The 41,362-nt window shown below is 33.7% G+C and carries 32 protein-coding genes, 1 tRNA gene, 1 other RNA gene and 1 pseudogene (1 of these 35 running past the window's edge); 23 read left to right on the top strand and 12 right to left on the bottom strand.

Going from position 1 to position 41,362, the window contains the following annotated elements:
• Positions 1 to 25 precede the first annotated feature (25 nt).
• Together ACYIAL_RS05470 and ACYIAL_RS05465 are read right to left on the bottom strand one after the other, a co-directional pair.
• Positions 26 to 277: pseudogene (locus ACYIAL_RS05470) on the bottom strand (transposase); the annotation flags it as partial.
• 216 nt (positions 278 to 493) lie between these two features.
• A complete protein-coding gene (locus ACYIAL_RS05465) occupies positions 494 to 940 on the bottom strand; it encodes a YaiI/YqxD family protein (protein ID WP_483751162.1) in 447 nt (148 codons plus the stop codon).
• Between the two features lie 254 nt (positions 941 to 1,194).
• On the opposite strand from ACYIAL_RS05465, the gene thrS reads away from it, so the two are divergent.
• The 13 genes from thrS (at position 1,195) to ACYIAL_RS05400 (ending at position 14,806) form a co-directional block, all read left to right on the top strand.
• Positions 1,195 to 3,120: a threonine--tRNA ligase gene (gene thrS / locus ACYIAL_RS05460; protein ID WP_483751161.1), complete on the top strand. Its 1,926-nt coding sequence runs from the start codon at positions 1,195 to 1,197 to the stop codon at positions 3,118 to 3,120.
• A gap of 27 nt (positions 3,121 to 3,147) precedes the next feature.
• On the top strand, positions 3,148 to 3,687 hold the full coding sequence (gene infC, locus ACYIAL_RS05455) for a translation initiation factor IF-3 (protein WP_065587350.1): 540 nt from the start codon (positions 3,148 to 3,150) through the stop codon (positions 3,685 to 3,687).
• An 84-nt stretch (positions 3,688 to 3,771) separates the two neighbouring features.
• Complete coding sequence (rpmI, locus tag ACYIAL_RS05450) at positions 3,772 to 3,969, top strand: 50S ribosomal protein L35 (protein WP_034945602.1); 198 nt, start codon at positions 3,772 to 3,774, stop codon at positions 3,967 to 3,969.
• 30 nt (positions 3,970 to 3,999) lie between these two features.
• Positions 4,000 to 4,353 carry a 50S ribosomal protein L20 gene (rplT, locus tag ACYIAL_RS05445; RefSeq protein ID WP_483751160.1) on the top strand — a complete coding sequence of 118 codons (354 nt, stop codon included), beginning with the start codon at positions 4,000 to 4,002 and terminating at the stop codon, positions 4,351 to 4,353.
• 210 nt (positions 4,354 to 4,563) lie between these two features.
• Entirely contained in the window at positions 4,564 to 5,547 is a 984-nt protein-coding gene (gene pheS / locus ACYIAL_RS05440) for a phenylalanine--tRNA ligase subunit alpha (RefSeq protein WP_174797410.1), read from the top strand.
• A gap of 16 nt (positions 5,548 to 5,563) precedes the next feature.
• Entirely contained in the window at positions 5,564 to 7,951 is a 2,388-nt protein-coding gene (gene pheT / locus ACYIAL_RS05435; protein WP_483751159.1) for a phenylalanine--tRNA ligase subunit beta, read from the top strand.
• 5 nt (positions 7,952 to 7,956) lie between these two features.
• Entirely contained in the window at positions 7,957 to 8,250 is a 294-nt protein-coding gene (locus tag ACYIAL_RS05430; RefSeq protein ID WP_065637551.1) for an integration host factor subunit alpha, read from the top strand.
• A 137-nt stretch (positions 8,251 to 8,387) separates the two neighbouring features.
• Positions 8,388 to 8,483: signal recognition particle sRNA small type (ffs, locus tag ACYIAL_RS05425), an RNA gene on the top strand.
• A 243-nt stretch (positions 8,484 to 8,726) separates the two neighbouring features.
• Entirely contained in the window at positions 8,727 to 9,596 is an 870-nt protein-coding gene (gene htpX, locus ACYIAL_RS05420; RefSeq protein WP_174797408.1) for a protease HtpX, read from the top strand.
• 138 nt (positions 9,597 to 9,734) lie between these two features.
• Entirely contained in the window at positions 9,735 to 11,672 is a 1,938-nt protein-coding gene (locus ACYIAL_RS05415; protein WP_483751158.1) for a peptidase U32 family protein, read from the top strand.
• A gap of 297 nt (positions 11,673 to 11,969) precedes the next feature.
• On the top strand, positions 11,970 to 12,824 hold the full coding sequence (locus ACYIAL_RS05410) for a phage/plasmid replication domain-containing protein (protein WP_483751157.1): 855 nt from the start codon (positions 11,970 to 11,972) through the stop codon (positions 12,822 to 12,824).
• Positions 12,825 to 12,998: 174 nt separating this feature from the next.
• Complete coding sequence (locus ACYIAL_RS05405; protein ID WP_483751156.1) at positions 12,999 to 13,712, top strand: helix-turn-helix domain-containing protein; 714 nt, start codon at positions 12,999 to 13,001, stop codon at positions 13,710 to 13,712.
• 50 nt (positions 13,713 to 13,762) lie between these two features.
• Positions 13,763 to 14,806 carry a YdgH/BhsA/McbA-like domain containing protein gene (locus ACYIAL_RS05400; RefSeq protein WP_174797406.1) on the top strand — a complete coding sequence of 348 codons (1,044 nt, stop codon included), beginning with the start codon at positions 13,763 to 13,765 and terminating at the stop codon, positions 14,804 to 14,806.
• 70 nt (positions 14,807 to 14,876) lie between these two features.
• Here ACYIAL_RS05400 and hrpA read toward each other — a convergent pair whose 3' ends face one another.
• Positions 14,877 to 18,752, bottom strand: a complete 3,876-nt coding sequence (gene hrpA, locus ACYIAL_RS05395) for an ATP-dependent RNA helicase HrpA (protein ID WP_174797405.1) — start codon at positions 18,750 to 18,752, stop codon at positions 14,877 to 14,879.
• Between the two features lie 76 nt (positions 18,753 to 18,828).
• Between hrpA and ACYIAL_RS05390 the strand changes: the two genes are divergently transcribed.
• From ACYIAL_RS05390 to ACYIAL_RS05375, 4 genes are all read left to right on the top strand, one after another.
• Positions 18,829 to 19,248, top strand: coding sequence for an META domain-containing protein (locus ACYIAL_RS05390; RefSeq protein ID WP_483751155.1), 420 nt, complete (start codon positions 18,829 to 18,831; stop codon positions 19,246 to 19,248).
• A gap of 344 nt (positions 19,249 to 19,592) precedes the next feature.
• Complete coding sequence (gene pykF / locus ACYIAL_RS05385) at positions 19,593 to 21,005, top strand: pyruvate kinase PykF (RefSeq protein WP_160431148.1); 1,413 nt, start codon at positions 19,593 to 19,595, stop codon at positions 21,003 to 21,005.
• A 117-nt stretch (positions 21,006 to 21,122) separates the two neighbouring features.
• The gene (gene ppk1, locus ACYIAL_RS05380) at positions 21,123 to 23,189 is read left to right on the top strand and encodes a polyphosphate kinase 1 (protein WP_483751154.1); all 2,067 of its coding nucleotides are present in this window, start codon (positions 21,123 to 21,125) and stop codon (positions 23,187 to 23,189) included.
• Between the two features lies 1 nt (position 23,190).
• Entirely contained in the window at positions 23,191 to 24,714 is a 1,524-nt protein-coding gene (locus ACYIAL_RS05375) for a Ppx/GppA phosphatase family protein (RefSeq protein ID WP_174797401.1), read from the top strand.
• 78 nt (positions 24,715 to 24,792) lie between these two features.
• Here ACYIAL_RS05375 and ACYIAL_RS05370 read toward each other — a convergent pair whose 3' ends face one another.
• The 3 genes from ACYIAL_RS05370 to ACYIAL_RS05360 form a co-directional block, all read right to left on the bottom strand.
• A complete protein-coding gene (locus ACYIAL_RS05370) occupies positions 24,793 to 26,259 on the bottom strand; it encodes a DASS family sodium-coupled anion symporter (protein WP_174797400.1) in 1,467 nt (488 codons plus the stop codon).
• A 219-nt stretch (positions 26,260 to 26,478) separates the two neighbouring features.
• Positions 26,479 to 27,450, bottom strand: coding sequence for an FAD:protein FMN transferase (locus ACYIAL_RS05365; RefSeq protein WP_174797399.1), 972 nt, complete (start codon positions 27,448 to 27,450; stop codon positions 26,479 to 26,481).
• A gap of 29 nt (positions 27,451 to 27,479) precedes the next feature.
• Positions 27,480 to 30,251: a flavocytochrome c gene (locus ACYIAL_RS05360; RefSeq protein WP_174797398.1), complete on the bottom strand. Its 2,772-nt coding sequence runs from the start codon at positions 30,249 to 30,251 to the stop codon at positions 27,480 to 27,482.
• A gap of 512 nt (positions 30,252 to 30,763) precedes the next feature.
• Between ACYIAL_RS05360 and ACYIAL_RS05355 the strand changes: the two genes are divergently transcribed.
• Positions 30,764 to 31,828, top strand: a complete 1,065-nt coding sequence (locus ACYIAL_RS05355; RefSeq protein WP_174797397.1) for a beta/alpha barrel domain-containing protein — start codon at positions 30,764 to 30,766, stop codon at positions 31,826 to 31,828.
• Positions 31,829 to 31,954: 126 nt separating this feature from the next.
• Here the strand turns inward: ACYIAL_RS05355 and ACYIAL_RS05350 are convergent.
• Positions 31,955 to 32,031: transfer RNA gene (locus ACYIAL_RS05350), tRNA-Asp, on the bottom strand.
• Between the two features lie 114 nt (positions 32,032 to 32,145).
• Positions 32,146 to 32,883 (bottom strand): DNA polymerase III subunit epsilon, encoded by a 738-nt coding sequence (gene dnaQ / locus ACYIAL_RS05345; RefSeq protein ID WP_174797800.1) that lies wholly within the window; start codon positions 32,881 to 32,883, stop codon positions 32,146 to 32,148.
• Positions 32,884 to 33,108: 225 nt separating this feature from the next.
• Between dnaQ and rnhA the strand changes: the two genes are divergently transcribed.
• The 4 genes from rnhA (at position 33,109) to ACYIAL_RS05325 (ending at position 35,663) form a co-directional block, all read left to right on the top strand.
• Positions 33,109 to 33,582 carry a ribonuclease HI gene (gene rnhA, locus ACYIAL_RS05340; protein ID WP_174797801.1) on the top strand — a complete coding sequence of 158 codons (474 nt, stop codon included), beginning with the start codon at positions 33,109 to 33,111 and terminating at the stop codon, positions 33,580 to 33,582.
• 75 nt (positions 33,583 to 33,657) lie between these two features.
• Complete coding sequence (locus ACYIAL_RS05335; protein ID WP_238786569.1) at positions 33,658 to 33,831, top strand: MBL fold metallo-hydrolase; 174 nt, start codon at positions 33,658 to 33,660, stop codon at positions 33,829 to 33,831.
• A gap of 13 nt (positions 33,832 to 33,844) precedes the next feature.
• Complete coding sequence (locus ACYIAL_RS05330) at positions 33,845 to 34,342, top strand: hydroxyacylglutathione hydrolase C-terminal domain-containing protein (RefSeq protein WP_483751153.1); 498 nt, start codon at positions 33,845 to 33,847, stop codon at positions 34,340 to 34,342.
• 253 nt (positions 34,343 to 34,595) lie between these two features.
• The gene (locus ACYIAL_RS05325; protein ID WP_483751152.1) at positions 34,596 to 35,663 is read left to right on the top strand and encodes a transglycosylase SLT domain-containing protein; all 1,068 of its coding nucleotides are present in this window, start codon (positions 34,596 to 34,598) and stop codon (positions 35,661 to 35,663) included.
• On the opposite strand, the gene ACYIAL_RS05320 is transcribed toward ACYIAL_RS05325, so the two are convergent.
• From ACYIAL_RS05320 to rlmC, 3 genes are all read right to left on the bottom strand, one after another.
• Positions 35,635 to 36,423: an endonuclease/exonuclease/phosphatase family protein gene (locus tag ACYIAL_RS05320; RefSeq protein ID WP_483751151.1), complete on the bottom strand. Its 789-nt coding sequence runs from the start codon at positions 36,421 to 36,423 to the stop codon at positions 35,635 to 35,637. The two genes, ACYIAL_RS05325 and ACYIAL_RS05320, sit on opposite strands and share 29 nt — an antisense overlap.
• Entirely contained in the window at positions 36,416 to 37,987 is a 1,572-nt protein-coding gene (gshA, locus tag ACYIAL_RS05315) for a glutamate--cysteine ligase (RefSeq protein WP_483751150.1), read from the bottom strand. Before gshA ends, ACYIAL_RS05320 begins: the two co-directional genes overlap by 8 nt.
• A 230-nt stretch (positions 37,988 to 38,217) precedes the next feature.
• Entirely contained in the window at positions 38,218 to 39,366 is a 1,149-nt protein-coding gene (rlmC, locus tag ACYIAL_RS05310) for a 23S rRNA (uracil(747)-C(5))-methyltransferase RlmC (RefSeq protein WP_174797805.1), read from the bottom strand.
• Between the two features lie 218 nt (positions 39,367 to 39,584).
• Between rlmC and map the strand changes: the two genes are divergently transcribed.
• Complete coding sequence (gene map, locus ACYIAL_RS05305; RefSeq protein WP_483751149.1) at positions 39,585 to 40,373, top strand: type I methionyl aminopeptidase; 789 nt, start codon at positions 39,585 to 39,587, stop codon at positions 40,371 to 40,373.
• 251 nt (positions 40,374 to 40,624) lie between these two features.
• Here map and ACYIAL_RS05300 read toward each other — a convergent pair whose 3' ends face one another.
• A protein-coding gene (locus tag ACYIAL_RS05300) for a co-chaperone YbbN (RefSeq protein ID WP_483751148.1) crosses the window boundary here: on the bottom strand, positions 40,625 to 41,362 show its 3' portion. Its footprint extends 132 nt past the window's final position; 738 of the gene's 870 nt are visible here — the last part of the coding sequence; its start codon lies off the right edge, out of view; the stop codon is at positions 40,625 to 40,627.

The following is a 41,362-nucleotide window of genomic DNA, read 5'->3' as shown; positions in this document are numbered from 1 at the left end:
TTACGTGCCTTTGTGGGCACTAAAGCTTTTTTATAATTTCTTCCTGAAGCTGGGATTTTAAGCTCAGTTCGGCAAACATCTGCTTAAGCTTGCGGTTTTCGGCCTCCAGCTCCTTTAAGCGTTTGATATCCGAAGTTTCCATTCCGCCGTATTTTTCCCGCCATTTATAGAAAGTTGAATTACCCATGCCATATTTACGGCACAGTTCTTTAACGGGAATACCCGCTTCAGCTTCTTTTAAAATAGCGACGATTTGATGTTCAGTCATTTTTTTCATAATTAAATCCCCTTTATTTTTATCATAGAGAATTTTCTACTTTTTTGCTGTACTATTTTAGGGGATAGTTACATATTAACCCTCGCATTAATCAAAAATTCACGAACTCTATTTACCAACAAACCTATGGAAAAGACGAGAAAGTAATACAGACATTTATAAAGATGTAGCATGATGAGTAAATATTCGAAGATTCAAAAGATAGAAAACAAAAGTTTAAACGATCCTATATATTAGAATATCAAGCTGATTAGCAAACTTTTCTCTATCTCTGTTTGAAAAAGGAGAAGGACCTTTAGACTGTATTCCGCTAGCTCGCATCGTTTCCATAAAATCTCGCATAGTTAATCGTTCTTTAATTGTATCAAGTGTGTATTGTTCTCCTCGTGGTGTGAGGACTAAAGCACCTTTATTTAAAATCTCTGATGCAAGTGGAATGTCAGACGTAATGACTAAATCATTTTTTTTAACCAACCCAATAATTTTATTGTCTGCAACATCAAATCCTTTTTCAACTTGCAAGCTTTTAATATAAGGCGAGGAGGGGGGATATAGCCGCTGATTAGCAATTAATACAACATTAATTGCTTTCCGGTTAGCTACTCGATATAAAATCTCTTTAATTGGGTTTGGGCATGCATCGGCATCAATCCAAATGTTCATAACAAGTATGTCTATATTATAAAATATCAATTGCTAGCAATTATAGCTGTTATTAGGGGAAAAGTGCTATTCATTTTTTGTGAAAATATTTTAGGTAAACCAGCAGTTTATTCTATTTTATGAATTTATTTATGTTGATATAAACTGATTCTTTCTATTTAAAATTTTGATGATAAGTGGTAGTATATCCGACCAATTTATTTATGTACGCAAGTGCGCTTTCGTGTGGCGCACCACTGTTATAAGGATTTATTATGCCAATTATTACTCTTCCTGATGGAAGTCAACGCCAATTTGATAAACCCGTTACCGTTTTAGAAGTTGCACAAAGTATTGGTGCAGGGCTGGCAAAAGCTTGTATAGCTGGACGTGTAAATGGTGAGCGTAAAGATGCCTCTGATATCATTGAGCAAGATGCAACATTAGCCATCATTACTACTAAAGACGAAGATGGACTTGAAATTATACGCCATTCTTGTGCGCATTTATTAGGTCATGCGATTAAGCAATTATGGCCTGATACACAAATGGCAATCGGTCCAACAATTGATAATGGCTTTTATTATGACGTTGATTTAGATCACTCATTAACGCAGGAAGATCTTGATGCATTAGAAAAACGCATGCATGAATTGGCTAAAAAAGATTATGAAGTAAAAAAAGAAGTCGTTAGTTGGGAACGAGCTAGAGAAGTATTTTGGGAGCGACGTGAACCATATAAAATTGCTATCTTGGATGAGAATATCCCTAAAGATTCAAAACCAGCACTTTATCACCACGAAGAATATATTGATATGTGTCGTGGACCACATGTTCCTAATATGCGTTTTTGCCACCATTTTAAATTGCAAAAAGTTGCAGGTGCTTATTGGCGTGGTAATAGTGACAATAAAATGTTACAACGCATTTATGGAACAGCATGGGCAGATAAAAAACAACTTGATAGCTATTTACAATTTTTAGAAGAAGCGGCTAAACGTGATCACCGTAAAATAGGTAAACAGCTTGATCTTTATCATATGCAAGAAGAAGCACCCGGTATGGTATTTTGGCATAATGATGGATGGATTATCTTCCGTGAACTTGAGGTTTTTGTTCGCACTAAATTAAAAGAGTACGATTATCAAGAAGTCAAAGGTCCGTTTATGATGGATCGTGTTTTGTGGGAAAAAACAGGGCATTGGGGTAATTATAAAGAGTTAATGTTTGTCACTTCATCTGAAAATCGTGAATATTGTATTAAGCCAATGAACTGTCCAGGGCACGTACAGATTTTTAATCAAGGTTTAAAATCTTATCGTGATTTACCATTACGTATGGCGGAATTTGGTAGCTGTCATCGAAACGAGCCATCTGGATCTTTACACGGATTGATGCGTGTTCGAGGTTTCACCCAAGATGATGCACATATTTTTTGTACTGAAAGTCAAATTTGCAGTGAAGTTAATAGTTGTATCAAAATGGTTTATGATACTTATAGTACTTTCGGTTTTACAGATATTACTGTTAAGTTATCCACTCGTCCAGAAAAACGAATCGGTAAAGATGAAACATGGGATCTTGCAGAAAAAGATTTGGCCGAATGTTTAACTGAAAACGGCATTGATTTTGAATACCTACCAGGTGAGGGTGCCTTTTATGGACCAAAAATCGAGTTTACTCTACATGACTGTCTAGGGCGTGCATGGCAATGTGGTACTGTTCAATTAGACTTTATGCTACCAGAACGTTTAGATGCAACTTATGTTGGTGAAGACAACGAACGTCATGTTCCCGTTATGATTCATAGAGCTATTTTAGGTTCAATGGAGCGCTTTATGGGAATCTTAACAGAAAACTGCGCAGGATTTTTTCCTACATGGCTTGCTCCATTGCAAGTTGCAGTAATTAATATTACCGATAATCAAGCTGAATATGCAAAACAATTAACCGCGCAACTACAAAAAGTTGGCATTAGAGCAAAAGCGGACTTGAGAAATGAGAAAATAGGGTTTAAAATTCGCGAGCATACTCTTAAACGTGTTCCTTATATGTTTGTTTGTGGAGACAAAGAAATGGAATCAGGAACAATTTCAGTTCGAACTCGCCAAGGTAAAGATCTTGGTAGCTTTGAAGTGAAACATGTTATAGAATTGTTGCTTAACGAAATTCATAGTCGTTCATTAGAACAAATGAATTAATGACAAATTAATTTGGAGGAATGAGATATTAAAGTCAGTAAACGAATTCAGTCAACACGAGCACATAAGATTAACGATGAAATTACCGCTCGTGAGGTGAGATTAACCGGCGTCGATGGTGAGCAGCTCGGTATAGTAAGCTTAGATGAAGCTTTAAAACAAGCTGAAGAGGCAACTTTAGATTTAGTTGAAATAAGCCCTAATGCAGAGCCACCTGTTTGTCGAATTATGGATTATGGCAAGTTCCTCTATGAAAAGAGTAAAGCAACAAAAGAGCAGAAGAAAAAGCAAAAGGTTGTTCAGGTTAAGGAAATTAAGTTCCGACCTGGTACAGACGAAGGCGACTATCAGGTAAAACTCCGCAGCCTGATTCGCTTTCTTGAAGATGGCGATAAAGCTAAAGTCACATTACGTTTTCGTGGTCGTGAAATGGCTCACCAACAGTTAGGTTCTGAAATGCTTGATCGCATTAAAGAAGACTTAGCTGATTTGGCGATCATTGAGTCTTATCCAACTAAGATTGAAGGTCGGCAAATGATTATGGTACTTGCGCCGAAGAAGAAATAATGGTTTGACAAGCTAGTTTTCGATTTATTGAAAATTACACCATTATTTTATTTTTATTAACAATGCGAAGTGGAAATTAATAAAATGCCTAAAATTAAAACTGTAAAAGGCGCAGCAAAGCGCTTTAAAAAAACAGCTTCTGGTGGCTTTAAGCATAAGCAAGCTAACAAAAGCCATATCCTAACTAAAAAATCAACTAAACGTAAACGTCATTTACGTGGTTTGACGACTGTGTCAAAAGGCGATTTAGGTTTAGTTACTGCGTGTGTTCCATACGCTTAATTTTGGTTAATTATTTAGAGGATATAGTTTATGGCTCGTGTTAAACGTGGTGTTATTGCTCGTGCACGTCACAAGAAAATTTTAAAACAAGCAAAAGGTTATTATGGAGCTCGTTCACGTGTATATCGTGTTGCTTTCCAAGCTGTAATTAAAGCTGGACAATATGCTTACCGTGACCGTCGTCAACGTAAACGCCAATTCCGTCAATTATGGATTGTTCGTATTAATGCTGCAGCTCGTCAATGTGGTCTTTCTTATAGCCGTTTTATCAATGGTTTAAAGAAAGCATCAATAGAAATTGATCGTAAGATCCTTGCTGACATTGCTGTATTTGACAACAATGCATTTGCTGCATTAGTTGAAAAAGCAAAAGCAGCGCTATAATGACTTGATAAAAGCCGAGTTATCTCGGCTTTTATCATTCTAATTTTGATATTTTTGAAGAGTAAATTAATTATGAAGATAGTTATTTTTCGTTTCTTTTTTGGTTTCTGTTGCAATATAAATTCCTGAGGCAAAGAAAAAACGAAAAATGATTATAAAAGCCTCAAAAGAGGCTTTTTTTATGCAATGAACAATAAGCAGGAGAACTGTATGTCTCAATTAGTTGAACTGGTTAATAATGCCAAATCCGCTATTGAAAGTGCTAATGACATTAATACGATCGAACAAATTCGTGTGGAATATTTTGGTAAAAAAGGCTATTTTACAATGCAAATGGCTTCATTACGCGATGTTCCTGCCGATGAGCGTCCGGCTGTCGGTCAAAAAATCAATGAGGCAAAACAAGAAGTCATTGAAATATTAAATCAAAAGCGCAATCTTTTAGAGCGTCAGGCTCTTGATGCAAAGCTGGCAAACGAAACAATAGATATCACTTTGCCAGGTAAAACACTTGAATTAGGTGGATTACATCCAGTCACAAAAACAATTAATCGATTAGTTGATTTTTTTGGTGAGTTGGGTTTTGTTGTTGAAACAGGTCCAGAAATTGAAGATGACTACCATAATTTTGATGCACTGAATATTCCGGCTCATCATCCTGCGCGTGCTGATCACGATACATTTTGGTTTGATGCAAAACGATTATTAAGAACACAGACGTCAACTGTGCAAATTCGCACCATGGAAAACCAAAAACCCCCAATCCGAATCATTGCACCAGGTAGAACTTATCGCAATGATTATGATCAGACTCATACGCCTATGTTCCACCAAATGGAAGGCTTACTGGTTGATAAGGATATCAGTTTTACACATTTAAAAGGGTTATTACACGATTTTCTTCATTGTTTTTTTGAAGATAATATGGAAATTCGTTTTAGACCAGCCTATTTCCCATTTACAGAACCTTCAGCTGAAGTTGATATTAAAGCTAAAAACGGTAAATGGTTAGAAGTGTTAGGTTGTGGAATGGTACATCCTAATGTATTACGTAATGTAGGCATTGATCATGAAATCTATAGTGGTTTTGCTTTTGGTATGGGTATAGAGCGATTAACCATGCTACGTTACGGTGTCACTGATTTGCGTTCTTTTTTTGAAAATGACTTACGTTTCTTAAAGCAATTTAATTAATTCTGGAGATCAAAACATGAAATTTAGTGAAAATTGGCTACGTGAATGGATCAATCCAGAAATTAGTAGCGAAACGCTTGCCAATCAATTGACAATGGCTGGTTTAGAAGTCGAGGATGTCGAAAAAGTAGCGGGCGATTTTACTGGAGTAGTTGTCGGTAAAGTTGTTGAATGTATGCAACATCCGAATGCGGATAAACTTCGTGTAACAAAAGTTGATATAGGTAAAGCCGAATTACTTGATATTGTTTGTGGTGCGCCAAATTGCCGTCAAGGTTTAACTGTTGCTTGTGCAACAGTGGGGGCAGTATTACCTGGCGATTTTAAAATTAAAGCGGCTAAATTACGAGGTGAACCTTCGGAAGGAATGCTTTGTTCTTATTCTGAATTGGGAATTTCGGATGATCATAATGGGATCATTGAGTTGCCAGATGATGCACCTTTAGGCATGGATATTCGTGAATATTTAAACCTTAATGACGTTATAATAGATATTAGTGTTACACCAAATCGAGCGGATTGTTTTGGAACTGTTGGCATTGCCAGAGATATTTCCGCAGTTAACAATATTGCTATGAAAGAACTAAAAGTTGATAGTGTATCTGCAACAATTAATGATACATTACCAATCCAGATAGATGAACCGAAAGCAGCACCACGTTATTTAGGTCGTGTAATTAAAGGCATCAACGTTAATGCCCCAACGCCATTATGGATGAAAGAAAAACTACGCCGTGGTGGAATCCGCTCTATTGAGGCAATCGTTGATATTACCAACTATGTATTATTAGAACTTGGTCATCCAATGCATGCGTTCGATTTGGCTGAAATAGAGAAGGGGATTGTTGTTCGTTATGCCCAAAAAGAGGAGAAACTTGTTTTACTTAATGGTAATGAAGTTAAACTTAATGATAAAACCTTAGTTATTGCTGATCACCAAAAAATCTTAGCATTAGCAGGAATCATGGGGGGTGAAAAATCAGGCGTAACGCAATCGACTAAAGATGTGTTTCTTGAATCTGCGTTTTTTAATCCATTAGCAATAACAGGTAAAGCTCGTGAATATGGTTTACATACAGAAGCGTCACACCGTTATGAGCGTGGAGTCGACCCATCTCTACAATTTGTAGCAATGGAACGAGCTAGCAAATTATTAATTGATATCTGTGGTGGTGAAGCTGGTCCAATTATTGATGTAACACATAAAGAAGAACTTCCTGTACAAGCAATTATCCAGTTACGTCGCAATAAAATTGATCGTATTATTGGTTATACAATCGAAACACAAAAGATCACTGATATTTTAGTTAGACTCGGTTGTGAAGTTGAATACAAAGAGAATGTGTGGGTTGTAAAATCACCAAGTTGGCGTTTTGATTTACAAATTGAAGAAGATCTAGTTGAAGAAATAGCTCGAATCTACGGATATAACAATATCCCAAATGCTAACCTGAAGATTGAATCAGTAATGAGACCAAAACCAGAAAGTCAAATATCATTACGAAGAGTAAAAGACTTATTGGTTGATAAAGGGTATCAAGAAGCTGTTACATATAGCTTTGTTGATCCAAAAGTTCAGCAAATTCTTCATCCTGAACAGCCTGGAATCAAGCTACCTAACCCGATTTCAAGTGAAATGTCAGTCATGCGTTTATCACTATGGTCTGGGTTATTAGACGCGGTATTATACAACCAAAATCGTCAGCAAGCACGTATACGGTTATTTGAAACAGGTCTACGTTTTATACCAGATGAAAAATGTGAATTAGGTGTACACCAAGAACTGATGTTATCTGGTATCGTTACAGGTAGTTTGTACGAAGAACACTGGCAGCTTCCTAAAAAGCACGTGGATTTCTACGATCTTAAAGGTGATATTGAGTCAATTTTTTCACTTTTAGGCTGTGCGGATAAAGTGCAATTTAAGAAATCGCAGCTTACTACCTTACATCCAGGACAGAGTGCAGATATTTATTTAAATGATGATATAGTAGGCTATTTTGGTGTCTTACATCCAGAAATTGAAAAAAAATTATCTTTAAATAGTAAAACGCTTGTTTTTGAAATAAATTTAGCTAAAATTGGTAGCAAGAAAGTACCTGTTGCTCAAGATTTATCAAAGTATCCATCGAACAAACGGGATATAGCTATTGTTGTATCAAATACAATTCCAGTAGCAGATATTATTTCTGAGTGTAAGCAAGCTGGTGGTGAGCAACTTATAAAAGTTAATCTGTTTGATGTTTATCAAGGCGAAAATATCAAGGAAGATCAAAAAAGTCTTGCTATCAGTTTGATTTTGCAAGATAAATCGCGTACACTTGAAGAAGAAGATATAACAAACATTGTAAGTAAGTGCGTCACTGCTTTACAAAATCGTTTTGAAGCCCTATTAAGAGAATAATAACTATGACATTAACTAAAGCTGATATTGCAGATCGTCTTGCCGAAAAATTTAACATTGATCGTCAAGAAGCTAAAGTCCTTGTTGAACTCTTTTTTGAAGAGATCCGAGTGGCTTTAGAAAAAGGAGAGCCCGTAAAATTATCTGGATTTGGTAATTTTGCAGTACGTGATAAGAATTCACGTCCAGGACGTAATCCAAAGACAGGCGAAAGTGTGGATATCTCTGCTCGTCGAGTTGTTACATTTAGACCTGGAATTAAATTTAGAGAGCGTGTAGAAAAAAATTTAGTTATCTAGTTGCTAAGTTTTGATCCTACTTTTGCAATATAATGCCTTTCTTTTATTGAATATATTAGAAGGGCGTAGTAATTTTTGATAAAAATAGTTGTATTAGTTTCTTAAATAAAGCATAATAATACCTCCAATGGAGGCTCTATGGGTCCTCTTGCAACATTTTTTTGCTCATCAGGTCAGGTCCGGAAGGAAGCAGCCAAAGTAAAAAGTATGTGTGTGGGATGTGGCTGATAGAGTCTCCTCCAGTACTTTCTCATCGGTTATTTACTTCATTATGTTATAAAATATTTAATTTGCTTTATGTTTAACAAACAAGCAAATATCGCATATTCCTCAAAATATACTTATATTGATAGTTGTATCTAGGCTGTATTTTTGCGATCATAAGCAGTGTGTTATTAATTAAAATTCATGATATTGCAATTTAATTTAATCATTAAGAATTTGAAATACATGTAATATATAAAAAGAGAAAAATTATGATGCGAGTTGGATTATTTATTCTAACTAACTTAGCGGTTATGTTAGTATTTGGAATTATTCTAAGTATTTTAGGTGTTGATTCACATAGTACCTTAGGATTACTTATTTTTGCAGCAATCTTTGGTTTTGGAGGATCTTTTATATCCCTTCTATTGTCTAAGCGAATGGCTTTGCGGTCAGTAGGGGGACAAATCATAACTCAACCTAGTAATAGTCAAGAACAATGGTTAATTGATATTGTTCGTCGCTTATCAACAGAACTTAATATAAAAATGCCAGATGTTGCTATTTATGATGCTCAAGACGTTAATGCTTTTGCGACTGGTGCAACTAAAAATAGCTCTCTTGTTGCGGTAAGTTCAGGTTTATTAAATACGATGACCCAAGATGAAGCTGAAGCAGTGATTGGCCATGAAATGAGTCATGTCGCAAACGGTGATATGGTTACAATGACTTTATTACAAGGTGTACTGAATACTTTTGTTATTTTTATTTCACGAACTTTAGCATCTGTTGTAGCTCAAGCACTAGATGATCGCAATCGCGGCTTATCACAATTAACATATTTTATAATAGTTATGGTATTTGAAACGGTCTTTGGTATTTTAGCTAGTCTTATCGCAATGTGGTTTTCTCGTTATCGAGAGTTTCACGCTGATGCTGGTTCGGCTAAATTGGTTGGAAGCACAAAAATGATTGCCGCTTTAGAAAAACTCAAAACTAGCTATGAGCCAAACGAAGATACTTCAATTTTAGCATTTTGTATTAATGGTGCTAAAAAAGCGAAATTTTCAGAATTATTTATGTCTCATCCTCCCTTAGAAAAACGTATAGAAGCCTTACGGAACAATACTTACCAAAGTTAACGTTAGCTAAGCTATAACAATATTTATACGCAAACGTATACTTACCTGAAACTTTTTGACAAGCATTAGGGAATTAACAATAATGCTTGTCAAATAAAGATTAAACTATCAAAAATTTACATTTTTTAAGAGTTCATCATGCTATATCATAGTGCCAATAATAAATTAGAATTACTTAGCCCCGCTAAAAATATTGAAATTGCTCAGCAAGCCATTTTACATGGCGCAGATGCCGTGTATATTGGTGGACCGAGCTTTGGTGCTAGGCATAATGCAGGTAATTCCGTTAGCGATATTGCTCAGTTAGTTGAATTTGCTCATCGTTATTATGCAAAAGTGTTTGTAACCTTAAATACCATTCTTCACGATAACGAACTTGAACCAGCAAGACAACTTATATGGCAGTTTTATGATGCGGGTATTGATGCGTTAATTGTGCAAGATATGGGTATTTTAAATATGGATATTCCATCCATAGATTTACATGCTAGCACTCAAATGGATATTAGAACACCTGAAAAAGCCAAATTCTTGTCTGATGTTGGTTTTTCACAAATAGTATTGGCTCGTGAACTTAATTTAGCTGAGATAAGCAAAATTAATGAGCAGATTGATGCAAAAATAGAGTTTTTTATACATGGTGCACTTTGTGTGGCATTTTCGGGACAGTGTTATATCTCTCATGCACAAACAGGGCGTAGTGCGAATCGGGGAGATTGTTCCCAAGCTTGTCGGCTTCCTTTTACCTTAAAAGATGATCAAGGCCGTATTGTTGCTTACGAAAAACATTTATTATCAATGAAAGATAATAATCAATCGGATAATTTGAACGAATTAATTCAAGCCGGTGTGAGATCTTTCAAAATAGAAGGACGTTACAAAGATTTAAGTTATGTCAAAAATATTACCGCTTTTTATCGTCAAAAAATAGATAATATTTTAACTCAATCATCAGATTTACAACCTGCTTCAAGCGGTCGAACAGAACACTTTTTTACACCTGATCCTAACCGAACATTTCATCGAGGAAGTACAGATTATTTTCTGCACGGAAGAAAACCAAATATAGGCGCTTTCAATTCACCTAAATTTATTGGTTTGCAAGTTGGAGAGATAATCAGAATTACGCCTAAAACCATCGATATTAAATCCGAGAAAATGTTAGCTAACGGAGATGGTTTAAATGTACTGATAAAACGAGAGATTTTTGGATTCAGAGCCAATAAGGTAGAAAAACTTTCGGTCAATCAATACCGAATTTACCCAAATGAAATTCCTAAACTACTTTTTTCAGTTAAATTACCTTATGTGGTTAATCGAAATCTTGATCACGTGTGGCAACAAAATTTATTAAAAGAATCAAGTAACCGCAGAATTGGTGTGTCATTTGAACTATATGATATCGAAAATGGTATTGAGCTAAAAGCAAAAAGCGAAGAGGGGATTTGTGTTAAATTAAAACTAACTGGCTCATTCGATCTTGCAGAACAACCAAATAAATCATTATTAAATATTAGAGATAATTTATCTAAACTAGGTCAATCTATATATTATTTAACTGATTTTGATGTAAATCTATCGAAAATTTATTTCATTCCAAGTAGCCAATTAAACCAATTTAGACGGGATGCTATTGATAAATTGACTGCCACAAGATTAGCGAATTATCATCCCGAAAAACGTAAACCTGAGCAGAAGCCAGCTCCAATTTATCCTGAAAATCATTTAAGCTTTTTAGCCAACGTTTATAATTATAAAGCAAGAGAATTTTATACACAACATGGCGTTGAGTTAATCGAAAGTGCCTATGAAGCTCATGAAGTTAAAGATGATGCACCATTAATGATAACGAAACATTGCTTACGATTTGCTTTTAATTTGTGTCCAAAACAAGCAAAAGGGATTCAGGGAGTTAAAACCAAAGTTACACCAATGAAATTGATTCAAAATAATGAAGAATTACTATTAAAGTTTAATTGTAAAGCTTGTGAAATGCAAGTTTGGGGTAAAATCAAAAAACACATTCTAAAAATGCCTCTTCCTGGTAGCGATGTTATTTTTATGACAAAAAATTAAAGTATCTAAAAGTAGTAGCGGAAAGTTCGCAATAATGTATGTTATTTAACATAATATACATTATTTTTACTTTAACATTTTGATATTTAATATTTTTTATTGTGTGAAGGTGAGGGCGATAATTTTTCCACAAATTAGTTTTTGAAAGATATAAATCATTTATTAATTAAAACAAAAAATACCATTGAGTTAGCATTCGTAATTACCAGTTCAGCGTTGAAAATATTGGGTAATCCTAGTCAGTAGTGGCGAATAGAGAATTTAGTTAGTTTACGCACTGTTGATAATTGTGTTGATGTGTATAATAAAATTTTAACTGAACTTAATTTACCCGTATTTACAAAATGCACTAAATTGCAGTTTAGACAACCTAATGGTTCAAAAATAGAAACTTTTTCTGACGGAGCAATTATAAAAGAACTGCATATCACATCAAATAAAACGGTTGGCGCAGGCAACGTTAATGATTATTTAACAGGGTTATCGACTTTAAACTATCGTTACAGTGTCCCACGATTACACAGTAACGGTCAATCTGTGGATTGGCTATCAAAAAATGGTAATGCACATCTGATTTATCCAACTGTCTACAATAAAGCCCATGAACTTGAATTACACAGCATAACAAAAATTAAAAATAAATTTGGTGAAAACTCAATAGAATTTAAATACTTAATTGACGTAATAGAATATTGTAAAAATAACGGTGTAGTACGATTTGAACAAAAATTAAAATCCCGATTTTTAAAACGAGAGAATTTACATTACTGGGGATTATCAGACTATACACGATTAAATAAACTACATGATGAATTTTTAAACTTAGATAAGAAGCTATCGGTGAACGCTATGGATTTTGAAACTATCAGCGAACGATTGATAAGATGCGGTGTGGTTGATACTACACGAGCAGCTAATACGACCGCTATGTATGCCATTCAATGGATGCATGGACAAACGTTTAATTTTGAAAAATCTCAGGTGCAAATACACAGAGCAAGATTACGAAAAATCGGCATCGATATAGCACAACGTTGTAACTTAGCTAAGTTTAGTCCAGTGACGGTTAAAGAAATAAGGAAAGTGGAAGTTGCGGATTGTCGGATCCCTGATTGGTATAAGATGCCGCAAATTTTTAAATTAGCGTCATGATTTTGTTGGTTGCATCTACAGAATTCACGTACGTTTATCTTGGTGCGCGTAATGTATATTATGTTAAATAATATTTAATTAATATAATGAAAAATATTATTTATTAGTGAGCAATTGTTGTTTTATTATAAAATATGATAATCTAATAAATTATGATTATTTCTTTTGGTTAATATGCAAAATATTTTTAAGACACTACGTTCAAAAAGTTATTCTGTTCCATGTGAATTATGTAGTATAGGCTCTCTTTGTATTCCCGTGATGCTCAACAATAAGATAGATAGTATTTTAAATCGCAAAGTATCTTATAGCAAAGACGAAATTGTAGTTAAAGCTAATACACCATTTACCAAATTCTATATTATTTATGCAGGTGCATTTAAAACCTTTGTTACAACGGCAGATAATCACCAACAAATTAATGGTTTTTATTTACCTGGTGATATTGTTGGTTTAGATTCAATTTCGACAAAAGTATATAACAATACTATCCAAGCGCTTAGCAATACGCAGGTTTGTGAGCTTCGTTATGATGAATTAATGTCACTTGTTGATAATCAAAAAAACATTAGAGACATGGTATTTAATTTACTGAGTTCTGATATTTATAATTATCAAAAATTAGTATTATGCTATTCACAAAAAAAAGCGGATGAGCGATTAGCAACATTCATATATTCGCTTTATCAACGTTATGAAAAAAGAGGACATTCTTCATTAAATATTAAACTGATGATGAGTCGAGCTGATATTGCTAACTATTTAGGCCTAACGATTGAAACAGTTAGTAGAAATTTATCAAAATTTCAGGAGCAAAATATTTTATCAGCTAGAGGAAAATATATATTTATTAAAAACTTAAATGCTTTAATAGATTTAGGCAACTAGATTTATTTATGTTAAAATAATCGCAATACTATATTGTAAGGTCTTAATATATGACAAGTTTAAAGAAAACATTTATTGTAGCAACTTTGGCTCTCGCCCCTCTTTCTTCGTTTGCTGCCCAACAACTAACCGAGCAACAAGCTAAAGATTTGCAATCATTTAAAAGCATAACTATCCGTGGAGCGTTTTATACTGATAATGACTATGTTTTGGCTATGTCAAAAGCGGCAGATAAAGAAGGTGCTGCATCTTTTTTTATAACAACTACCAATATCAGTCCTTCTAATGATACTTTACGCATTGTCTACGCTAGATTATATAAATCTGATGCACCTCAAACTGAACAACAAATAGAAAGTTTCCGCAAATTCGAGGGTGTATATGAATATCCCAAATCTAAAGCCATACGTTTAGAGCCTTTCAATATTGTGCGTATTCGTGGTTATTTCCCTAATGAATATGATGTGAACCAAGCAATTGCTAAAGAAGCATCAGCAAAAGGTGCTTACGCCTTTTATATTGATTCACGTTCTGAATTAGGTAGTAATATACAAGTTGCCGCCTATTTATTTAAGAAGGATGCACCTGAACGTAAACTACAACCAGAAAATGCAATTCCTTATGATTCTGAAGCTGGTCAACAAGCCCTAGCTAAAGGTGGTGATGCCGCAATGCAAGTTGAAAAAACAGGATATTATTCTCCATCAGCGTTTAATGAAAAATTTTATGCGGATAAATTTAATAATAAAGTAAAAGTTATTAATGAACCTACTAATAAAACGAAAACTTCTGCAGCAACCAGTATCCATGCATCTGAAGTTACCACGGTTGCGACTGAACCTCAACGTGTTAATCGTTACACTGTCACTCTTTCAGACGGGCGAAAAATTCAAGAATTAAATGATGCAACTGCAGCTAAAATGGTGGCATTTGATACAATTAAATTCAGAGGTTATTATGTTACCGATCAGGAAATTTCTTATCAGGCAGGTAAACGAGCTATTGATGCCGGTGCTAAGTATTATCATATTGCTAGAGTAGCTCATGATTCAAATGGCCCGAATATAACAGTTTTTGTCGATCTTTATCGATAAACTTATATAGATAATTGGGCGCATAAACGCCCTATTTTTTATCGAACAAATATCTTCATTCAATTAACTGTTACAACTCAGATTTTACTTTGTCGATTTGTTGCTTAATACGTTTTGCTGAAATTGGATATGCAGTACCTAACTGCTGTGCAAATAGATTTACTCTAAGTTCTTCAATCATCCAACGGATATTTGTTACTTTTTCTTGTGATTTTGAATTTTCCGATAAACTATTAACCCATTTTTTATATAGAATTTCAACCTCTTCAATTATGTTCATCGATTGCCTATCTTTAGTGAAATTCAACATTAGTTTTTCAATTCTTTTTTCAATCGCCAATAAATAACGATTGATATCTGGCAGTCGTTTATAACCCGATTTTGCAACAAAACCTTTATAAATAAGATGATCCATTTGCTTTTTTATATCAGATAAAGCAAAAGCTAATGATATATCAATACGACCCTTTAACTTTTTACTGATGTTGTAAAATAAAGTCAAAATGGACTCAACTTCTTTGGCAATATTAACCACAACATCATTAATATGACTTTTAGTATAATCCAATAATGCCTCATAATCATCTTGGCTTTGAATGACTTTACCATTTTTTTCAATCAAATAGTCAACACCACAAGCAATGCAATCATCAATTAAACTCAGTACTGTACCAAAAGCATTGAAGTATAAGCCTAATTTAGATTTATTCGGTAACTTTTCGTGCAAATACTTGATTGGCGATGGTATATTGAGCATAAGTAGGCGTCTTAGCCCTAGTTTTGTAAGTCTTTGTTGCTCATCTTGATTATCGACTAACTTAATGCTTACAGAATGTTGATTATCAATGATTGCAGGATAAGCTTTAATCGTATAATTTTTATGATTTTCTTCATAGATACTAGGCAGAGAGCCGAAATTCCACTCAGTTAAATTATTTTGTTCAATTTGAACCTTTTTCTTAATTGTTAAAGATGACAATGCTTGTTGAAGTTCATTTTTGAGTTGTTCTTTTAGTAAAACCAGATCTTTACTTGCAGCAATTTCTTTATTGTTACTATCAACAATGCTAAAAGTCATTTTCAAATAGTCTGGAATTTGATCCAATTGCCAATCTTCGGGGGTAATTTTTACACCTGTCATTTTGTGAAATTCAGTTTCTAAACTTTCAAGTAAAGGTTGATCCGTTGAAATGCCTCTACTCAAAAATGCATCAGCATAGTTTGGTGCTGGAACAAAATTTCGGCGCAGTGATTTAGGTAAAGATTTAATTAATGCAATAATTAAATCTTTTCTAAAACCAGGTACTTGCCAATCAAATCCCCTATTTTTGATTTGGTTTAATAGATTAAGAGGTATTTTTATTGTGACACCGTCACTTTTGTGTCCGATATCAAATTGATAACTCAGTGCTAATTTCAAATTATCTTGATTCCAAAAATCAGGAAAGTCATTTAAATTTACCAGTTGTGCCGATTGTTTGATCAACATCTCTTTCTCAACATTAAGAAAGTCAGGATCTGATTTTTGTTTTTGTTTCCACCAAGCATCAAAATGTTTAGATGACACGACTGATTTATCTATTCGCTTATCATAAAAATCAAAAAGTTCATCATCATCTATTAAAATATCTTGCCGACGAGATTTATGCTCAAGATCTTCAATCTCATTAATTAATTTTTTATTTTTTTTATAAAACTGATGGTTGGTAAACCAATCACCTTCAACCAAGGCATGACGAATAAATAGAGAACGACTTAATACAGGATCGATTTTACTATAATTCACTATTCGGCTAGCAACAATAGGTAAACCAAATAATGTCACTTTTTCATTTGCAATAGTTGTACCCTGTTTTTTGGTCCACCTTGGTTCGTTATAACTATATTTCACCAAATGTTTTGCTATGGGCTCAATCCATTCAGCTTCAATTTTAGCCGCTGTTCTTCCCCATAGCCGGCTAGTTTCAATTAGTTCACTAGCGATACACCATTTAGGTTGATTTTTGAAAAGTGCCGAATTAGGAAAAATTGCAAATTTAATATTTCGTGCCCCAATATACTCATGCTTTTCAAGTTCTTTCATTCCGATATGGGATAATAAACCGCTTAGTAATGAAATATGTAATGAATTATAATCTGCCGCTTTACTATTTATAGGGAATGCTAATTGTTTAATGGTTTGTCTAATTTGTGTATAAACATCTTGCCATTCTCGAATCCGAAGGTAGTTTAAAAATTCTTTCTGACACAATCGTCTAAATTGATTTCCGGATAATATATTTTGTTGTTCTTTAATATAATTCCATAAATTAATTAAAGATATAAAGTCAGATTCCTTATCAACAAAACGACGATGTTTTTCATCCGAAGCTTGTTGTTTATCAAAAGGTCTTTCTCTAGGATCTTGGATAGACAAAGCTGCAGTAATTATCATCACTTCTTTAGTACAACCCAATCGCCTTGCTTCAACCAGCATTCTGGCCAATCTTGGATCGATGGGTAATTGCGCTAAAATTCGTCCTATTTCAGTTAAATGATATCGATAATGTTTAATAAATATTGCACCAAGTTCTTCTAACAATCGAATGCCATCACGAATATATTTTGCATCAGGGGCTTCAACAAAAGGAAATGCTGCAATGTCACCTAAACCTAACGAGGTCATCTGTAATATCACCGATGCTAAATTTGTACGTAAAATTTCAGGATCGGTAAATTCAGGACGAGATAAAAAATCTTGTTCATCATATAACCGGATGCAGATTCCATCTGAGGTTCGTCCACAGCGCCCTTTTCGTTGGTTGGCTGAAGCTTGAGATATCGGTTCAATCGGTAAACGTTGAACTTTAGTGCGATAACTATAGCGACTAATCCTAGCTAAACCCGTATCGATAACATATTTAATTCCAGGCACCGTCAACGATGTTTCTGCCACATTTGTTGCTAGAATTATTCGCCTTTTAGTGTGCGACTGGAAAATCCGATTTTGTTCTGATGCTGATAGCCTTGCATATAATGGTAAGATATCAGTATGACGAAGATCCAATTTATTAAGTGTATCGGCAAGATCTCTAATTTCTCTTTCACCAGTTAGAAAAATAAGTATATCACCATGGCTTTCAGCTGAAAGTTCATCAATCGCATCTATGATGGATTGAAAATCACTATTTTTATCGTTGCAATTATCATCGTCATCTAATATTGAAGGACGATATCTAACTTCAACAGGATAGGTGCGACCAGATACTTCAATAATCGGTGCTTGATTGAAATGTTTAGAAAAACGCTCCACATCAATCGTTGCCGATGTTATTATGACCTTCAAGTCTGGACGTTTAGGTAATAATTGCTTAAGGTAACCTAAAATAAAATCAATGTTTAAGCTACGTTCATGAGCTTCGTCAATAATAATAGTATCGTATTGTAATAAAAGTTTATCTTTTTGAATTTCAGCAAGCAATATACCATCAGTCATTAATTTAATCAGTGTTGTTTCACTAACATGATCAGAAAATCTGACTTTGAAACCAACTAATTGCCCTATTTCTGTTTTCAACTCATCAGCAATACGATTAGCCACTGAACGCGCAGCTAACCTCCTTGGTTGGGTATGACCTATAAATCCCTTTACGCCTAAGCCCAACTCTAGACAGATTTTAGGAATTTGCGTGGTTTTTCCTGAACCTGTTTCACCTGCGATTATGACCACTTGATGATGCTTAATTGCGTCATAAATTGTTTGTTTTTTTTCAACGACAGGTAAATTATCAGGAAAATCAATGCTCTTTGGTAATGAATCTATTCTAGCTTGGTAATGTAACTTAGCATTTTGTATGGCTGAATCTATATTAGTTATAGTTTGACTTTTCTGGGCAAATTTTATTATTTTGTGCTTATCTAAGAAAGTCATTGAATCAAGTTTTTTTAATTGGTTTTGAGATAACATAGAGAGTCAGATATTTTTAATTAACGTCATAATTAGGTTTAATTATAGCAAATTTAACCTGTTATTAGGAGTTCATATGAAAAAAACATTATTGCTAATTTCGCTATTTACTGTTGCTCTAGTTATGTCTGGATGCTATGAATCGAGTAAGATACAAGATACTGATCTTATGCATCACCGTTTCGTATTAATTAATGCAAATGGTCTGGACATCTCTTTAGATGAGCAAGCTGAACTTATATTCGGTGAAAAAATGACTATCACAGGCAAAATGTGTAACCAGTTTTCAGGTCAAGTTATTTTAGATAAAAACCACATTAAAGGTACAGGTGTTGCAATGACCAAAATGCTTTGTAATGATGATCAATTAAATCAATTAGATCATGTTATTCAACAATTAATTACTGACGGTGCAAAAATCAGTTTAACCAATAATCAATTAACTTTGAAAAACAACAAAAATGAACTCATTTACCAACTTAAAGATTTAATGTAGTTCAAACTTTTTATTTTTGTGCGCGTTTTAGCAAAAATATATTTATGAATGTTGCTATTGAATTATTTTATAAACAAAAAAATTTATTTAGGATAAAAAACTTTATTTAAAATACTGTTAAGAATATAATAAGGGTAATTTTTAAAGGATTTAACTTATTGATGAAATTATCATACTCTTCAAATGCTTTATGTGATTTTTGTTGCTATTTAAAGCTACATAGAAGCCTTTTAACCAACCCTACCAATGCTCTGCCATTGGTTTTTTTGCATAACGTTGATTTATCGAGTTTTTAAATAGAATCAAAACATTAACATTAAATAAATTACAAAGTAGATATTATTATGAAAAAGACTAAAATTGTTTGTACTATCGGACCCAAATCTGAATCAAAAGAGATGTTAGCAAAATTGTTAAACGCAGGCATGAATGTTATGCGTTTAAACTTTTCTCATGGTGATTATGAAGAACATGGCAACCGTATTAAGAACTTACGAGAAGTCATGCAAGAAACTGGATTAAAAGCGGCGATCATGCTAGATACCAAAGGGCCAGAAATCCGCACCATTAAATTAGAAGGTGGTAATGATGTATCACTTATTGCTGGTCAAACATTTACTTTTACAACAGACAAGAATGTTATTGGAAATAGTGAACGAGTAGCAGTTACATATGATGGCTTTGCGCATGATCTGAAACCGGGTAATCGTGTACTTGTTGATGATGGTTTAATTGCAATGGACGTGATAGAAATCAAAGGTAACGAAGTTATCTGTACGGTTTTAAACAACGGAGAGCTTGGTGAAAATAAAGGTATCAATTTACCGGGCGTTTCAATTAAATTACCAGCACTCGCAGAAAAAGATAAAAACGACCTTATTTTTGGTTGTGAACAAGGGGTTGATTTTATTGCAGCATCATTTATTCGTAAACGTTCTGATGTTGAAGACATTCGCGCTCACTTAAAAGCACATGGAGGCGAAGATATAAAAATTATCTCTAAAATTGAAAATCAAGAAGGTTTAGATAACTTTGATGAAATTCTTGAGGCTTCAGACGGTATTATGGTTGCACGCGGTGACTTAGGTGTTGAAATTGCCGTTGAAGAAGTTATTTTTGCTCAAAAAATGATGATCAAAAAATGTAATAAAGCCTCTAAACCAGTTATAACCGCAACACAAATGCTCGATTCAATGATCAAAAATCCGCGCCCTACTCGTGCTGAAGCTGGCGATGTGGCAAATGCAATTATTGATGGTACTGATGCTGTTATGCTTTCAGGCGAAAGTGCTAAAGGTAAATATCCACTAGAAACAGTCAATGTCATGGCGACTATCTGTAAACGTACAGATGGTACTATTCCTGCTTCTTTAGAACTAACAACTAAAGAAGAAAAATTAAGTATAACCGCGGCTGTTTGTTGTGGTGCTGTGGAAATTGCTGAACGTTTAAATGCACCATTAATCGTTGTTGCAACACGTAGTGGTAAATCAGCTCGAGAAGTTCGTCATTATTTTCCAAGAGCCCGCATTTTAGCGCTTTCATCAAGTCAAAAAACAGTTAATCAATTAGCTGTTACTAAAGGTGTAGAACCAATTTTAATTGATTCAATCAATTCAACTGATGATTTTTATCGTTTAGGTAAAGAGATGGCGGTAAAAGTATGTGGTTTACAACAAGGCGATATTATTGTGATGGTGTCTGGTGCTTTAGTACCAAGTGGAACCACTAACACAACTTCGGTTCACCGTATTTAAATCTTAAATCTTAAATTTTTAATCGATATAAAATAAAAAAGCTAGCTATCTGCTAGCTTTTTTTTTTACTTAAGTTATTCTGTATAGAATCTTTTTACTAAAGTTTGAAAAACTATAATGATTGAAGAAAAAGTATATTTACCTAAAGAGCTCAGCTGGTTATCTTTCAATCAGAGAGTTTTACAAGAGGCTGCAGATAAAAGCAATCCTCTTATCGAAAGAGTACGTTTTTTAGGCATATACTCCAGTAATCTTGATGAATTTTATAAAGTCCAGTTTGCTAATTTAAAAAAATATGTGCTTATTGAACAAGAACAAGTGCATTCTTCATCTAATGCTAAAAATCTATTACGACAAGTAAATCAAAAGGTTATTCAATTGGAATTACAGTTTGATCAACTTTATAATGAATTATTGTTAGAAATGGCCAGAAATCAAATCTTTTTGATTAACGAAAGACAACTTTCGGCTTATCAAGAAAATTGGATTAAGAATTATTATAAACAAAATCTGAGGCAATATATTACCCCTATTTTGCTTGATAGCCATACAGAATTGATTCAATTTTTAAAAGATGATCATGCCTATTTGGCTGTAGAAATAGTTTGCGAGGATAATATCAGTTATGCATTACTAGAACTCCCGACTGATAATGTTTCTCGTTTTGTACTATTACCGTCAGAGGTTTCAACTAAAAATAAGTGCATCATCTTTTTAGACAACATATTACGATATTGTTTATCAGATATTTTTAAAGTGTTTTTTGATGCCAAAGAATTAAATGCGTATTCAATTAATATTAATCGAGATGCAGAATATGAGTTGAATACTGAATTAGATAGTTTACTTGAACTTATGTCTCAAGGTTTAAAACAACGCTTAACAGCACAGCCAGTACGATTTACTTATCAAAAAGATATGCCAAAAGCATTATTTGAATTGTTGATTAATAAGTTACGGTTAACCGAACAAGACGCAATGCCTGGTGGACGCTATCCCAATTTTAAAGATCTTGTTAAATTTCCTGAACTTGGGCAAAAGAATTTATTAAATAAGAAAATACCAAACTTAAGTTACACTCGATTTAAGCAATTTCGAAATTCGTTTGATACAATTAAAGATCGAGATGTTTTACTTTATTACCCCTATTACTCTTTTGGCCATGTTTTAGAAATCATGAGGCAAGCTTCATTTGATCCATCTGTTACGCATATTCGAATGAATATTTACCGAGTAGCCAAAGACTCGCGCTTTATTCACGCTGCAATTAATGCGGCCAATAATGGTAAAAAAGTCACTGTTGTCGTCGAATTACAAGCACGGTTTGACGAAGAAGCAAACATAAAATGGGCCAAACGATTAATTAGCAGTGGTATTAAAGTTATTTATTCACAACCAAAACTCAAGATTCATGCGAAATTGTTTTTGATCGATCGTAAAGAAAACGATGAAATAGTTCGCTATGCCCATATTGGTTCAGGTAACTTTAATGAAAGAACTGCACGCATTTATACAGACTTCTCACTATTAACAGCAGATCCTGCTATTACCGAAGAAGTCAAAAAAGTATTTAATTTTATTGAAAATCCATTTAAACCGGTATCATTTAACCATTTGCTTGTTTCACCACAAAATACACGATTACGATTTTATGAATTTATCGAACGAGAAATAAGTAACGCCAAAGCTGGTAAAGCAGCAGGCATTTATTTAAAACTTAATGCAATAACTGATAAAGATATGATAGATCAATTGTATCGTGCATCTTGTGCCGGGGTAAAAGTTAGAATGGTTGTAAGAGGAACTTGTGTATTAATACCTCAGATTCCGAATTTAAGTGAAAATATTACTGTTACAAGTATTGTTGATCAGTTCTTAGAGCATGCTCGTGTTTATATTTTTGAAAATGATGGGAAAAAAGATACTTATATCTCCTCTGCCGACTGGATGCCTCGTAATATTGATAATCGGATTGAAGTAGGCGTGAAAATCTTCGATCCAATAATAAAGTTAACTATCCACAATATATTTGATATACAATGCAACGATAATGTAAAAGCTCGTATTATTGATAAAGATGCAGCCAACAATTACGTACAAAGAGGTAATAAGAAAAAAATCAGAGCCCAGTATGCCATTTATGATTATTTGAAGCAGTCAGAATCTTTTGAAAAAGGACTCTAACATGAATAGATTCAATGAATATGCGGTAGTTGATCTTGGTTCAAATAGTTTTCATATGGTGATTGCTCGTATCATTAATGGTGTCGTACAGATCATTTATAAAAATAAAATAAATATTCATCTCGCAACAGGGCTTAAAGCCAATAACGAACTCACTGAATCAAGTATTATGCGAGGCGTAGAGTGCCTTGCGCTGTTTGCCGAACGATTAAATGGATTTCCTCCCGAACATATTCGTGTTGTCGCAACACATACTTTAAGGGTGGCCAAAAATAGACATAAATTTTTAATGGCGGCGGCTAAAGTGTTTCCCTTTCCTATTGAAATTATTTCGGGCCAAGAAGAGGCTCGTCTTATTTATTTAGGCACCATGACAGCAGAATCAACATCACCAACCGATACAAAACTTGTGATAGATATTGGTGGTGGATCTACTGAAATTGCGATAGGCAAAGGGAATGATTTAACCCCTTTAATTGTTGCTAGTCGTCCCATGGGATGTGTAACTTATACCAAGCAGTTTTTTTATGAGCAGACAATTGACGCAGTATCATTTCAACAAGCAAAACTTGCCGCTGAACAGCAAATAGAGAGCATGATCAGTAGACTTAAAAAAATGAATATTACAGCTGCATTTGGTACGTCTGGAACCATTAAGTCTATTTATCATATCTTGTTAGATCTTGGTGTCAGTGATGGCATTATCACTCCTAAAAGGCTCGATGATTTAATTAGTTATGTTTTGGAATTTAAAACCTTTAACGATATTAATTACCCCTCTTTGTCCAAAGAAAGAAAAAAAGTATTTGTCAGCGGGTTAGCTATATTTAGTGGTATTTTTAGTGCGCTAGGTTTACAGACTTTACAATTTAGCCCATGTGCATTACGAGAGGGGGTATTTTATGAGTTGATTGATGGACCTAATTACCAAGATATTAGGAAAAACACCGCACAATCACTTTCAGAACATTACAACATAGATCAACGCCATGCAAAACAAGTTGTTAAAACTGCAAAATATTTATTTTCACAATGGCAAAAGCAAGCACCGATTACTATTCCCCCCAATCTTGAATCTATTTTATACTGGGCAGCTCAGCTCCATGAGGTAGGTTTAAAGATTAACTTTTCTTCAATTCATAAACATTCAAGTTATATTTTGCAAAATAGTAATCTGCCAGGATTCAATGAAGAACAACAATTACTTTTATCTACCCTTGTTCGCTACCATAGAAAATCGATCAATATTGATGAATTATCTTATTTTAGCCTGTTTGAATACAAACATATAATATCATTGATGCAAATTCTAAGATTGTCTATTCTCATAAATAATCAACGGAATGCCGACATTGATTTACAGGCATTTCAATTAAAATTATTAGAAAATAAACTAGCCAAAATCACTTTAGAAATTAATCAAGAATTTGTTGAAAATAATAAACTGATATTACTTGATTTAGCTCAAGAACAAAAATATTGGGAAGTGATTGACGATTGGAAACTATCAATTGTAATTTGCTAGCAATAAAAATTGATATACAGATAAATACCGCCAATCAATGTGGCGGTATATACAATAGTTTGTAAGATAGTTTTTTAATTATAATTGACCAAGGCCAATAACCTTCCACCATAAAATACCGATAGTAAATATAATGAGCAGATTTACAACACTACAAATAAAACCAACTTTCCACCAAGTTTTTACAGGAACAAACCCCTCAGCAAATAATAGTGGATTCCTAGCATTTGCAAACTGTGTTATTGACCCAAAATAATTAGTACAAATGACTAAAGCAAAAATGGCAATCAAAGTTGGTACACCAAGCGCAATAGCAATCGATAAGAAAACTGGAAATAATGCAGCAATATGCGCGTTTCCACTGGCAAAGAAGTAATGTAAATAAACATAAGCAACACATAAAACGATTATTACAAATATCCAACTGCTTTCACCTAAATGACCTTGCACCGCGCTACCTATTGTATCGCCCAGCCATTTTGTTACGCCAAGTTTATTCACTTGGCCCGCCATCATTAATAATGCCGCAAACCAAATTAATGTGTCCCAAGCAGCTTTTTCACCTTTTATATCATCCCAGCTTAATACTCCGGTTAAGATCAATATAGTCAAACCAATAAAGGCTGTAGTCGTTGAATCTATACCAAAGTTTTTACCAAAAATCCAAAATACTAATAATAGCAGTACAGTTCCTCCCATAACAACTTCGTTAATGGTTATTGGTCCCATTTTTGTTAATTCTTCATCAGCTAACTTTGGTGCTTCTGGTGTTTTTTTTAGTTCTGGATTAGTTAAGAAATAAATAACCAGAGGGATCACAATAAATGAAACTAAACATGGCACAATTGCTGCAATAAACCATTGTCCCCAGCCTAATGTAATACCTAGTGATGTTGTAACTAATTTAGCAGCTAATAAGTTTCCGGTAAATGCTGTTAAGAACATTGCAGAGGTGATATCATTCACATGACTAATCGTTAACATTAAAAATGTACCAATGCGATTTCTTGATTCATCTTTTGGATTAGAGTTAAAATTGATGGCTAAAGCTTCTGCTATTGGATATATGACACCTCCAGCTCGAGCTGTGGTACTTGGAATAGCTGGCGCCAACGCGATATCAGTGACAGATAAACCATAAGCTAATCCCAATGTATTTTTACCCAAAATCTTAACAAGATAATAAGCAATGCGTTTACTTAATCCTGTTTTGATAAAGCCCCTAGCAATCATAAAAGCAATAACAATCAGCCAAATAAGGCTGCTGTTTAATTCGCTTAACGAAATTTTTATAGATTCAGTCGCAGTTGTAGCACCAGAAGGTCTTAATACAGCAAAAATCGTGATCGCAAACAGACCAATTGCGCCAATAGGCATTATTTCTGCCACAATACAGGCGATTGTTGCAACAAAAATAATACTGGTTTGCCAACCTTCTTGGCTAATACCAGTTGGCGGTGTTACAAACAACCAGAGTATTGTTGAGATTGCCGCAATAATTATGAGTGGAAGCCATTTTACTGGCGGTTTTTTTACTATATTCATAGTATCTTCCTTTTTAATTTAAATAGTATTTAATAAGTTAATATTTAATTTTGTTACACTATGATACCCACTTCATTATTCCATGATTTGCACAAGTTTATTGTCTTGTATAAAAGCATCAAAAGAATTAATATTTTAACAAATTTCGAGCAAAACATCTCAAATAAAGCATAAAAACTTAAATAAAATCAATGTAAATTCGTTTTTTTGATGCCAGTTTTAATTATAATCTGTGCTGATTGTGTATTGAGTATCAAGCTGTTGAAAAATAAAATTATCAGTATTGATTAATGTTATTGTTTTATTTTTTAACAAGAATATAGCTGATAATTTTTGATGTTTTTTTAAATACTCTCTACTTTTATCAAGTCCCCATCCATAAAAGACAGTTGAATAAATATCGCCTTCCAATGAAGAATCTGAAATTATTGTCACGCTTTCTAATTCATTGTCTAGTGGATAGCCTGTTTTGGGATTAAATATGTGATGGTAAAGATGACTGTTTTGTATAAAAAAGCGCTCATAAATACCCGATGTTACAACCGACTTATTTATAACTTTAATAATCCCAGACAGCTTATTTTTAGTTGAAAATGGTTTTCTTAGCCCCACATGCCAATAGCCGTCTTCATTAAGTGAAGATTTACCCAGTGTTAATACGTTACCACCTAAATTAATGATACCTTGATACACTTGATATTGTTGTAAAATCAATTTGACGACATCAGCAATATATCCTTTAGCAATTGCACCTAAATCAATTTCCATTCCAGATTTTTTTAAAAATACGGAATGGGTCTTTGCATCCAGTTCAATATTTTTAGGATCAGTTAACAATAATTGTTGTTTTATTAACTTGGTAGATGGTACTTGATAATCTTGGAAGCCAATTTTCCAAAGCTTAACTAATGGACCAATGGCAAAATTAAAGCAACTATTGAAATGTAGGCTGACTTTTTGAGCTTGTTCAATCAAAGAAAACACAGAATGGCTTACTGTAACAGGGTATTGGCCAGCTGCTAAATTAATTGACATAACTTCTGATAACGACCTATTAACGGTTAATTTATCCTCAAGCATTTTTATAGTTTCAAAAACAGCGTATGCAGCGGCTTCATTAGGCTCTAATAGCGTTAATGAAACCGTTGTTCCCATTAAAGTTTGAGTATATTCATAGCTAGGACGTACCATACTAAACAAGCTCAAGTAGTTATAACAAGTTAACTTTTGATATAATCACCAGCATTTTTGCCCGCTTGTATACCAAAAATAATGATATCTGCAACAGCATTACCTCCTATACGGTTTGCTCCATGTACACCACCCACTACCTCACCTGCGGCAAACACACCTTGAATGACATTTTTATTAGTATCTAAGACTTGCGTTTGAATATTGATAGTTACACCGCCCATGGTATGATGAACACCAGGTGCAATTTTTATTGCATAGAAAGGCCCTTTTTCTATCGGATGACGCATACCCGTTGTTCGTCCAAAATCTTCATCGTGTTTAGTTGCTGCAAACTGATTGTATCGTTTTACAGTTTTAGTTAATGTGTTGTCATTAATCGATAACTTTTGAGCTAATTCTTCAATCGTATTTGCTTGGGTAACAAGTTCATTTGCAACATATTCTTCAACTGATCTGTTTTCATCACGTACTTGTTGATCAAATAGGATATAAGCATAGTGTTCCGGTAGTTTGATAATCTCAGCTGATACATTGTCCCGGGTGTCAAGTTCATTAACAAATCGTTGGCCTTCTTGCGATACAAGTATCGCGCCCCCACCACGAATAGATTCTGAAATTAAATAAGAAGAAGTTTGTTCAACTGTTGGATGGATTTGAATTTCTCCCATATCAACGGTTCCAGCACCAAGCTTTTCAAGTATCATAATACCAGAGCCGGTGGCACCTTTATGATTGGTGGTGACAAATCCTTTAAGATCAGGGCGATATTTTTCAACCATTGCAGTATTAGCACTAAATCCACCGGTTGCAATAATGACTGCTTTGGTTTTTATCATATGAGTTGAACCATCTTCTTCTGAAACTTTAACGCCAATAACTTTATGGTTTTCGGTGACAATTTCAGTAACTGCTGTATCAAGCATGACTTCGATACCACGCTTATTGATATTTCTGACTAGTCCACTAATTAAGAAACCACCTACCGCTGCACCACTTTCTGGGCGGTGTGTTCGATCAATACTCATACCGCCAGTTGTTGTAATACCACTTAGTTCAATACCATTATCATCTAACCAATTGATCGCATCTGGTGCATTTTCAACAAAATAATGTAATAACTCTGGATTATTTTTATTTTTTCCACCTATCATCGTTTCTTGATAGAAAAGTTTTTTACTGTCTTTGATACCTTTAAGTTTTTGGAACTTAGTTTCTGCTGCATTCATACCAGCTGAGGCTTTATTGGTATTACCGCCAATGACAGACATTTGCTCAACAATTACTACATTAGCGCCCAGATCATGCACTTGAATAGCAGCCGCTAGCCCGGCCCCACCACTACCAACTACAACTACATCGAAAGATTGGTCATTAGGATCGCCACCTTCGGCAATAATCGCCTCTTTGTTAGATTTTGCCATCGCTTTAGTGACTGCTTTTTTAAAAGCTTCACATTGCGTAGTTGCTCCCGAAATCGTATCAACATGTGGACTATTGGAATCAATAATTCTATTTTTTATAACAGTAAAATTATCTAGGATATCATTATCTAACTCTTTAGCATTCACTAATGCCATATCCTTAATAAAGTCTTTACCTAATTCAACATTAATAAGAAATTCATAAGATTCGTCGTTGACTGTTTCTTGATAATTACCTGGTTTAAATTTTTTAGCATTAAGATTAACATCACGAATCAAACTTTCAACCAAAGAAAAACGCCATAAAGGTTCAGGAATATTAAGTTCTTCACGTTTATCACTATTGATAAACAGTTCTAGTTTTTCACCTTTCTTAATACGGCTAATCCAATCAGGATAAGCAATACAAGCTCGTCCAACGGCGACTAAGTCATAACCATTATTGATTGCATCATTAACATCATTTAGGTTAATAACATTACCAACACCCACAACAGGAATTTTTGCTAATGTAGCCGATCGCATAGATACATATTTTTTAATTAGTGGGGTTGGATCTTGTGTATCAACAATAGATGGTCTAAGTGTCGTTCCCATTGAAAAATGGACATAATCAAGCCCTTTGTCAGCTAATTTTTCAAGTAAATACATGGAATCATCAAAACGAATGCCTGGAACTTCTAGCTCTTCAGGTGAAAAACGATAACCAACAATAAATTCAGGTGTTGCATATTGTTTAATCATATCATGGGTGATATCTAAAATAGCAAGCGGGAATCGAGTACGATTATCACGGCTTCCGCCCCATTTATCCTTCCTTTGATTTGAATTAGGAGAATAGAATTGTTGAATTAAATAAGTATTAGCACCATGAATCTCTACCCCGTCAAAACCAGCCTGAATAGCTCGACGCACGGCTTGACCAAACTTATCAATCATTTCATCCACTTCATCAGTAGTCAATTCAATTGGCATAGCAGCATTAGGACGCGGAGCTGCAATTGCACTAGGCCCCACAGGAGATTGTCCACCAATGAGTTTAGGTTCAACCATTCTTCCGCCATGATACACTTGAATAATTGCTTTAGAGCCTTGGTCTTTGATAGCTTGAGCAATTTTAGCTAATCCTTCAATTTTATCGTCACTATCTAAACCAATCGCTCCAGGAAAAGCTAAGCCTTTATTATCGACAAATCCACATTCAACAATAATAGCCCCTATTTCACCAGATCTTACACGATAATATTCGATCAAGTCATGTGTAACAGAACCATCATAAAAACCAGAACATGTTGTCATTGGTGCCATCATTATACGGTTTTTTAATTCAACACCATTGGGTAGCGTTAACGATTTAAAAATATTTTCATTTTGCATTTTTATATACCTAACATTTAATCTTTTTAGTTTTCAATAATGATAACATTACCAATAGTCATTCTCCACTTACATTAATTTCATTAATAGTTGGTGTATCATTTTTTCGACAAAAATTTTTCTTGATTTATTAATTGATTAGAAAATTATCGATATAAATAAAATAAGACTTTACTTATTTTTTATAATTGACTGTGTTTGAAGTGTTTACTGTATAGCTATAAATCTAAAAAATAATATTATAACCTTTTCATTTAGTTACATATTTTTTAAATTTTCATATTGAATTTTAAATTTGATCAGCTACAATGCCTTACAGTTAACAAAAAGAGAATATTAGAATGTTTGGAATACCCATTAACAAATTAAAATCAAAATTGTCTGTTTATTCTCTACTTGCCCTATTTTTAAATCCTCCTTCATGGAGGATTTTTTTTGGTTAAAAAACTGTTTTTTTACTATTTCAAATTAATAATCAATTTACTTTAAGACATGCATAATCAGGAGAGAGTATGAAATCTTTAACACCTTTTTATAATCCAAGTATAAGCTACGAAGATAATTATGCTCAAGGACCCTTTGGGCTTTTTGCACAACTCGATAAAGCACAACAAATCCCAACAACAATGTCAAAATTCTTAAATGTTGAGGTCAATTTACCATTCGGTATGCCCGCAGGTCCACTATTAAATGCAAACTATATTAAAGCTGCTTTTGCTTATGGATTTGACTTATGTGTATATAAAACGGTCAGAACTAAGCTACATAAATGCCATCCTTTACCTAATGTTTTATCTGTTCATCCTAAAGATAAATTATCATGCAATCTAGATACAGTATTAGCTGATACCAATTATAATCAGCCATTATCAATTACCAACTCATTTGGCGTGCCTTCATTTTCACCTGATATTTGGCAACCCGATATGGCTAACGCTGTAAAATCGGCTGGCAATGGACAATGTGTTATAGGTAGTTTTCAAGGAACACAAGGTAATGGAGAAATAGAAAAAGATTATGCTTTAGCGGCAAAATTAGTTAAAGAAACCAATGCACCTATTCTTGAAGCAAATCTAAGTTGTCCAAACGAAGGAGCAAGCAAACTACTTTGCTTTGATGTAGATAAAGTTGAACGAGTAGTCAATGCTATTAAAACTGCTGTGCCTGATCGTCCACTTATTTTAAAACTAGCGTATTTTCCTGATGATGAAAAGATTATTTCTTTATTAACTCGTGTCGGATCTATCATTGACGGTTTAAGCGCCATCAACACATTATCGGCTAAACCCGTTGATGCTAAAGGTCACCCGGCTTTAGGTGAAAATAGAAAAGAAGGTGGAATTTGTGGTGACGCAATTCGTTGGGCTGGCTTAGATATGGTGAGTCGTTTAGCTAAATATCGTAAACAGATGGATCTAAAATTTGCTATAGTGGGCGTCGGTGGAGTTGGTTCTAGTGAACATTATCATCAATTTATAAAAAGTGGTGCTGATGCTGTTATGAGTGCAACGGGTGCTATGTGGAACCCCCTCCTTGCGATAGAAATCAAGAAAAGCCTTTTGAATAAGAATGAATAGTTGAAAAAAACATAAAACGTTACAGGGTAATCTTCCCTGTAATTCTATTTTCAACAATAAATTTATACAATCTTGCTTTATTTATTTTTACTGGTAATAAATAGATTTAGATAAGATTTAATGAATTGGCGGAACGGACGGGGCTCGAACCCGCGACCCCCTGCGTGACAGGCAGGTATTCTAACCAACTGAACTACCGCTCCGCTTTTATTTGATAGTTTTAATGTTAGAACATTAAATCGGGTGTGATGTTAAAGATTTTTTTTATTATCGTCAATAAAATTTTAAAAATTACCGTTTAATTGACCATAAAGCAATCATTTGTTCAAATTCCATAATGCTCCACCACTTTTTTTATCAATTTTTTTTAAAACTGATTCATGTTCAGAAAGCTCATATTCAGTTGCTTTGATTACTTTTAAAGGCGCGCCGTTACGTTCTACTCTTTTTATTATATTATTTTCCGATGAAGATGAGTTATTATCCTCTGCATTAAAAGATAAGGTCGTTTGCCCCCCCGTCATCGCTAAATACACTTCAGCTAAAATCTCGGCATCTAATAACGCGCCGTGCAGGGTTCTGTGAGAGTTATCAATTTGATAGCGCTCACATAACACATCTAGGTTATTACGTTTACCAGGAAATAGGCGCCTTGCCATGGCTAAGGTATCAGTAACAATACAATGATCAGCAGTTTTAAAATCAAACCCACAAAGACGAAATTCATAATCCATAAAGCCCACATCAAACGAAGCATTGTGGATAATTAATTCAGCGCCATCGATAAATTTAATAAAATCATGCGCTATATTTTTAAAAATCGGCTTATCTTTAACAAAATCGTCACTTATGCCATGCACTTTAAATGCATCTTCATCAATTAAGCGTTCTGGGTTAATATAAACATGAAAATGGTTACCCGTTAAACGGCGATTAATGACTTCAACAGCACCAATTTCAATAATCTTATGTCCTTCATAGTGATTGTTACCTTCTTGGTTCATGCCAGTTGTTTCAGTATCTAATACAATTTGTCGCGTAGAATGATTTATCACTTGCTTCTCTTTTTATATCAATGATTGGGAAAAAACATTTTTAGTGGTATAGTCTAGCACCAAAAAACTTTAATGTTGATACTTTCATAAATGAAGATAATCGTCAATTTGCTAAAGTTATAGAATAACAGTAAATAAATTAAATGGCTGTTAACTTGCACTTTCAATTAAAATAAGCAAGAGATTTAAATTCTATCCCCAACAATTATTAAATAATTTTAAAAAATGTTAAAAAAAATCGAAATATATACAGATGGTTCTTGCCTTGGTAATCCGGGTCCTGGTGGTTATGCTGCTATTTTAAAATATAAACAAACTGAAAAGATATTATCGAAAGGTTTTTTTAAAACAACGAATAATCGCATGGAATTATTAGCTGCAATTGTGGCTTTAGAACAATTAAAGCAACCTTGTCAAATTGAGTTATATTCTGACAGTCAGTATTTGCGTAACGGTATTATGAATTGGATCCACGGTTGGAAAAAAAATGGTTGGAAGACAGCCAGCAAACAACCAGTAAAAAATGTCGACTTATGGAAAAAGCTTGATGAATTAGTGCAACCCCATAACATTAAATGGATTTGGGTCAAAGGTCATGCTGGTCATATTGAAAATGAGCGCTGTGACATTATAGCTAAAACACAAGCGCAATCCCCTACTATGCAAGACGCTATATTTGAACAATCTCTAACTGATTAATTTATAAAAATACTTTTATGAAACTGATATAAATTTACTTGCTTTTAAATAGATAACTGATGGTATAAAAATAATATGTATCAACTGAATAGCATCAAATCCTTAAAAGATAATTATATTTGGATTCTAAGCAACTCTGATAATCAAGCCGTGATTATTGATCCTGCCGAAGCTGGACCTGTTATTAATTATATTAATAAGTATAAATTATTCCCCCCTTGGAATCCTACTTACCCATCACCATATTGATCACACTGGTGGGGTGTGTGAATTAAAAGCTCAATATCAGCATATTGATATTTACGGCCCTAGCGAAATCGATCTGCCGATTAATTATCTTGTTAATCAAGATAAAGTTTGTATTGGTAATTTTAGCTTTGATGTTATAACAGTACCCGGACATACTCTTGGGCATTTAGCTTATTATTGCTACCCTTATTTGTTTTCTGGCGATACTTTATTTTCGGCTGGTTGCGGAAGGGTTTTTGAGGGTACTTATCAACAAATGTTAGATTCATTAGAACATTTAAAACGGCTGCCTGATGATACTTTAATCTGTGCTGGTCATGAATATACGCTATCAAATTTAGCCTTTGCGTCCCATATATTGCCTAATGATAAAAACATCAAAAGCTATATAGATCTGATTTCAAAAAAATCAAAAACATTACCGTCTATTTTGTTTAAAGAAAAGCAAATTAACTTATTTTTGCGATGCCATGAACGTCAATTACAAAATAAGTTCAATTTTAATAATTAGTTAGATTTGTTTGCTTTTTTTAGGAGCCAAAAAGACATTTTTTAGGTATAATATTAAACTTAATTTGGGTAAAACTTACGGAATAATGAAAAAGTTATTAATATTTACAACATTATGTTTGTTTCTAGGTGCGTGTCATCATCATACACCGCGATATAATCCTGTTGTTAGAATAAAGTATTCGAAAAACACGGCTAATAACAGAAGTAATTCTAGTAGTTATGTATCTATCACTCAGAATCCATGGCAATATATGCTTAATCAGATTGATGCCAATGTTCCTGAAAACAGCCGAATTAAAGCAGAACGAGAACGATTATTACGTAATCCTAAAGGATTTGAAACGGTTGCCTTACGTTCTGAACCTTATGTTTATTACATTATTAATCAACTTCGTAGGAATAATCTACCTGCTGAATTAGCTTTAGTTCCTCTTATTGAGAGCGCTTATGACCCACTTGCAACATCACCTGCACAAGCTGCGGGACTGTGGCAATTTGTACCAGTGACAGCTAGAGAGTATGGGTTACAACAAAGTAATTCATTTGATGCCCGTAGGGATCTAATTGCCTCCACTAATTCTGCAATATCACTGCTACAAAATTTAAATAACCGTTTTAATGGGGACTGGCTTTTAACACTTGCAGCTTATAATGCGGGTGAAGGTCGAGTCAGAAAAGCCATTGAGAAAAATCAGGCAAAAGGTTTACCAACAAATTATTGGTCATTAGACTTGCCAACTGAAACCATGCACTATGTACCTAAAATTTTAGCTATCATTGATATTGTTAAAAATAATAAACGATATGGTATTAAGTTACCTGATTGTAATTACGAAAATTCGCTTGTTAGAATTGATATTTCTAAAAATATTTCATTAGCTAAAATTGCTAAATATTCTAAACTATCGCTTGATGAATTAACAACATATAATGCAGGATATGTACAACAAACAGTAAATGGTCCTTTTCATCTGCTTGTTCCTTATACTCATGCTCATGATTTATTTAAAAAATTACAAAAAGAAAATCTTGTTGCAAATGAAGTTACAGAACTTCTACAAGATACTCCTCATGCTAATATGCCATTTGAATTTAGATCAAGTTTCATTCAAAGCAAAAGCATTGTAAGTAGAGATAACTTTTCTAGAAATGAAAAAAAGATTGCTTATCTTGTCAAAGCAGGAGATAGTTTATATTCCATAGCAAAAAATTATCGTGTAAAAATTACTGATATATTGCAGTGGAATAATCTAAAAAATTCTAGAGTTCAAGAAGGTGATATCTTAACAATCAATCTTGCCAATGCAAATCCAATCTAAAATTTACTAATAGAGGATTATGATCTGATGCGGTTGTGCTAATAATTTCAGCTGCGTTAAGTTGTAATCCTCGGTAAAAAATAAAATCTAACGGTCTGCCCATAAATCTCTTACGAATATCGATTGAAAAATTAACAGGCTTAAGTTCAATTGAATAAACAAGATGATACAATAAATTCAGTCGCTGTCTACTCCATGCATTAAAATCCCCAGCCAAAATAACTGGACCATTATGTTCTTTTATTCGGGTTAATAACATGCGTATTTGTTGACGGTAGACTTTTACACCAATACTAAAATTTACAGCATGAATATTAGCAACTAATAATTGTTGCTTAGAATCTCTAATCGGATAAATAGTAATTAAAGCAGATTTAGGAACACGAATTAATGGTTCTCTCTCTCTAAAAGAGAAAAGTGAAGTTGGTAACGAGTCAGAGATTGTCATGACCCCAGCATAAATATTGTTAAAACAATATGCAGGGACATGATCGGCAATTTTATTATGCTGTGAAATAAAATGAAGTAAAGGTAATGTTGTTTGTGCTTCTTGTAATAAGATTAGTTTAGCTTTATCAGCATATTGTTTGAGTACAGTAATACAATCAGATTTCTTTTGTTTAAAAATATTCCAAACTAAAACAGTAAATGATGTTTGATCGATTAACGGTTTATTAACTGTAATTTGTTGGTTAGGCAATAGCAACTCAACTTCGTTGCTTGCCTGATAACGTAAAGTATAACATCGATTTTTAAACATTTTTATCGTTCAACTTTTTCTGCAAATATTGATCAAAAGTTAAAGTATCACTCTGCTCTTTCTTCCTCTGTTTTTCAATAGATAAATTGCGTTGTTGAACAAAATCACCTTCAGTTAATAATGTTAAAGGTTCTGCCATAAGCTGTTTTTTATATTGGCTTGCTAAAGCTAAACCAAATTTTGCTGTACCTAAATCGCTTATTGCTTGTAGTGTTCTTGCTGATAAAGTTAATTCAGGTTGATCAAACATCAAATCTAAACGCTCACAAACATTACGATAACCCTGCTTGTCATCTTGATGATCTAAAACATCAGCAACACGTAATAAATCTTTGAATAATTGGTGTCCAACTTTGGACAAAGGTTCTCGATAGCTATTGCAACCAATACCAATCTCAAGCCCTGGTTTTCGTCCTTCCATTATTACCCTATTCCAATTTAATTTGGCACACTCAAGTTCTTGACTGCTCATTTCAGGCGCTGGTGCTAGTGCACACCAAATTAAAAATAGATCGATAAATCGTATCTGTTCTTCAGTAATCCCCACCGGTGAAAATGGATTAACATCTAATGCGCGTACTTCAATATATTCAATACCGCCACGTAAAAGTGCATCCGACGGCGACTCCCCAGTCATTGCAACTCTTTTAGGTCGAATTGGCCCGTAAAATTCATTTTCAATTTGCAATACATTATCGTTTAATTGACGATAATGACCATCGACTTTGATACCCAGTTTAGCAAATTCCGCTGATTTTGTATGCGTTGCTCGTTTTAATCCTTCAACATAAGTATCTAAATGATTAAAAGTAATGCCTAGTTGTTTTTGTGCATTATTAGTATACCCTATATCGCTTAACCTTAAAGAGGTTGCGTAAGGCAAATAACAATTACCATTTGTTTGTTCAATAAAGGCTTTTGCTTTTTGTGGATCTTGAATAAATGAGGAGCACATCGATGGTGATGCTCCAAACAAATAAGGAATAACCCAACCAAAGCGATAATAGTTACGAATCAATGTAAAGTAGCCTTCAGAAATAACAGCTTTACCCTCTTCTGTATTTTTTACACCATCTCTTGCTTGCCAAAATGCCATAGGTAATGAAAAATTATAATGAACGCCAGATATGGTTTGCATCATTGCACCATAACGGTTTTTTAAACCTTCTCGATAAACCGTTTTAAAACGCCCTTCATTTGATGATCCATATTGAGCTAAAATAATATCTTCTTCATTGGCAACAAAACATGGCATACTTAATGGCCACATCATTTCGTCATCAATATTTACACTAGCATAACGATGCAAATCGCGTAAAAACGTTAGCATATAATCAATATTGGTATTAACCGGTGTAATAAATTCTAGCATTGATTCAGCAAAATCAGTTGTTATCCAAGGATGAGTCAACGCTGCGCCAATTTTTGCGGGAAATGAAGTTTTCGACAATGTCCCGTCAGGCAAAATGCGTAAAGTTTCACGTTCAACACCGCGTTGAATACCTTGTAAGATGGTGTAGTGTTTTTCTAACCAGTTAAGCGCTTTAGAAACATCAGGAATCATATTTTGCCTTCCTTAAATGAAATTATTTATTTTTTTATATTAACATAATTTGATATTAACAATGGTCTAATTTATAACAACCTTTAAAATAAAAACTAAATATAATTTGTAATTTAATGATTAGAAAATACAATTCACTATTTTTATTACAGATAATTGAATATTGGTAGATCTTAAAATATAACAACTATCTAATAGATTGAAGATAATATTAGGGTTTGATAATTAAATTATTTATCTTTTCTTTGTAATAAAACCAAGACTTCCATATGAGAAGTATGGGGAAACATATCAAACAGTTGCACTTTCATGATTTGATAGTTGGATAACAACATCAAATCTTCGACTAACGAGGTTAAGTTGCAACTTGAATATAAAATATAGCTTGGTTGTACATTTTCTAAATACTGCATAAGCACTTTACCAACCCCTCGTCTTGGTGGATTAAGCAGCACTAGATCTGGAGTGTGTTGTTCAGCAATAGCGTATTGAGTAGCATCAAGTGATTTAAACGTTAACCGCTTAAAACCTAACTTGTTAGCTGATTTTGTTGCACATTCAATCGCATCTGGACTAATTTCAATTCCTGTTAGCTGGATTTGATTTTCAATAGCAAGACTAACACAACTTAAGCCAAAACCACCTACACCACAAAACAGATCCCAAATTGAGTGAATAGATAAATTTGTGACCCAGTCACTTGCAGTTTTATAAAGATTGCTGGCAACATCACTGTTTGTTTGAAAAAAACTTTTAGGCTTAATGAAAAGAGGAACGCCATTTAATGTCATTGGTAAAAATGAGGTGTCGGTTAAAACTAACTCTTCTTCCCCTTCTAAAATAGCTGCATGATTAGGTTGGATATTTATTGAAATTACCTTTAAGTTTTGTATTTTATCTTGTAATTGTTTAAAAGAATTATTTATTTTTTCGACAAGTTTGTGCGATTTTAAAACAAATCGCAGCATAAAACAGCTTATATTATTCTCTTTACTTTCAGTAACAATAACAAATTTCAACTCTCCTTTTCGCTTATTAATATTATAAGGTACAAGCCCCTGTTTACGGATGAAAGTTCGAACAAGTTTTAGGATGTTTTGCATACTATTTGAGTAAAGAGGACAATCACATAAATCGACCATCTCATTATCTGTTTGTATCCCTAAAATAGGTCTTTCAACAGTACCTAACACCGCCATTTTTGCTTTATTACGGAAAGCAAACTCATTACTAGCAAACGGTTCAACAACGTCATTAGGTTTAAATTGAGTTAATTGTTGTAACAGATTATTTTGTTTTTCTGCTAGTTGTGCATGATAGGGCTTATCCATCCACTGACAAGATAAACATTTTTTCTGCTGATAAAAACGACATTGCATTGCGATAAAACCCTTTCTTATAATGAGTTATTATATATATAAAACCGTATTGAAATAAGTATAATTTTTTATTTTATACTAAAACATATACTTTCCTGAAACTTTTTTACAAAATTTTATAAGAATATAAGCAAAATGCATAATTAATCATCCGGTATGATTTGACGAAATAGCGGGGTATGATAGGATATTGTCATTAATATTACAGGAAAAATTTAATGTCTATAAAGTTAAAAACCCCCGTCGAAATTGAAAAAATGCGAATAGCTGGAAAACTTGCAGCTGAAGTATTAGAAATGATTGAACCTTATGTTAAACCGGGCATTAGTACTGGTGAACTAGACAAAATTTGTTATGAACATATTGTTAATGTTCAAAAAGCTATTCCAGCTAATATTGGCTATAGTGGCTATCAACACACTAGTTGTATTTCAATTAATGATGTGGTTTGCCATGGTATTCCAAGTTTTGACAAAAAGCTAAAAGATGGTGATATTTTAAATATTGATGTAACAGTTATCAAAGATGGTTATCACGGTGATACTTCTAGAATGTACATTGCTGGTAAACCAACTATCGCAGGTGAAAAATTATGCCAAGTTACACAAGAAAGCCTTTACGAGGCGATTAAAATTATCAAACCTGGCATACGTTTAAAGGAAATTGGTAAAACGATTCAAAAATATGTCGATAAATTTGGTTTTTCTTCAGTTCGGGAATATTGTGGTCATGGTATTGGTGAAGTCTATCATGACAAACCTCAAGTTTTACATTATGACGCTGATGACGGCGGTGTAATTTTAAAACCAGGCATGACTTTTACTATTGAACCTATGATAAATACAGGCGATTGGCGTACCCGTACCATGAAAGATGGCTGGACAGTCAAAACCAAAGATCATGGTCTTTCGGCACAATATGAACATACCATTTTAGTTACTGAAAATGGTGTTGAAGTCTTAACATTACGTAGTAATGAAGATTTTCCTCGCATTATTGAACACTAAATAAAAAGATTCAACAATAGTTTATTGTTGAATCTTTTCACTTATAAATTTCTATCTATAATTTTTATATTCGAATTTTTTTGTGCTAATTTTTTATTTAGTTCATCGAGTTTACTTCTATGTATATCTTTTTTTAGAGAACGAACATAAGAAGCACATATAATAGCAAACCCACTGTTTACACTTAGCAAAAATAATAAACCTATAAGTAAACGCTTAAAAATTCGTTCCAGTTTAAATTTCATAAAATCTTAATATAATAAAGTATACAATTTACGTCGATAACTACTAGCTAACGGGTTACTTGTTCCTAATGCTGCTAGTAAATCAAGTAATGTTTTCTTCACTTGTCCGTCACCAACATTAAGATCTTTTGTCAGCGGTTTAAATAACAACTCTAATGCTTCCTCATGACGCCCTACATGCATTAATTGAGAAGACAATTGAATCATTAATTCAACGTTATCAGGATGTTGAGCAAATTCTGCTTGTAATTGCTGTAATTCAGGAGAATTAGCGGCTTGTTCAAGTAGTTCTATTTCGGCTTGTAATCCATGATAACTTGAATCTTGATCTTGTAGAGGAACAGTTGCAAGCACTTCTTTTGCTTCATTTAGCTGTTTAAGTTCAATTTGTGATTTTATTAGCATTAATGCAATATCTGTTCTTGGTTTACCCAAATGATCGGTAAGTGATTTCCAAGTTTGCCGTAACAGTGGTAATGCTTCTTCATATTTGGCTTCATGAAATAAATTTTGTGCTTCAATTAATTTAAGCTCATCTTCATTTGGTAACACTTTTTCTAAAAAATTTTTGATGGTTTCTTCAGATTGAGGTCCTTGAAAACCATCTACAGGTTGACCATTTTGAAATAAATAAACCGTTGGGATAGCCCGTAAACCAAATTGAGCAGCTAACATTTGTTGTTCATCACAATTAATACTGGCTAAAATAAATTGCCCATGATGTTCATTAGCCAATTTAGTTAA

The organism is Gilliamella sp. X-57 (assembly GCF_057063565.1).
Note: the sequence above shows the minus strand (reverse complement) of the source record. Positions and strands in the feature narration are given on the sequence as shown.

Coding starts and splice junctions, on each gene's coding strand:
- ACYIAL_RS05465 (WP_483751162.1), bottom strand. CDS start 940: ATGAACATTTGGATTGATGCCGATGCATGCCCAAACCCAATTAAAGAG.
- thrS (WP_483751161.1), top strand. CDS start 1,195: ATGCCAATTATTACTCTTCCTGATGGAAGTCAACGCCAATTTGATAAA.
- rpmI (WP_034945602.1), top strand. CDS start 3,772: ATGCCTAAAATTAAAACTGTAAAAGGCGCAGCAAAGCGCTTTAAAAAA.
- rplT (WP_483751160.1), top strand. CDS start 4,000: ATGGCTCGTGTTAAACGTGGTGTTATTGCTCGTGCACGTCACAAGAAA.
- pheS (WP_174797410.1), top strand. CDS start 4,564: ATGTCTCAATTAGTTGAACTGGTTAATAATGCCAAATCCGCTATTGAA.
- pheT (WP_483751159.1), top strand. CDS start 5,564: ATGAAATTTAGTGAAAATTGGCTACGTGAATGGATCAATCCAGAAATT.
- ACYIAL_RS05430 (WP_065637551.1), top strand. CDS start 7,957: ATGACATTAACTAAAGCTGATATTGCAGATCGTCTTGCCGAAAAATTT.
- htpX (WP_174797408.1), top strand. CDS start 8,727: ATGATGCGAGTTGGATTATTTATTCTAACTAACTTAGCGGTTATGTTA.
- ACYIAL_RS05415 (WP_483751158.1), top strand. CDS start 9,735: ATGCTATATCATAGTGCCAATAATAAATTAGAATTACTTAGCCCCGCT.
- ACYIAL_RS05405 (WP_483751156.1), top strand. CDS start 12,999: ATGCAAAATATTTTTAAGACACTACGTTCAAAAAGTTATTCTGTTCCA.
- ACYIAL_RS05400 (WP_174797406.1), top strand. CDS start 13,763: ATGACAAGTTTAAAGAAAACATTTATTGTAGCAACTTTGGCTCTCGCC.
- hrpA (WP_174797405.1), bottom strand. CDS start 18,752: ATGTTATCTCAAAACCAATTAAAAAAACTTGATTCAATGACTTTCTTA.
- ACYIAL_RS05390 (WP_483751155.1), top strand. CDS start 18,829: ATGAAAAAAACATTATTGCTAATTTCGCTATTTACTGTTGCTCTAGTT.
- pykF (WP_160431148.1), top strand. CDS start 19,593: ATGAAAAAGACTAAAATTGTTTGTACTATCGGACCCAAATCTGAATCA.
- ppk1 (WP_483751154.1), top strand. CDS start 21,123: ATGATTGAAGAAAAAGTATATTTACCTAAAGAGCTCAGCTGGTTATCT.
- ACYIAL_RS05375 (WP_174797401.1), top strand. CDS start 23,191: ATGAATAGATTCAATGAATATGCGGTAGTTGATCTTGGTTCAAATAGT.
- ACYIAL_RS05370 (WP_174797400.1), bottom strand. CDS start 26,259: ATGAATATAGTAAAAAAACCGCCAGTAAAATGGCTTCCACTCATAATT.
- ACYIAL_RS05365 (WP_174797399.1), bottom strand. CDS start 27,450: ATGGTACGTCCTAGCTATGAATATACTCAAACTTTAATGGGAACAACG.
- ACYIAL_RS05360 (WP_174797398.1), bottom strand. CDS start 30,251: ATGCAAAATGAAAATATTTTTAAATCGTTAACGCTACCCAATGGTGTT.
- ACYIAL_RS05355 (WP_174797397.1), top strand. CDS start 30,764: ATGAAATCTTTAACACCTTTTTATAATCCAAGTATAAGCTACGAAGAT.
- rnhA (WP_174797801.1), top strand. CDS start 33,109: ATGTTAAAAAAAATCGAAATATATACAGATGGTTCTTGCCTTGGTAAT.
- ACYIAL_RS05335 (WP_238786569.1), top strand. CDS start 33,658: ATGTATCAACTGAATAGCATCAAATCCTTAAAAGATAATTATATTTGG.
- ACYIAL_RS05325 (WP_483751152.1), top strand. CDS start 34,596: ATGCTTAATCAGATTGATGCCAATGTTCCTGAAAACAGCCGAATTAAA.
- ACYIAL_RS05320 (WP_483751151.1), bottom strand. CDS start 36,423: ATGTTTAAAAATCGATGTTATACTTTACGTTATCAGGCAAGCAACGAA.
- gshA (WP_483751150.1), bottom strand. CDS start 37,987: ATGATTCCTGATGTTTCTAAAGCGCTTAACTGGTTAGAAAAACACTAC.
- rlmC (WP_174797805.1), bottom strand. CDS start 39,366: ATGCAATGTCGTTTTTATCAGCAGAAAAAATGTTTATCTTGTCAGTGG.
- map (WP_483751149.1), top strand. CDS start 39,585: ATGTCTATAAAGTTAAAAACCCCCGTCGAAATTGAAAAAATGCGAATA.